Annotated in this window: 55 protein-coding genes (2 of these 55 only partly in view); 8 read left to right on the forward strand and 47 right to left on the reverse strand. The window is 42.5% G+C overall.

Features of this window, described 5'->3' with window-relative positions; genetic code table 11:
- The 8 genes from dnaK to gpr all read right to left on the reverse strand — a co-directional run.
- On the reverse strand, positions 1-1,688 hold the 5' portion of the coding sequence (dnaK, locus tag AC623_RS13425) for a molecular chaperone DnaK (protein ID WP_049663277.1). 145 nt of this gene lie to the left of the window's left edge; the window shows 1,688 of its 1,833 coding nt (coding positions 1-1,688); its start codon is at positions 1,686-1,688; its stop codon lies off the left edge, out of view.
- A gap of 33 nt (positions 1,689-1,721) precedes the next feature.
- Positions 1,722-2,300: a nucleotide exchange factor GrpE gene (gene grpE / locus AC623_RS13430; protein WP_049663278.1), complete on the reverse strand. Its 579-nt coding sequence runs from the start codon at positions 2,298-2,300 to the stop codon at positions 1,722-1,724.
- 108 nt (positions 2,301-2,408) lie between these two features.
- Complete coding sequence (hrcA, locus tag AC623_RS13435) at positions 2,409-3,440, reverse strand: heat-inducible transcriptional repressor HrcA (RefSeq protein ID WP_049663280.1); 1,032 nt, start codon at positions 3,438-3,440, stop codon at positions 2,409-2,411.
- Positions 3,441-3,548: 108 nt separating this feature from the next.
- Positions 3,549-4,697, reverse strand: a complete 1,149-nt coding sequence (gene hemW, locus AC623_RS13440) for a radical SAM family heme chaperone HemW (protein ID WP_049663282.1) — start codon at positions 4,695-4,697, stop codon at positions 3,549-3,551.
- A gap of 76 nt (positions 4,698-4,773) precedes the next feature.
- Positions 4,774-6,609: a translation elongation factor 4 gene (gene lepA / locus AC623_RS13445; RefSeq protein WP_049663284.1), complete on the reverse strand. Its 1,836-nt coding sequence runs from the start codon at positions 6,607-6,609 to the stop codon at positions 4,774-4,776.
- A 396-nt stretch (positions 6,610-7,005) separates the two neighbouring features.
- Positions 7,006-7,299: a hypothetical protein gene (locus tag AC623_RS13450; RefSeq protein WP_049663286.1), complete on the reverse strand. Its 294-nt coding sequence runs from the start codon at positions 7,297-7,299 to the stop codon at positions 7,006-7,008.
- A gap of 14 nt (positions 7,300-7,313) precedes the next feature.
- On the reverse strand, positions 7,314-8,492 hold the full coding sequence (spoIIP, locus tag AC623_RS13455; RefSeq protein ID WP_049663289.1) for a stage II sporulation protein P: 1,179 nt from the start codon (positions 8,490-8,492) through the stop codon (positions 7,314-7,316).
- A gap of 447 nt (positions 8,493-8,939) precedes the next feature.
- Positions 8,940-10,043, reverse strand: a complete 1,104-nt coding sequence (gpr, locus tag AC623_RS13460; RefSeq protein ID WP_049663290.1) for a GPR endopeptidase — start codon at positions 10,041-10,043, stop codon at positions 8,940-8,942.
- A gap of 193 nt (positions 10,044-10,236) precedes the next feature.
- Between gpr and rpsT the strand changes: the two genes are divergently transcribed.
- Positions 10,237-10,491, forward strand: coding sequence for a 30S ribosomal protein S20 (rpsT, locus tag AC623_RS13465; protein ID WP_049663292.1), 255 nt, complete (start codon positions 10,237-10,239; stop codon positions 10,489-10,491).
- Positions 10,492-10,616: 125 nt separating this feature from the next.
- On the opposite strand, the gene holA is transcribed toward rpsT, so the two are convergent.
- Positions 10,617-11,645 carry a DNA polymerase III subunit delta gene (gene holA, locus AC623_RS13470; RefSeq protein ID WP_049666620.1) on the reverse strand — a complete coding sequence of 343 codons (1,029 nt, stop codon included), beginning with the start codon at positions 11,643-11,645 and terminating at the stop codon, positions 10,617-10,619.
- Positions 11,646-11,929: 284 nt separating this feature from the next.
- On the opposite strand from holA, the gene AC623_RS21135 reads away from it, so the two are divergent.
- Positions 11,930-12,061 carry a YqzM family protein gene (locus AC623_RS21135; protein ID WP_049663293.1) on the forward strand — a complete coding sequence of 44 codons (132 nt, stop codon included), beginning with the start codon at positions 11,930-11,932 and terminating at the stop codon, positions 12,059-12,061.
- Positions 12,062-12,159: 98 nt separating this feature from the next.
- Here AC623_RS21135 and AC623_RS13480 read toward each other — a convergent pair whose 3' ends face one another.
- The 3 genes from AC623_RS13480 to AC623_RS13490 all read right to left on the reverse strand — a co-directional run bounded on the left by AC623_RS13480 (position 12,160) and on the right by AC623_RS13490 (position 15,626).
- A complete protein-coding gene (locus AC623_RS13480; protein ID WP_049663295.1) occupies positions 12,160-14,457 on the reverse strand; it encodes a DNA internalization-related competence protein ComEC/Rec2 in 2,298 nt (765 codons plus the stop codon).
- A 20-nt stretch (positions 14,458-14,477) separates the two neighbouring features.
- A complete protein-coding gene (locus AC623_RS13485) occupies positions 14,478-14,891 on the reverse strand; it encodes a deoxycytidylate deaminase (RefSeq protein ID WP_049663296.1) in 414 nt (137 codons plus the stop codon).
- Positions 14,892-14,966: 75 nt separating this feature from the next.
- On the reverse strand, positions 14,967-15,626 hold the full coding sequence (locus AC623_RS13490; protein ID WP_197090972.1) for a helix-hairpin-helix domain-containing protein: 660 nt from the start codon (positions 15,624-15,626) through the stop codon (positions 14,967-14,969).
- A gap of 67 nt (positions 15,627-15,693) precedes the next feature.
- Between AC623_RS13490 and comER the strand changes: the two genes are divergently transcribed.
- Positions 15,694-16,518 carry a late competence protein ComER gene (gene comER / locus AC623_RS13495; RefSeq protein ID WP_049663298.1) on the forward strand — a complete coding sequence of 275 codons (825 nt, stop codon included), beginning with the start codon at positions 15,694-15,696 and terminating at the stop codon, positions 16,516-16,518.
- 119 nt (positions 16,519-16,637) lie between these two features.
- Here comER and AC623_RS13500 read toward each other — a convergent pair whose 3' ends face one another.
- From AC623_RS13500 to AC623_RS13535, 8 genes are read right to left on the reverse strand one after another with little or no spacing between them, the layout of a single operon-like run.
- Complete coding sequence (locus AC623_RS13500; RefSeq protein ID WP_049663300.1) at positions 16,638-17,390, reverse strand: class I SAM-dependent DNA methyltransferase; 753 nt, start codon at positions 17,388-17,390, stop codon at positions 16,638-16,640.
- On the reverse strand, positions 17,387-17,743 hold the full coding sequence (rsfS, locus tag AC623_RS13505) for a ribosome silencing factor (protein ID WP_049663302.1): 357 nt from the start codon (positions 17,741-17,743) through the stop codon (positions 17,387-17,389). The genes AC623_RS13500 and rsfS overlap by 4 nt, the downstream gene beginning before the upstream one ends.
- Positions 17,743-18,315 (reverse strand): bis(5'-nucleosyl)-tetraphosphatase (symmetrical) YqeK, encoded by a 573-nt coding sequence (yqeK, locus tag AC623_RS13510; protein WP_049663303.1) that lies wholly within the window; start codon positions 18,313-18,315, stop codon positions 17,743-17,745. Before yqeK ends, rsfS begins: the two co-directional genes overlap by 1 nt.
- Positions 18,305-18,877, reverse strand: a complete 573-nt coding sequence (locus AC623_RS13515; RefSeq protein ID WP_049663305.1) for a nicotinate-nucleotide adenylyltransferase — start codon at positions 18,875-18,877, stop codon at positions 18,305-18,307. The genes yqeK and AC623_RS13515 overlap by 11 nt, the downstream gene beginning before the upstream one ends.
- Positions 18,874-19,167: a ribosome assembly RNA-binding protein YhbY gene (yhbY, locus tag AC623_RS13520; RefSeq protein ID WP_049663307.1), complete on the reverse strand. Its 294-nt coding sequence runs from the start codon at positions 19,165-19,167 to the stop codon at positions 18,874-18,876. Before yhbY ends, AC623_RS13515 begins: the two co-directional genes overlap by 4 nt.
- Complete coding sequence (gene aroE, locus AC623_RS13525) at positions 19,154-20,002, reverse strand: shikimate dehydrogenase (RefSeq protein WP_049663308.1); 849 nt, start codon at positions 20,000-20,002, stop codon at positions 19,154-19,156. The genes yhbY and aroE overlap by 14 nt, the downstream gene beginning before the upstream one ends.
- A 16-nt stretch (positions 20,003-20,018) precedes the next feature.
- Positions 20,019-21,140 (reverse strand): ribosome biogenesis GTPase YqeH, encoded by a 1,122-nt coding sequence (yqeH, locus tag AC623_RS13530; protein ID WP_442853537.1) that lies wholly within the window; start codon positions 21,138-21,140, stop codon positions 20,019-20,021.
- Positions 21,122-21,643: a YqeG family HAD IIIA-type phosphatase gene (locus AC623_RS13535; protein WP_049666623.1), complete on the reverse strand. Its 522-nt coding sequence runs from the start codon at positions 21,641-21,643 to the stop codon at positions 21,122-21,124. Before AC623_RS13535 ends, yqeH begins: the two co-directional genes overlap by 19 nt.
- A 359-nt stretch (positions 21,644-22,002) precedes the next feature.
- Here AC623_RS13535 and AC623_RS21140 point away from each other — a divergent pair, with 359 nt between their 5' ends.
- The gene (locus AC623_RS21140) at positions 22,003-22,140 is read left to right on the forward strand and encodes a sporulation histidine kinase inhibitor Sda (protein WP_065408983.1); all 138 of its coding nucleotides are present in this window, start codon (positions 22,003-22,005) and stop codon (positions 22,138-22,140) included.
- A gap of 30 nt (positions 22,141-22,170) precedes the next feature.
- On the opposite strand, the gene AC623_RS13540 is transcribed toward AC623_RS21140, so the two are convergent.
- Positions 22,171-22,950 carry a phosphatidylserine decarboxylase gene (locus AC623_RS13540; protein WP_049663311.1) on the reverse strand — a complete coding sequence of 260 codons (780 nt, stop codon included), beginning with the start codon at positions 22,948-22,950 and terminating at the stop codon, positions 22,171-22,173.
- Positions 22,951-23,070: 120 nt separating this feature from the next.
- Between AC623_RS13540 and pssA the strand changes: the two genes are divergently transcribed.
- Together pssA and sigK are read left to right on the forward strand one after the other, a co-directional pair.
- Positions 23,071-23,610, forward strand: coding sequence for a CDP-diacylglycerol--serine O-phosphatidyltransferase (gene pssA, locus AC623_RS13545; RefSeq protein WP_049663313.1), 540 nt, complete (start codon positions 23,071-23,073; stop codon positions 23,608-23,610).
- A gap of 190 nt (positions 23,611-23,800) precedes the next feature.
- Positions 23,801-24,511, forward strand: a complete 711-nt coding sequence (gene sigK, locus AC623_RS13550) for an RNA polymerase sporulation sigma factor SigK (RefSeq protein WP_049663314.1) — start codon at positions 23,801-23,803, stop codon at positions 24,509-24,511.
- Between the two features lie 440 nt (positions 24,512-24,951).
- Here sigK and mtnN read toward each other — a convergent pair whose 3' ends face one another.
- Entirely contained in the window at positions 24,952-25,653 is a 702-nt protein-coding gene (gene mtnN / locus AC623_RS13560; protein WP_049663317.1) for a 5'-methylthioadenosine/S-adenosylhomocysteine nucleosidase, read from the reverse strand.
- Positions 25,654-25,782: 129 nt separating this feature from the next.
- On the opposite strand from mtnN, the gene AC623_RS13565 reads away from it, so the two are divergent.
- The gene (locus AC623_RS13565) at positions 25,783-25,986 is read left to right on the forward strand and encodes a DUF2536 family protein (protein WP_049663319.1); all 204 of its coding nucleotides are present in this window, start codon (positions 25,783-25,785) and stop codon (positions 25,984-25,986) included.
- A gap of 219 nt (positions 25,987-26,205) precedes the next feature.
- On the opposite strand, the gene AC623_RS13570 is transcribed toward AC623_RS13565, so the two are convergent.
- The 20 genes from AC623_RS13570 to hutU (AC623_RS13665) all read right to left on the reverse strand — a co-directional run bounded on the left by AC623_RS13570 (position 26,206) and on the right by hutU (AC623_RS13665) (position 49,902).
- Positions 26,206-26,868: a YrrS family protein gene (locus AC623_RS13570; protein WP_049663322.1), complete on the reverse strand. Its 663-nt coding sequence runs from the start codon at positions 26,866-26,868 to the stop codon at positions 26,206-26,208.
- 120 nt (positions 26,869-26,988) lie between these two features.
- The gene (greA, locus tag AC623_RS13575; RefSeq protein WP_049666626.1) at positions 26,989-27,459 is read right to left on the reverse strand and encodes a transcription elongation factor GreA; all 471 of its coding nucleotides are present in this window, start codon (positions 27,457-27,459) and stop codon (positions 26,989-26,991) included.
- Positions 27,460-27,665: 206 nt separating this feature from the next.
- On the reverse strand, positions 27,666-28,301 hold the full coding sequence (gene udk, locus AC623_RS13580; protein ID WP_049663324.1) for a uridine kinase: 636 nt from the start codon (positions 28,299-28,301) through the stop codon (positions 27,666-27,668).
- A gap of 5 nt (positions 28,302-28,306) precedes the next feature.
- Complete coding sequence (locus AC623_RS13585) at positions 28,307-29,581, reverse strand: peptidase U32 family protein (protein ID WP_049663326.1); 1,275 nt, start codon at positions 29,579-29,581, stop codon at positions 28,307-28,309.
- Between the two features lie 16 nt (positions 29,582-29,597).
- A complete protein-coding gene (locus AC623_RS13590; RefSeq protein WP_049663328.1) occupies positions 29,598-30,527 on the reverse strand; it encodes a peptidase U32 family protein in 930 nt (309 codons plus the stop codon).
- A gap of 1 nt (position 30,528) precedes the next feature.
- Positions 30,529-31,173 (reverse strand): O-methyltransferase, encoded by a 645-nt coding sequence (locus AC623_RS13595; protein ID WP_049663330.1) that lies wholly within the window; start codon positions 31,171-31,173, stop codon positions 30,529-30,531.
- 236 nt (positions 31,174-31,409) lie between these two features.
- Positions 31,410-32,528, reverse strand: a complete 1,119-nt coding sequence (gene mltG, locus AC623_RS13600) for an endolytic transglycosylase MltG (RefSeq protein WP_049663334.1) — start codon at positions 32,526-32,528, stop codon at positions 31,410-31,412.
- A gap of 126 nt (positions 32,529-32,654) precedes the next feature.
- Positions 32,655-32,951, reverse strand: coding sequence for a DUF1292 domain-containing protein (locus AC623_RS13605; protein WP_259455581.1), 297 nt, complete (start codon positions 32,949-32,951; stop codon positions 32,655-32,657).
- Positions 32,952-32,955: 4 nt separating this feature from the next.
- Positions 32,956-33,372, reverse strand: a complete 417-nt coding sequence (gene ruvX, locus AC623_RS13610; RefSeq protein ID WP_049663337.1) for a Holliday junction resolvase RuvX — start codon at positions 33,370-33,372, stop codon at positions 32,956-32,958.
- A gap of 6 nt (positions 33,373-33,378) precedes the next feature.
- Complete coding sequence (locus AC623_RS13615; RefSeq protein WP_041097404.1) at positions 33,379-33,645, reverse strand: IreB family regulatory phosphoprotein; 267 nt, start codon at positions 33,643-33,645, stop codon at positions 33,379-33,381.
- Between the two features lie 82 nt (positions 33,646-33,727).
- On the reverse strand, positions 33,728-36,361 hold the full coding sequence (gene alaS, locus AC623_RS13620) for an alanine--tRNA ligase (RefSeq protein ID WP_049663339.1): 2,634 nt from the start codon (positions 36,359-36,361) through the stop codon (positions 33,728-33,730).
- Between the two features lie 335 nt (positions 36,362-36,696).
- Complete coding sequence (locus AC623_RS13625; protein WP_049663340.1) at positions 36,697-37,776, reverse strand: AI-2E family transporter; 1,080 nt, start codon at positions 37,774-37,776, stop codon at positions 36,697-36,699.
- Positions 37,777-38,170: 394 nt separating this feature from the next.
- Positions 38,171-38,359, reverse strand: a complete 189-nt coding sequence (locus tag AC623_RS13630; protein WP_049663342.1) for a hypothetical protein — start codon at positions 38,357-38,359, stop codon at positions 38,171-38,173.
- Positions 38,360-38,431: 72 nt separating this feature from the next.
- Positions 38,432-40,822, reverse strand: a complete 2,391-nt coding sequence (recD2, locus tag AC623_RS13635) for an SF1B family DNA helicase RecD2 (RefSeq protein ID WP_049663343.1) — start codon at positions 40,820-40,822, stop codon at positions 38,432-38,434.
- Between the two features lie 12 nt (positions 40,823-40,834).
- Positions 40,835-41,497, reverse strand: coding sequence for a tetratricopeptide repeat protein (locus tag AC623_RS13640; protein ID WP_049663346.1), 663 nt, complete (start codon positions 41,495-41,497; stop codon positions 40,835-40,837).
- 234 nt (positions 41,498-41,731) lie between these two features.
- Entirely contained in the window at positions 41,732-43,252 is a 1,521-nt protein-coding gene (hutH, locus tag AC623_RS13645; RefSeq protein WP_049663348.1) for a histidine ammonia-lyase, read from the reverse strand.
- A gap of 100 nt (positions 43,253-43,352) precedes the next feature.
- A complete protein-coding gene (locus AC623_RS13650; protein WP_231603504.1) occupies positions 43,353-44,516 on the reverse strand; it encodes a M20/M25/M40 family metallo-hydrolase in 1,164 nt (387 codons plus the stop codon).
- Between the two features lie 40 nt (positions 44,517-44,556).
- Complete coding sequence (hutI, locus tag AC623_RS13655; protein WP_049663350.1) at positions 44,557-45,807, reverse strand: imidazolonepropionase; 1,251 nt, start codon at positions 45,805-45,807, stop codon at positions 44,557-44,559.
- A 445-nt stretch (positions 45,808-46,252) separates the two neighbouring features.
- A complete protein-coding gene (locus AC623_RS13660) occupies positions 46,253-47,731 on the reverse strand; it encodes an amino acid permease (RefSeq protein ID WP_049663352.1) in 1,479 nt (492 codons plus the stop codon).
- A 449-nt stretch (positions 47,732-48,180) separates the two neighbouring features.
- Entirely contained in the window at positions 48,181-49,902 is a 1,722-nt protein-coding gene (gene hutU / locus AC623_RS13665; RefSeq protein ID WP_049663353.1) for a urocanate hydratase, read from the reverse strand.
- 395 nt (positions 49,903-50,297) lie between these two features.
- On the opposite strand from hutU (AC623_RS13665), the gene AC623_RS13670 reads away from it, so the two are divergent.
- Positions 50,298-52,007 (forward strand): sigma-54 interaction domain-containing protein, encoded by a 1,710-nt coding sequence (locus AC623_RS13670; RefSeq protein ID WP_082174426.1) that lies wholly within the window; start codon positions 50,298-50,300, stop codon positions 52,005-52,007.
- 139 nt (positions 52,008-52,146) lie between these two features.
- Here the strand turns inward: AC623_RS13670 and AC623_RS22130 are convergent, their stop codons facing one another.
- The 5 genes from AC623_RS22130 to AC623_RS13690 all read right to left on the reverse strand — a co-directional run.
- A complete protein-coding gene (locus AC623_RS22130; RefSeq protein WP_269429921.1) occupies positions 52,147-52,269 on the reverse strand; it encodes a hypothetical protein in 123 nt (40 codons plus the stop codon).
- Between the two features lie 302 nt (positions 52,270-52,571).
- Positions 52,572-53,927, reverse strand: a complete 1,356-nt coding sequence (locus tag AC623_RS13675) for a YjiH family protein (RefSeq protein WP_053104144.1) — start codon at positions 53,925-53,927, stop codon at positions 52,572-52,574.
- A 166-nt stretch (positions 53,928-54,093) separates the two neighbouring features.
- Complete coding sequence (gene hutU / locus AC623_RS13680; RefSeq protein ID WP_049663354.1) at positions 54,094-55,815, reverse strand: urocanate hydratase; 1,722 nt, start codon at positions 55,813-55,815, stop codon at positions 54,094-54,096.
- 395 nt (positions 55,816-56,210) lie between these two features.
- Positions 56,211-57,326 carry a tRNA 2-thiouridine(34) synthase MnmA gene (mnmA, locus tag AC623_RS13685; protein WP_049663356.1) on the reverse strand — a complete coding sequence of 372 codons (1,116 nt, stop codon included), beginning with the start codon at positions 57,324-57,326 and terminating at the stop codon, positions 56,211-56,213.
- A 35-nt stretch (positions 57,327-57,361) separates the two neighbouring features.
- On the reverse strand, positions 57,362-57,671 hold the end of the coding sequence (locus AC623_RS13690) for a cysteine desulfurase family protein (RefSeq protein ID WP_049663357.1). 836 nt of this gene lie beyond the right edge of the window; only the last 310 of its 1,146 coding nucleotides appear in the window; its start codon lies off the right edge, out of view; the stop codon is at positions 57,362-57,364.

Here is a 57,671-nt window from a genome sequence, read left to right on the forward strand (position 1 = left end):
TCGGACAGTGCATCTTTTTTCGTGCGGATTTCTTCGATTTCATTTTTCTCAAGAGCCGCTTTTAATTCTTCTTTTGCGTCTTCGGCTTTTTTCACTTCATCCGCATCTACTTTGCCTTCCAGCTCTTTCAATGTTTTTTCAGTCGTAAAGACAAGCTGATCTGCTTCATTTCTCAATTCTACTTCTTCTTTTAGCTTTTTATCTGCTTCTGCGTTTTCTTCCGCTTCCTTCACCATGCGGTCGATTTCTTCATCGGATAAGCCGGAAGAAGATTTAATCGTAATATTTTGCTCTTTGCCCGTTCCAAGGTCTTTCGCGCTAACATTTACGATACCGTTTTTATCGATATCAAATGTTACTTCAATTTGTGGAATGCCACGTGGCGCCGGCGGAATATCCGTTAATTGGAAACGGCCAAGCGTTTTGTTGGCAGAAGCCATCGGGCGCTCCCCTTGAAGAACATGGATATCAACTGCTGTTTGACTGTCAGCTGCTGTAGAGAATACTTGAGATTTTGATGTCGGGATCGTTGTATTCCGTTCGATTAACTTCGTAAATACGCCGCCCATTGTCTCAATTCCAAGTGAAAGCGGTGTAACGTCTAAAAGAACAACATCCTTAACATCCCCTGTTAATACACCGCCTTGTACGGCTGCTCCCATCGCCACTACTTCATCTGGGTTTACCCCTTTATGCGGCTCTTTTCCTGTTGCTTTCTTGATAGCTTCTTGAACAGCAGGAATACGAGTCGATCCACCTACTAAAATAACGCGGTCGAGCTCAGAAGCTGAAATGCCGGCATCAGAAAGCGCCTGACGTACTGGTCCCATCGTACGTTCAACTAGATCAGCAGATAATTCATCAAATTTCGCACGAGTTAATGTTACTTCTAAATGAAGTGGTCCTGCTTCTCCTGCTGTGATAAACGGCAGGGAGATTTGCGTAGAAGTCACACCAGAAAGATCTTTTTTCGCTTTTTCTGCTGCATCTTTCAAACGCTGCATCGCCATTTTATCTTTTGATAAGTCAATACCGTTTTCTTTCTTGAACTCTTGTACTAAATAGTCGATAATGACTTGGTCAAAGTCATCACCACCAAGGCGGTTATCACCCGCTGTAGAACGAACTTCAAATACACCATCGCCAAGTTCAAGAATAGATACGTCGAATGTTCCGCCGCCTAAGTCATAAACGAGAACAGTTTGATCTTCATCCATTTTATCCATTCCGTAAGCAAGAGCAGCTGCAGTCGGCTCGTTAATGATCCGTTCCACTTCAAGACCGGCAATTTTTCCGGCATCCTTTGTTGCTTGGCGCTCTGCATCGTTAAAATAAGCCGGAACAGTAATAACGGCTTTTTCTACTTTCTCGCCTAAATAATCTTCTGCATATGATTTTAAATATTGTAAAATCATCGCTGAGATTTCTTGAGGAGAATATTCTTTTCCTTCTACCTCAACTTTATGGTTTGTTCCCATATAACGTTTGATGGAAATGATCGTGTTAGGATTTGTAATCGCTTGGCGTTTAGCCACTTCCCCTACTTGGCGTTCACCATTTTTGAATGCAACAACAGATGGTGTTGTCCGGTTACCTTCTGGGTTTGGAATAACTTTTGGTTCTCCACCTTCGAGAACCGCCACACATGAGTTTGTTGTTCCTAAGTCGATACCGATTATTTTACTCATTTGCGATTTGCCTCCTTTGAAATATGTAATGGTTTACTGATTTACTTTTACCATCGACGGACGAATAATGCGATCTTTCAGCTTATACCCTTTTTGAAACTCCTCAATCACTTCATTAGGGCCGTACTGATCATCGCTGTCTGTCATGACGGCTTGATGGAAATTCGGATCAAATTCTTTGCCAACTGCCTCAATTACTTCTACGCCTTCTTTCTCAAGCGCTGCAACGAGGCCTTTATATACCATTTCCATTCCTTGCAGTACGGATTTCGTTTGTTCGTTCGACGCTTCTACCTTTAATGCACGTTCGAAGTTATCTAGCAATGGAAGAAGGTCAGAAATTAAGCTTTGAGCACGATATTTTTCACTCGCTTCTCGATCCAACTGCGTACGACGACGAAGGTTATCAAAATCAGCAAGTAGACGTAAATAACGATTCTCTGCTTCTTCAAGCTTTTGCTCTAGCTCATTTATTTTTTTAAGAGAAGCATCTGCTGCAGGCTGTTCTTCTTCAGCTGTCGCATTTTCTGCTTGCACAGGAGCTTCCTCTGTTGAAGGCTGCTGTTCCATTTCTTCTTTCTCTTCTTGGTTCAAATCTTTTTCTTCTGCCATTCGTTTCACCTCCTTTAAAGAATTAACTAATGCCCACTCGCCGCCTTTTTGCACAAAGAGAAGGAAATTAGCAAAGAAACGCTAATTTCCGTCTGCTTCAGGCTTCCTTTATCCATTATGGTACAAATTCGTTAAAGCTTTTGTCATGTCATGACTTAAGAAGTCAACAAGACTAATGACACGCGAATATTCCATTCGTGTCGGACCAAGAAGCGCAATAGTTCCGACTTGTTCGTTTCCAATGGAATAAGAAGCAGTGATCAAGCTGCAATGCTGCATAGCAGCATTTTTATTTTCTTTTCCGATCTTTACTTGAATACCCGCAGGAACCCCGCTAATCAAACGGTATATCCCCTCTTCTTGGTCGATCATGTTCATCACAAGCCTAATTTTCTCGATATCGTGGAATTCAGGCTGGTTTAAAATATTTGTTTTCCCGCCAAAGAACAGCTTTTCATTCGCATGCAAGTCTACTGCTTTCGCAAACATAGACAACAATGCATCGTGATTGCGGATATGACGGCGCAACAACACAACAATCTCTTTATATAATTTATCATGCAGCTCGGAAAGCGGTACACCAATGAGCTTTTCATTTAATATATTGACCATTTTCTCAATATCAGAGGCGTCTACTTGTTCAGGCAAAGTGAACGTCCGATTTTCAACATGGCCGGTATCGGTGACAATTATTGCAACAGCTGCATCCTGGCCAAGCGGCACAATTTGCAGCTTCTTTAACTTGTTGTCTTTTAATTCGGGCCCCAACACAATTGCCGTGTAATTGGTCAGCTCAGATAAAATTTCTGCTGATTTCTGCACAACCTTCTCGAGCTCATAAACTCGATCCACAAAGATAGAGTTAATCGTCTCTACTTCCTGATAGTTGAGTTTTTTCGGACGCAACAAATGGTCCACATAATAACGATATCCTTTTTCTGATGGTACACGCCCTGAAGAAGTGTGAGGTTTCTCTATAAAACCTAAATTCTCCAATTCTGCCATATCGTTACGAATCGTAGCCGAGCTATATGTTATGTCTTTTTTTTCCGCAAGACTGCGGGAGCCGACCGGCTGTGCAGACCGAATGAAATCATCAATAATTATTTGCAAAATAAAAAGTTGACGATCGGTTAACATCGTTGATCACCTCTTTTAGCACTCGATCGTTATGAGTGCTAAATCTATAAATAAATTATCAAAATCAGCGATTAATGTCAACGACAGAGCACTCATTATCCAACTCTGTTATTCATCCTCTCCAGTAAGCAAAAATGCTTGAAACACTTCATTTCCGAGAAGCTTTCCCTGTGCTGTCAGCCGAATAGATTCATTATCCTCTACCACGAGCAGCCCTCTTGTAACCATGTCTTCAACCGGCCCTTTAAATAAGGAAAACGGAGACACACCAAATTTCCCTTTAAAATGTGAAGCTGAAACACCTGCCGTTTTACGAAGCCCGAGAAACATCTCTTCCTCCATTTGTTCTTTTTTAGTGAGTTTGCTCTCATACAGCAAAGGAAGCTGTCCCTCCTGGAGCGGCGCCATATATTTCTTCAAAGGACCGTGGTTGGACCGTCTCGTTCCATTGATATAAGCATGAGCACCGGCCCCAAAACCATAATAGTGTTCATTATTCCAGTATACAAGATTATGAAGGCTTTCAAACCCAGGGATAGCAAAATTACTGATTTCATATTGCCGCAAACCGGCAGCTGCCATTTCCTCCATAAGCAATTCATACATAGAGGCCTCTGTTTCCACTTTTGGAAGCGGAAGCTCGTCTTTTCTCATTAGATTATAAAAGACCGTTTTAGGCTCAATAATTAATGAGTACCCCGAATAATGCGGAAGCTGCAAGCTTAAGGCCTGCTTCAAGGTGGCTTGAAAATCAGCAAGTGTTTGATTCGGCAATGCGTATATTAAATCGATGCTAATATTATCAAATCCAGCTTTTTTTGCGTCTTCCACTGTAGCAAACACATCACTGCTTGAATGCGTCCGTCCAATGGCACGAAGGAGCTCATCATTAAAAGATTGGACACCAAGACTTAATCGATTGACTCCATTGTCCTTAAGCACTCTCAATTTCTCTAGCGTTAAATCTCCAGGGTTCGCTTCAAACGTAAACTCGCCTTTTGTAAATGGCAGCTGATCGCGAATAGCCTGGCATAGCTTTTCAAGTTGTGCAGCGTTCAGGGCTGTCGGCGTTCCTCCACCAACAAAAATAGTAGTAAGCCGTTCCGTTGGATATTGCTCCATTGTCATTTTCATTTCAGCAGCCAGTGTCTCTATATAATCATCTACTGGCTGGTTTTTCAGAAAGACTTTATTAAAATCACAATAATGACAAATTTGCTGACAGAAAGGAATGTGAATATAAGCGGAACGTATCATGTAAAAACTCCTCTTTGTGTGTTCAATAACGAGAAAAAGGGGAAGCATCTGCGCTTTCCCTCTCCCCTTTCCTTATTTACTTTTTATTATTATCATCGTCCATCTTTAAGACCGCCATAAAGGCTTCTTGCGGCACCTCAACTGAACCTACTTGCTTCATCCGCTTTTTACCTTCTTTTTGCTTTTCAAGCAATTTTCGTTTCCGGGAAATGTCTCCGCCATAACACTTAGCTAAAACGTTTTTGCCCATCGATTTAATCGTCGATCTTGCTACAATTTTTTGTCCAATCGCAGCCTGTACTGGTACCTCGAACTGTTGTCTTGGAATTAAACTCTTTAGCTTTTCAACAATCGTCTTGCCGCGATCGTAAGCAAAGTCGCGGTGAACGATAAAGCTTAAGGCATCGACTTTTTCTCCGTTCAGCAAAATATCCATTTTCACGAGCTTAGATGGCTTGTAGCCAATTAGTTCGTAATCAAAGGATGCATAGCCTTTCGTGCTTGACTTTAGCTGATCGAAGAAATCATAGACAATTTCTGAAAGCGGGATTTCATAAATCACGTTCACTCGATTTTCATCCATATACTGCATATCAATGAAAATACCACGCTTATTCTGTGAAAGCTCCATCACTGCACCAACGTAATCATTTGGTACCATAATAGACGCTTTTACATATGGCTCTTCTACTGCATCTATTTTTTGAGGATCTGGCATATTAGAAGGGTTATCCACATTGATCTCTTCGCCATTTGTCATCCGTACTTTATAAATAACACTCGGAGCTGTTGTAATTAAATCAATTTTAAATTCACGCTCGATCCGTTCTTGGATAATTTCCATATGGAGAAGCCCAAGGAAGCCGCAGCGGAAGCCAAATCCAAGCGCCTGTGACGTTTCTGGCTCAAACTGCAAGGATGAGTCATTTAATTCTAACTTTTCTAGTGCTTCACGTAAATCATTGAACTTTGATGAATCAATTGGATAAAGACCGCAGTACACCATCGGATTTAGCTTTCTATATCCAGGCAGCGCTTCAGTCGCCTGGTTATGCGCTGAAGTGATTGTATCCCCCACTCGCGTGTCACCCACGTTTTTAATAGCAGCCGTCAAGAAGCCAACGTCTCCAACTGTCAGTTCGTCACGCACAGTTGCTTTTGGCGTAAATACTCCCACTTCCGTGACCTCAAATTCTTTGCCAGTGGCCATCATTTTAATTTTGTCGCCTGCTTTCACTGAGCCGTCTACAACACGGATATAAGCAACAACGCCACGATAAGCATCATACAAAGAGTCAAAAATAAGCGCCTTTAACGGAGCTGATGGGTCACCTGTCGGAGCAGGTACCTTTTCAACAATTTGCTCTAAAATTTCTTCAATTCCAATGCCTGCTTTTGCGGAAGCGAGCACTGCTTCAGAAGCGTCTAAGCCGATCACATCCTCTACTTCTTGACGAACGCGCTCTGGCTCTGCTGCTGGCAAATCAATCTTATTGATAACGGGCAAAATCTCCAAATCGTTATCTAAAGCAAGATAAACGTTCGCCAATGTCTGCGCCTCAATTCCTTGCGCGGCATCTACAACGAGAATCGCTCCTTCACAAGCAGCAAGACTGCGAGACACTTCATACGTGAAATCGACGTGTCCTGGCGTATCGATTAAATGAAAAATATAATTTTCTCCATTTTTCGCTTTATAATTTAATTGTACCGCATTTAACTTAATCGTAATGCCCCGCTCACGCTCAAGATCCATTGAGTCAAGCAGCTGGCTTTTCATTTCACGGGCAGACAGAGCATTTGTATACTCTAGAATCCGGTCGGCTAAAGTAGACTTCCCGTGGTCAATATGAGCAATAATCGAGAAGTTTCTGATATGCTCTTGTCTTAATTGTTTCTCTTCATTATTCATGTTTTTTCTTCACTCCTGTTAGTCGGCGCATGTATACTAGCATTGATTATATCAGCCAGAAAAGCAATTGACAATTTACAAAAGCGGAAGCATAGGAGTTCATTTCGATCATACTAGATGAGTGGAGAGAAAAGGCCGCTGCCAAAAAAGCTCTTTATAAAACAAAATGACGAAAATAAATAGATATTCTGATTATAAAATAGGGCTTGTTATACTTGGTTGCAGATTTCCGCTCTAATCAACTTTTAAAAAACAACATTCTCCTTCGACGAAACCATAAAATAAGAAACCCGCTGCGAGATTATACAAGCAGCGGGTTAAGATTGATTTGTTGGACAGGGTGAGACTCTATAAAAAGCGAATGTTTAAGCAGAGACTAAACCGCCGGATGGCTCTCTACTGATCAAATAATGATCTAGCAGCAAATGTTACCGCATCAGCTAAAGATTGTCCGGCCTTTGAGAATAGGTTCACCGTCTCCTCTTTCTCTAGTCTTTCTTTTTTTATATGCAAATCAACCTCTGCTTCATCTTTTGGAAATAGAGAAAAATCGGCTTCTTCTTTCTTGTCTGGAATTTCCCGTGTATAAGGAGTTGACTCTTGCCAGCTTCTACTGTGAAGGGAGCCAATCAACATGCCAATAAAAAAAACAGAAATAACAAAGAATGTTTTAAGCAGAAAAGTTTTCATGAGAATACCCTTTCTTACTGTTCTCCCTTTGCGTGTACGGCTTCAGCCTGCCAGTAATAATCGGCAAATACATCGGCAAATGCCTCTGCTGTTCGGTTTAGTTCTTCGAATGTATTATCTACCCCGCCAAATTCAATGAGCATCGCTTTATCTGATAGATCTTGGTTGAATTTACCATTGGTGTTTTTCCCTTGTTTTAAAATAACTCCTCTAGACAATCCTTTATACTTTTTCTCTAATAACTTATGCCATTCCGTTGCCAGCTTTACATTCTTTTCGTAATTCGCATGTTCCGCTCCAACGACAAACACGAGCTTTGCATAGCTTTCTCCATTGATCGTAGCGGTCGTCACTTTCTTACGCTGTGAATCACGATGAATATCGATAAAATATTGCAAATCATGGTTACCCGATTGCGCAGACGCTACAACGGCACGCGACTCTTGATATGCTTGGCTATATCTTCTTCCCGATTGATTAAGCTTCGCGACGATGTCTGTTTTGTCTACTGCTGTTCCAATCCCTTTAGCTTCTAGTGCAGCTTGTACCATCTCTCCGACCTTTGTCACATTTAAAGCAGAGTGGTGAGCAGCATCTGCCGAGGAGACACCTTGTAAATACGGCAGGTAAGACTCTCTCGTATGCGTAAAGTACAAATATACCCTCTTTTTTCCGTTGGTCGTTAAAGAAGGCGGCGGGCTGTCTTTCTCTTTTGGAATTTCTTTTGTCGGTTTTACCGCTACATCGTTTTTCTGATCCAGTGCTTCATTTGGAGGCTCCGATTCAATCGGCATATTCGTATAATCCGTTCCTTCACCGGCCACTAATATCTCCCCATCGTAAATGGAAAAGCCAGGAACTTCTCTTCCTAAAAAGCTGCGCGGATCTTGAAAGCGCACATTTGTTGCATAACGAAACGCTAATTCACTCAACGATGGCGGCCGGGCGTCTTCAGGTGCATGCGATGCAAATAATTTGTTTTCCATCGTATATAAATAATAAAGTGCACCGCCAGATACATTTTCAGCCGCCTCATTAACGGAATGAGAAGAAATCCGATAATTGTACGTAAGAGACGTTAACAACCCGGCAACAGAAAAAAGCGTAAGGAGAAAAATCGTAAAAATCATCGTTCCCTTTAAGATCGTCGACAAATTAATTGTAAAGAGGTCATACGGCTGGTTCTCCTTCATTGCTCCACCCTTTCTAGAAAAGTCTTGTACTATCGTATGACCTCAATAGAAAAAGCAGAACAAATTTTATGAAGGAAAAGCGGAAGGCGCTTGTTCAGTGCGATAGGAGGTTGGAGAGAGTCCTGTTGGAGTCGTTCTTTGACTCCTGCAGAACTCTCGAAACCACCGCACGCACTAGCGCCTGCAGCTGGACAACAAAGAAAAGCGAAAGCGGCCCGATTAGCCCGATAGGAGGTTGGAGGGCTCGATAAGGAGCCGTTCTTCAGACTCCGACAGAGAGACCGAAACCGCCGTACGGGCTGGCCGCTAGAGCTGGACAAGGAAAAGCGGAAGGCGCTTGTTCAGCGGTGTATGGACTTAACGGCTCCTCATGAAATAAAAGAAACATAAAGAGCCCAAGCGATTCGGTATTGGCTTATCGCAAAAAGGAGCAGTCCCCAGCTACACTTATTTTGTAAAGAAACCAGCATTCTCTTGATCAACTGCCGAATGCAAAGCAGCATTTAAACTGTTGGCTAATAAATTAGCGGTATCCTTAATAAAAAGATCTACTTCTTTTGGTGTAACCATTAAATTGTGTCCTAGCGGAGAGAGCACTTCACGAATAAGCTGCCGTTTTTCATTATCAGGCAGGGTTCCGATCATCCCAAGGAAAGAACGGCGTTTTTCTTCATCAGGCATATGCTGTTCGGTTAGTTTGCTCCTGCCAAAAGCAAAACCAGCAGGGGCAAGCGCTCCAGAAGGCCGATCTCCTTCTTGAATTTCTTTTCCTAAGTGCTTCAAGATAAAGTCAATCGTGTCACTTGTAATCGAAACAGCATCTACAACGGTAGGCACACCGATCGCAATGACCGGAACACCAAGAGTTTCTTCGCTTATTTCTTTTCTTTTATTCCCTACTCCCGCTCCTGGCTGAATGCCCGTATCTGCAATTTGTACGGTAGCGTTCACCCGCTCGATCGATCGTGAAGCAAGAGCATCAATTACGACTAAAAAATCCGGCTTTGTTTTTTCTACTACCCCAAAGACAATGTCGCTCGTTTCAATTCCTGTCGTTCCCATGACCCCCGGAATAAGAGAACTAACCGGACGGTAGCCTTCTTCGACCTGTTCTGGCTGCAACTCAAATAAATGCCTCGTTACCATGATTTCTCCACATACAAGCGGACCAAGCGCATCAGGGGTGACATCCTCATTTCCAAGGCCTACGACGAGACAGCTGGCATTCGCGCCAATGCCTTTCTTTTTTAAAAAAGCACTGAATTCACTCGCCAGCACTTTTTCCATTTCGTGCTGGTGATTCGTATCATGGGTACGAATTCCTTGAGATTCGACCGTTAAATATAAGCCCGCTTTCTTTCCTGTCGCTTTTGCCCCCTCTTCATCAATCGTGACAGAGGTAATGGTAATGTCATCGATTGTTCGCTCCTCTGTTAAGACACCTGTTACTCTTCGCCCTTGCCCCTGCCGTTCCTCAGCAAGCGTTTTTGCTTCTACCGCTAAATCTGTTCTTACCGCATATTGGCTTAAGTCAATTGATGATTCTTTCATTTATTTTCACCCTTTTAAATGAACTTTTATTTTTAGTCTGCCCGACTGTGTAAAAGTTCATTCCTTGACACAAATTGCAAATGTAACTATTGCAATCTCACCTTCTGTTTGATAGAATAACTTTTGTTCTTATAAGGAAAAATGGAAGTCGAGTAAAAGATAGAATCTCGATCGCTTTTAGGAGGTGACCGGAATGCCAAATATTAAATCTGCTATTAAACGCACAAAAACGATCCAAGATCGTACAGAACGCAACAACCAACAAAAATCTGCTATGCGTACAGCTGTAAAGAAATACGAAGCAGCAGTTGCTAACAATGACGAAAACGCAAAAGATCTTTTTGCTCAAGCAGCAAGAAGCCTTGATAAAGCTGCCGCTAAAGGTTTAATCCATAAAAACGCTGCAGACCGTAAAAAGTCTCGTTTACTCAAAAAGCTTAACGCGTAATAAACGATCGTTTCGCTAAATAAAAAATCCTTCAAGTCAATCTTGAAGGATTTTTTATTTTATGAAAAGGCCGCGACATTTCCGTTTGCCATCTTACTTACTACAGCCTTCTTCTAGTTACTCTCTTATCCTATTTTCTGCATTAAGCTTTGCAGTTTGAATAAAAACATTTCGACAATCAGTGATTTAGCCATGCCGCTCGTTTTCATTTGCAGATCGCTATCAGCAAGCATCATCATAATGGCTGCAAGCTGTTCATCCGAAAAGCTTCTAGCTTGGCCGGCAGCAAGCTTTACCCGAAACGGATGCACCTTTAAAAAGCCGGCTATTTGCTGCTGGCCGTACCCTTTTCGCGCTAGCTCCTTTGTCTGGTAAATCAAACGGAACTGATTGGCAATCACGGCTAGGATTTTAATCGGTTCTTCATTTAGCTTGAGTAAATCATAGTAAATTCGAAAAGCTTTTTCCACTTTCCCTGTTACTACTTTATCAACCAAAGCAAAAATATCTTGTTCCAAAGAGCGGGCCGTTAATTGATCAACTACTTCCACCGTAATAGGCTGTTCCCCGGAGGCGTATAGTGATAATTTATCTAATTCGGAAGCAAGCATCATTAAATTTGTTCCCGCGATAGCTAGAAGATGGTCGATGGCCTCTTCTTCTATTTGAGCTTGGTTGGCAGCAGCACGAGTACGAACCCATGCTTTCAACTCTTTTTCATTTAGCTTATTAGCTTCCATAACTTCCGCGTTTTTCTTTAGCAGCTTGGTAATTTTTTTACGTTCATCTAATTTTTCATAAGGAGCCGAAAAGACAACTATCGTATAAGGAGCAGGATTAGCTATGTATTCTTCAAGCTTTTTTACATTATGCTCTACTTTATCCTTTGAACGTTCAGCTGTTAAAAACACTGGATTTTGTAAGATCACCAGCTTTTTGTCCCCCATGAAAGGCAAGGTTTCTGCTTCTTCAAGTGCTGCCTCCACAGGAATGTCTTCTAAGTCATAAGAAGAAAAATTAAAGTCCATTTCTTCTTCCGTCAAGACAGATTGAATGAGTCTTTGTTTTGTTTCATTAATTACAAATGCTTCTGTTCCGTACAACAAATAAATCGGTGAAAATTGCTTTTGCTCTATTTTTTTCCAAATGGGCATCAATGGCTTTTCTCTCCATTTTCATGTATGATACTCTCATGTTAAAAAAGCAATTCCCATTTGACAAGGGGAAACTTTCGGAAAAGTTCCCCCCGTGATCTATATAAACGCCGGCAACGCTGCCCCGGGAAACAGCTTTGCAGACGGTGATCATCTTACTTGTATTTTCACCGAATTTGTGAAACTTATTGCAGTTAACTCTTGTCAATGTAGGAATTAGCAAGGACAGTCTGGATTTTTTATAACGGTTCGTCTATACTATAGATGAAATAGGAGGGGTAGTTGTGAACGAATTTGAAAAAAATGTCCAATCAAAACGTAATGACGCAATAGACTCTGGCGTTGCTTTTGGTGTTTCTTTCGCGTTTTTTGCCATCATCTTTATTATCGCACAGGTTATCAAATTCATTGGATAACTGCCGCAAAAGCCCGACAATAGACGGGCTTTTTTCTTTTTAGGATCTTCTACACTTCCGGGGAGCAGACAACGTCCTGTTCATTTAGTTTCTTTATTTTACGGACGCACGACCGAAAATGTGCCTGTTTTACCTTCTTTATACGTGTATACAATTTCTCCATGCAGATCTGTCCGCAAAATGGCTGCACCATGCTGTTGGAGACGGTCTGCCACTTCTTTATGAGGATGACTGTACCGATTGTTTTTTCCAAGAGACATAATTGCGGTCTCTGGTGTTGTCTTCGACATAAAATGTTCTGTCGTTGAAGAGCGGCTGCCATGATGGCCTACTTTCAACACATCAATGTCTATCGAAAAGTGGTCCACAAGGCGCTTTTCTCCCTCCGCCTCCAAGTCTCCTGTAAACAACCATTTCTTTCCTCCCAATAATGCGTAAATGACAAGTGAATCATCGTTTCCTTCATAGTGCTCATCTGCAGGTGATACGATTTGAAAGTAAGCTTCTCCCTCCTGCCAGCTTTCCATGTATTTTCCGTAGCGCACAGGTATTTTATGCATAGCAGCCTGTTCAATCCTCTCATGCATAACAGGTTTGGCTTCTGCCCCTGGACTGATAATCATCTCTTCGATAGTGATTTGGCCGAATAACTCCTCTGCTGCTCCGATATGATCATAATCACTATGCGTTAGAAACAATTTATCAATGCGGGTAATGCCTCTTCCTTTCAAGTAAGGAAGTAAAATATGTTCACCGATCGAAAAGTCCTTTTTCTGTTTTTGCCATTCTTCTTTTTGAAATGGCAGTAAGCCTCCTGTGTCAATCAAATAATTGCCTTTATTAAATGGCAGAGTAATGAGAATGGCGTCTCCCTGCCCGACATCAATAAAGGAGACTTCTCCCGTAACTGAATAAGTGTGCACTATAACAGGCATGCCGATCATAACAAGTAACAGAACGCTGATCCGTTTCCAATCCTGTGATTTTTCCCACTGAAAAAAGACAACTGTGCTTAAAAGACAAATAATGGCCAACAAAACATCATTTGGCTGGCCTGTAACGATGACAGCACCCGGCCATTCACTCACTTTTATTGCTGCCTGGTCTACTTGCTCAAGCAGAAAACGAAGCGGTTCTAAGAAGGTCACAGCCGATTTTAGTATAAAGCTCAAGAGATAGATAATGAGGAGGGATGGAAGCATAAGAAACGAATAAAAGGGAACGAAAAATAAGTTGGCAATAAAAGAATAAAGGGAAACCTCATAAAAGTGATACATCAGCACCGGCAAACCGGCCACTTGAGAAACAGAGGTGATCACAAACATTTTTCCTAAAAAAGAGGCAGGAAAAGATAAGATGAACTTAGAGGAGAGAAGGAGAGAAAAGCTAATCAGATAAGAAAGCTGAAATCCTGCTTGATAAATAAAGTAGGGGTCCAGAAACACAACGGCTATAAAGCTTAGACCAAGGGCATCTAGAGCCGTAAATCGATGGTAAAAGCGAACAGATAACAAGACTAAGACCGTCATTAATACAGCTCTCACAACAGGAGGAGACCCGCCAGCTAAAAGGGCGTAAATTGGAAGGGCAGCAAGCAAGATCATCTGCGCTGTTTCTTTCACTATCCCGATTCGTATCATGGCATAGTAAGCAAGAGATGTAATTAAACTGACGTGGAGACCAGAAATAGCCAGTAAGTGAATAACCCCAAGGCGCTGATACGCCTTCGTCACATCTTCTTCTGTTAAAGAACGGTCGCCAAATAATAAGGCAGCTCCAACCGGCTGCAAGCTCTCCGGAAAAACCGTTTTCAAGTGATTAATTCCCTTTACACGCCAGTGGAAAATATGTTCTTTTACGCTTTTTTCTTTTTGGATACACGAAGATAAAGCAAAGCGATTCACCTTTAACTGCCAAAAAATATGCTGGTTTTTGAGAAAGGATCGATAATCAAATCCATAACGATTTCTTTTTCCTTCTGGCTCTTCAAGTGTGCCTGCCACATAACAGACGGTACCAGGGACTAATTTCTTCTGCAGCCCGTCTCCTTCTTCAGGAGAGGACAGCCGGTAAAGGAGACGCAGCTTCTCATTATTGTCTGCCGTTACTGTTGCTTTCAATCGGTCGCCGTCGATCACCATCTCATCAGAAAAGGATACAGACCACTTGTCTTCCTTCCCGGTAAAAGCCGTTACGTTCCGGTCTTCCGCAAACTGGCCAGCTAAAAAACCCATCGCGGCACAACTAAAAAAAGCCACCTTTCCTTTCTCATCCAATTTGATGATGAAAAAGAAAGCAGCCACAGTCAGCAAGAAGCGGATACTTCCCAAAACAGGAAGCGCCCACAACAAACCTGTCAGCGTGCCGACTGCCATATAAATGTATTTTCCGCGCATACGCTCTCCTTAAAGATACTTTATGAAGATAAGTGAACAACTTCAATGTCCTTTAGAAAATGCTGGTTCCATTTATTCGGATAGGCATTTCGATAGACAATTTTTTTGATTCCGGCTTGCGCCAATGTTTTCGCACAGTTTTCGCATGGCTCATGAGTAACATACGCAGCAGCGCCTTTCAGCTTATCTCTCTCCGCATGAAGGACAGCATTCAGCTCTGCATGCAGGCATCGGATGCAGCGCTTCTCATCGGACAGAAGGCACCCTTCTTCCTCGCAATGGGCATGCCCGTGGATAGAACCATTGTATCCCGTTGCAACAATGTGTTTATCTTTGACGATCACGCAGCCAACATGCAGACGGGTGCATGTTGAACGAGTGGAAACTACCTCCGCAATATCTAAAAAATATTCATCCCAGCTTTTTCTGCTCATTTGATTTCACTCTTTCTTTGTCCATTTCATGTTTTCTTTAGTGTAGCGGCAAAAAAAGACTCCCGTCAATCCCTATTACTGAACGACAACGAGTGAGGCCATTTTCTCAAACGTCTTTTCTCCGATCCCGGAGACATTTTTCAAATCCTCCGGCTTAGAAAAAGCCCCCGTCGTTTCCCTATACTCGATAATAGCTTGTGCTTTTGCTTTCCCGATTCCCGGCAGTTGCTGAAGCTCTTCGGCAGACGCTTGATTAATATTAATAGAACTTCCACCATTCTCCGAGGAATTTCCTTGTGTACTTCCCTGTCGTGGAACAGCAGCGGGCAATTCTGCAGGTGGTTCTTCCCCATTTTTCGGTACATAGACAACCATTTCATCCTGTAGCTTCTGTGCTAAATTAATCGCCGTTCGATCAGCCTCCTGTTGAAAACCACCTGCTTTTTCGATGGCATCGTGAATACGCTCGCCATTTTTCAAAGAGTAAATGCCAGGTGATGCAACCGCTCCTTTAATATCAACCATTAAAACAGCAGGTTCCTGCAGTTCTAGCGGCGCTGTAGTCAAAGGCGGACTTACACTTTGTTCTGCTTGTACAGACTCTTCTAATATGGGCACTGCTGGCGGCGTTTCTTCTCCAGTCAATTGATAAAGGCCAAAAGTTGCCAGTATTCCTCCTATCAAAAAGTAAACTTTATATTTACCAACCATTGTTTTTAGGTCCAGTATCTCCACCTCTTTCTCATAAACCAAATTTTTTTTCATACATTGTAAGAGCAGCTTGCATAAGGGGGAATGATGAATGAAGATAGGAATCATCGGAACGGGGAATATGGGAGAAATTTTAATTGATGCCTTAATTGCCTCTAAAGTTACTTCTGCCGCCAATCTTTTTATCATGAATAGAACGACAGAAAAGGCGCAGCGTATCCAAAAGAACCACCCAGGCCTGAATGTCTGCAGAGATGTTTCCGAACTTGTTAGTATATGTGAGCTTTTATTCGTTTGTGTGAAGCCCCACGATATTTACCCGCTGCTCCAGAAGGTTCAGCCTTTATTTCGTCCTGAACAGTGTGTGGTGTCCATTACTAGTCCAGTCAGCACCGCACAGCTGGAATCCATCCTGCCCTGTTCATGCATGCGCATGATTCCAAGCATCACGAATAAAGTGTTGTCGGGAACGGTACTTTACACGTACGGAAAAAAATGTGAAGAGAAATGGAAAGCAGAAATGAAAAAGCACATGGATCAGCTATGCAACGAGGCCGTAGAAATCGATGAGTCCATTACACGTGCCGCTTCAGATCTTGTGAGCTGCGGCCCAGCATTCATTAGTTATTTAACAAGAAAGTTTATTGAAGGGGCAGAAACAACAGGGATGGATTCACATACAGCAGAAAAATTGGCAGAGTCGATGCTTGCCGGTCTGGGGGAATTGTTCAAGCAAAAGGAATATACGCTTGCACAGCTAGAGGAAAAGGTTTGTGTCAAAGGAGGAGTTACCGGAAAAGGAATTGCTGTGTTAGAAGCAGAAACCGGGGATATGTTCACGAAGTTATTCCAAGCCACTCATGAAAAGTTTGCCGAGGATAAACAAGAAACAGCGGCACAATTTGGAATCCCTTAATACTATTCGCCACCTAACAGAGAAGTCCTTCTTTAATATAAAAACGAGAGGAGTAAAAATGAATCCCTCCTCTCGTTTTTATGTTTTTAAAATGGCTTCCTAATGGACAATCATTTTATTTACGATTGAACCGATCCATTTCTGCATACAAAAAATATTCTCTCACTCGTTTCCTCCGGAGAATTTCCAGTGAAATCAGCGGTGATAACAACATCGGAAAAACCAATCTCCTGGAGCCACGTTTTATATTGTTCAACAGCGAATGAGCGCTGAACATGCAGTTCATCAAACCGCTCATATAAATCCGTTTCTTCTTGGCGGACAAAAAAAGTAAGCTCGTGTTCAATGCTGTCGGGCTGCTCACCATCGAAGCAGTTCCAAATATAGGAGACCGATTCATTCACAGCCGTAAACGTTCCATCTTTAAAAATATGGAGCATTTTATACAGCGAGTGTACATCAAATAAAAGTAATCCGTCTTTTTTCAGATGTTGTTGTACTCCGCGAAACGTACGCTTTATATCTTCTTCTTCTGTCAAATAATTAAGAGAATCACAGAAGATTGTAATGACATCAAACTGTCCAAGTCCTTCTAAATCGCGCATGTCTTGCTGGAATAGCGGAATGGATAGGTGCTTTGCTTCCGCTTTTTGCCGGGCTGCAAAGAGCATGCTGTCTGATAAGTCAACGCCCGTTACATCCCATCCAGCTTCTGCTAAACGCCAAGTCAGCTCGCCTGTACCGCAAGCAAGGTCCAATACGCTCTTTCCAGGCAGTTCGGAGGCATGCTGCTGGAAAAAGTCCAGCCATTGTTCATACGGCGCATCCTCCATTAAAAAGTCGTACACACGGGCAAAGCGTTCATATGTCATGAAAGCAGCTCGCTCTCCACATCAATTTCAGGAGCATCCCCCCAGAGACGTTCCAGGTTATAATAAAGCCGCTCATCACGGTGGAACACGTGGATAATCAAATCGCCTAAATCAATTAACACCCACCGAGCCTCATCAAAACCTTCCATCCGCTTTACTTCATACCCAAGCTCCTCTGCCTTCTCTTTAACTTCTCGAGCAATTGCTTGAACCTGCTTATCAGAATTCCCGTGACAGATGATAAAATAGTCTGCCATTAGTGAAATTCCCTGCATATTTAACACAACAATATTTTCCGCGCGCTTATCGTCTGCGGCATTCACGACTCGTTGTAAAATTTCCGGTTGACCCATTAATTGGCCTCCTCCTTTTTCATGGTTAAATCATTGTACGTATGAAAAGTATCCGGATAAACCGGCTGATTTTTTTTCATTAAAAATTGAATGGTGTTTTTCAGAGCTTGGATTAAAGCAGCATCCAAATCTTTTTTCGCTAATTCACGCACTTCTTCTACACCCGGGAAATGACGGCCCGGTTCAATATAGTCTGCAACATAAACAACTTTTTCAAGCAAAGTCATGCCTACTCTTCCGGACGTATGATAACGGATAGCATCCAATACTTCCTCGTCTTCTATGCCAGCTTCTTTTTGTACCAAATAAGCGCCTACCGGAGCGTGCCACAGTTCTGAGTGAAAAGCCAGTAACCGCGGGTCCATGTTTTGCTGCTTAATAATGGCGGCCATTTCCTCTTTAGGACGAAATTTAGCATAATCATGAAAGATCGCAGCAAGTTCCGCCTTCTTGATGTCTGCTCCATATCTTTCAGCGAGCAGGATCGATGTGTCTACTACACCAAGCGTGTGAACGTAGCGGTGTTCTGTTATTTGCTCTTTAACGAGTGAGAGCGCCTTCTCACGTTTCATATAAACGATTCTCCTTTATATAAGCGATGACTTTCTCGGGCAGCAAGTAACGTAAGGTTCCCCCACCCGCCGCTCTTTGTCTGAGCATCGTAGAAGAAAGATGAATTTCCGGCGTTTCGATCAACTGCACGGGGTACGGTGTTTCAACCGAATAACCCGGCCGGCGCACCCCAACAAACTTGATCATGCGGCTCAACTCATCGATGTTATACCATTTCGGTAAATACTCAATCATGTCACCGCCGATAATAAAATAAAAGTCGGTTTCAGGCTCCCGCGCTTTTAATGCTTTCATCGTATCAAACGTGTAAGAAGTTCCTTTCCGCTCCATTTCTATCGGCTCCACTGAAAAACACGGATGCCCTTCAATAGCTGCCTGAAGCATATGAAGACGATCTTCATCACGGATATGATGATCAATTTTTTTATGCGGTGGAGTATAGTTAGGCATGAAGCGGATTTCATCCAAATGAAGTGCCTTCAGCACCTCATTTGCTATGATCAAATGACCAATATGCGGCGGATTGAACGTGCCACCTAAAATGCCTACTTTTTTCTTCATCTCGGCAGCTCAATCTTTTTATTTTCTCTAGATTCTTTGTAAAGCACGATGATGCTGCCAATGACTTGAACAAGCTCAGCACGGGCTCCTTTAGCCAGCTGCTCTGCTACTTCGCGCTTGTCCTCCCCGCAATTTTGCAGCACGCTTACTTTGATTAGTTCACGCGCTTCAAGCACATCAGCGATTTGTTTAATCATATTTTCATTTACGCCGCCTTTACCCACCTGGAAAATCGGATCAAGGTGATGAGCTTTCGAGCGTAAAAAAGATTTTTGCTTAGTTGTTAACATAATTGCCTCCCAATTGATGACGTACCATTTCTTCCATTCGTTCGGTATCAGGTGTTTGGCCTGTCCACTTCTCAAAAGCCAGCGCTCCCTGATAAATAAACATTTTAAGACCGTTTTGTGTACGAGCCCCCCGCTTCTTCGCTTCTTGTAAAAGCTGCGTTTCGAGCGGATTGTAAATAATATCTGAAACAAATGTACCTGCTTTTATTTTTTCAACTGAAATCGGACTTTCCTCAATAAGCGGGGACATTCCGATTGATGTTGTTTGAATTATAACATCGTATTCTTCAAGCTGTTCAGCCGCCTTAGTTGTCGTTTTTACTGATCCGACAACAGGGTAAGGGCAGCTTTCTGCAAGGTTTGCTGCTTTTTCTGCCGTTCGATTGGCAATATCAATCCGGCTTACTCCTTCTGAGGCGAGCGTATAATAAATAGCCCGCGCCGCACCTCCTGCTCCAATCAGCAGGACACGTTTTTCTGTAAGCGGCTCTCCATACGCTTCCCGAAGCCCCCGCACAAATCCTGCTCCATCTGTGTTGTATCCTGTCCATCCTTCATTTTCACGAACTACCGTATTTACAGCTCCAATAGCTTTTGCAAGTGGATCAACTTGATCAAGCAAAGGTATAATAGCTGATTTGTGAGGAATTGTCACGTTAAATCCTTGCACGCCAATGGCTTTCATTCCCTGTACAGCCGCAGGCAAATCTTCTGGTTTTACGTGAAAAGGATGATAATACCCCTCAATGCCAAGCTGGGCAAATGCTTCATTATGCATCGCCGGGGACATAGAATGGGCAATGGGATCACCGATAACGCCAAATAATTTTTTCATTGCTTCTTCCTCTCTTCTAGATTAAGGATTTCCGTAGAAATACACTGACACCCTTCGGCACATAGGCAGCTACTTTAGCGCCCGGTTCATTGATGGTTACCCATCCAAGTCCGGAAAAGACGACGTCCATTTTGCCTTCTTTAATCATAAATTCATGCCGTGTCAATTCAGGGAAGGTATCCATTTCTTCTCTTCGCGGCGGAGTAAGCAATTCTCCTGCATGTGTCTTATACAACTCATCTGCTTTCTCCAGCTTCGTGCGATGAATGGTTAGTTCATTTGACAAATAACAAGTGAAAGAACGGCGCCCCCCTGAAAGATAATCGAAGCGAGCCAGTCCCCCAAAAAACAATGTTTGCTGTTCATTCAGCTGGAAAATTTTTGGCTTGATTTCTTTTTTCGGCGTAATGTATTTTAAATCTCTCTTATCTACAAAGTGCGCCATTTGGTGATGATTAATAATTCCTGGCGTATCAACAAGAAAATGACCATCATCAAGTGGGATCTCAATCATATCTAGCGTCGTGCCCGGGAAATGCGAGGTCGTGATCACATCTTTCTCGCCCGTTCCCTCTTTGATGATTCGATTGATAAATGTTGATTTTCCTACGTTCGTACAGCCGACTACGTAAACATCTTTTCCATCGCGATAGTCCTCGATAGCCTGCATTGCCTCCTCCATGGAAGCTCCTTTTGCTGCACTAACGAGAAGCACATCAATCGGCTTCAAGCCGAGCTCCTTTGCCTGCTGCTTCATCCAATTAATTAACTTGTTTTTTTTCACAGATTTAGGAAGAAGATCCGCTTTGTTGCCGATTAACAAAACCGGGTTTTTGCCAACAAATCGATGAAGACCAGGCAGCCAACTGCCATTAAAATCAAAAATATCTACGATTTTAACGATTAAGCTGTCTGTCTCTCCAAGTGTATTTAAAATTTTCAGGAAGTCGTCATCTGTTAAAGAGACATCCTGGACTTCATTATAGTTCTTCAAGCGAAAACAGCGCTGGCAGACAATTTCTTCTTTTTCCAGTGCTGAAGCCGGTGCATAGCCAAGTCCTGCTGGATCTTCTGTTTGTACGTTGACTCCGCATCCAATACAAATGATTTTTTCGTTATTCACTTGCTTTCCTCCCATTGAATTAAACCTTTTCGTTTAAAGAAGTTCATAATCCTCCGTTCAATTCGGCGATTGAATTTTGTCCAGAAACCATCCGTTTGGGCAACTGGTAAAACTAAAATGGTATAAAATCCACCACGATTGCCACCGAATATATCTGTGAGCAATTGATCACCGATTACGACCGTTTCTTCTTTCTTGACACCTAATAATTTAACAGCCCTGCGAAATGCCTTTCCCATTGGTTTACGCGCTTCGAAAATATAGGGAATATCGATTGGCTGTGAAAAGGCGCTTACTCTTTTTTGATTATTATTGGAAACAATTAGCACTTTAATGCCTGCTTTTTTCATTTCAGCAAACCATTCCAATAATTCCGGTGTAGCATCTGGACGATCCCAGGCCACTAACGTATTATCCAAATCGGTAATGATCGCTTTCATTCCTTTTTCTTTTAAATACTCTGGTGTAATCTGAAAAATGCTTTTTACGTGCCTGCTCGGCAAAAATTTCTTTAACAATCCCTGCACCCCGTTCTCTCGGCTTTCATTGCCTTTATCATAGCGGATTTTGGCTATCATGACAAAACAAAACATATCATCCTATGCTTGAACTTTTTAATAATGATAAAATATTTTCCGACATTTTTTGCATTTCTTTATTGTGGATAACTTTATACACATTATCCTTCTGATTTCTCACCCTTTTCCACTACTTAAACACAATCTATCCACAATTTATCCACCTGATACTGTGGATAAAGGAACACTTGTTCTTTTTGTTTATATTTAGTAAAGTGAGGGTAGTACATTACTTGAACCTAACATCTTATGCGATTTCACCTATTATAGACCACTTATTTTTCGGAGGTGAATGAGGAATGAACCGCATTTCAGATGATTTGCTTTTAGAAGCTTATACGAAAGCACGTAAATTAGACCTTAGCCGTGACTTTATCTTGTTAATTGAAGATGAATTAAAAAAGAGAGCTCTTTACTATCAAGTACACGCACACTAATAAAAAGCACTTGCTGAAGCAGTGCTTTTTTTATATGAGTGTACCAACCTTTTCACCGACCTTTACTTCACAGGGCACAGTTAATTGTTCATTTAACATGAAGGTGCCTGGCTCGAACAAAAGAACAACTGTAGAACCAAAATTAAAATAAGCCACTTCTTCTCCTTGTTTCCAAACTAATCGGTCGTGAGAGCGCTCAATCGAATTTACAAACATGGCTCCTACTTTCACCACAGCCATCTTTCCACTTCCCAGTGACAGCTCGGTAATTTCTCTATAATTCTTAGCAAGCGGTTCTCTGCCATATTTCAGCCCGTAGTGATTGACAGGATAAGAGTACCGGCCAAGCGTCCATTTTTCAACGACCTCACCATCAACCGGACTATGAATCCTGTGATAATGGCTTGGACTTAAGTAAAAAACAAGAAATGTCCCCTTCTCGTAATGCGCCGCTTTCTCGTTGCTGCCAAGCATTTCAGCAACCGAGTACGGTTTCCCTTTTACTATGATCTTATAGCCATTCGTAATCGTTCCCGTTTCGGCCAGTCTTGCATCTACTGGACTGACGACATGATTGTTTCCATACTCAATGGTTCTTGCCTCTGGCAAAAGCTTGCGCATGAAGAAATCGTGAAGTGTTTGGTATTCCTCTACCGGGTGAGCCATTTCCTCTTCATTGATCCGGTAAGCTTTCATGAAAGGACGAATCATCGGCTTGCTCAAAGAAGAGCTTGTGTATCGTTCAAGTAGTCGTGAAGACCATCTTTTATTTGTTAACTCAATAAAAAAGCGATATAAATGCCGTTGCACAATTCAACCTCCAAAAATTTAAAAATCCGAACCACTTTATGGTATAATAGATCATCATTAAAATATTATTATATAATAAACTATCGGCAGATTCCTGCTAAATTCGAGGAGAGTGTAAATTTGTTTATTTCTCAAGTGATAGATACCACTATAAAAAAGGTCAAAGCCCAGACAGCCAATGTGCTCACGTTAGGTAACCTAGCCTTAGGTGGCTTTTCTATCCTAATGACGCTGCATGCACAATATCATCTTGGTTTGCTTCTTATTTTCGTCGCAGCTTTGGCTGACCGTTTTGATGGAATGGTCGCTCGCAAATTAAATATCGAATCTGAGCTTGGCAAACAGTTGGATTCCATGTGCGATATTATTTCTTTTGGCGTTGCTCCTGCCTTATTACTTTATATAGGTATTTTATCTGAGTTTGGCTTTCCTGGTTCTTTTTTCACCGTCTTTTATATCGGATGCGGAGCTTTCCGTCTAGCGCGTTTTAATATCTCTGAGAACAATGGCTATTTTCATGGTCTTCCGATTACAGCCGCAGGATGTTTATTAACGCTTAGCTACTTAGCGATCCCATACCTGCCAATGCCTTCATTTATGGTTATTATTATGTGTTTGTCTTTATTAATGGTCAGTCCATTTAAATTGAAAAAAGTGTAACAAACATCCTGGAAAGCCCCAGGATGTTTTTTTCATTCTCTTCATGATATTTTTCTCCTTGCAGCCGTTTCCTCTTGTGGTCTTTTTGTCCAAAAGCAAGTTTCTTCTTTAAATTACAAAGGACAGGCAAATCCATCACGCTCTTCTCATACACTTAGGACAACAGCGGATTTATAAAGGAGGAGGTTTCATGCTCGGCATTCTTGCTGCTTTGTCCTATGCGGTAAAAGAATTATTTTTTTTCGTATCTTATGTAAAAAACAATGCCTTCCCCCAACCTTTATCTCCAAAAGAAGAAAAGATGTACCTAGAGAAAATGGCAAAAGGCGACGCAGAGGCCCGCAACAAGTTGATCGAGCACAATCTTCGGCTCGTGGCGCATATTGTTAAAAAGTTTGAAAACACCGGAGAGGATTCTGAAGACTTAATCTCAATCGGAACGATTGGTTTGATCAAAGGGATAGAAAGCTATTCAGGCGGAAAAGGCACAAAGTTAGCTACATATGCCGCGCGGTGTATTGAGAATGAGATTTTAATGCATTTACGTGCCTTGAAAAAAACGAAAAAAGACGTATCGCTTCAAGATCCGATCGGCCATGATAAGGAAGGAAATGAAATTAACCTGCTCGATATACTAAAATCGGAAGATGAAGATGTGCTTGAACATATCCTATTAACGATCGAGTTAAAAAAGGTCCTGAAATTTTTGCGGGTACTTGACGAACGTGAACAAGAGGTCATCATTGCCCGGTTCGGATTAAATCAAAACGAGGAGAAAACACAAAGGGAAATCGCAAAAGAGCTCGGCATTTCCCGCAGCTATGTATCACGCATCGAAAAGCGGGCGCTGATGAAAATGTTCCATGAATTCTACCGTGAAGAAAAAGGCAGGGGGCACTAGAGACTAAAAAACCGGCTTCCTAATGAGGAGCCGGTTTTTTATAAATAGGAAAAGGCCTATTAAAACTGAGCGCTTTCCGCTTTGACGCACATGATGTGCTAGTGAGGGCGTTGCGACACGGTGTCGCGTCTTTAGCCGTCGTTCCTTTTTGTCTAGCTCCTGGCGCTAGCACGTACACAGATTTCGCTCTCTCTGTCGAATTCTGAAAAGCCACTTCTCGTCGAGAGCTCCAATCTGCTGCCGTGCTGAACGCGCGCCATCCGCTTTTCTGTTTCAATCGATTGTTATGGATACTAAAATCCCCATAATTGTAGCAAGCAGCAACCCCATAATCATCATGACCATTCTTCTTCACTCCTTATATACCTAAAAAGCTATTTGCTATTAATGTACCACAAAAGGAATAAGTTGTAGCACGCTTTTCACAAATTATTCACAATTCACTGGCGGGATAATTCGTTAACAATGCCTACAACAAGGTTAGCGGAATGGCGGGCTGCTTTCGGCAAAAATTGTTCGAATGAAACATCCGATTCCTTGCCAGCGATATCCGAGATTGAACGAATGACAACAAATGGAATGCCGAATTGATAAGCGACTTGAGCGATAGCCGCTGCTTCCATTTCAACGGCCTGCAGCCCTGCAAATTTCTTTCCTACGGCCAGCACACGCTCAGGATCGCTCATAAATGCATCTCCTGTCGCAATTAACCCTTTGACGACTTGCTCCTCTCCACCTTCGGCTGCACAGCTTACAGCGATGTTAACAAGCTTTTCATCGGCTGTAAAAGCGGCAGGCAGCTGCGGCACTTGGCCGTATTCGTAACCAAATGCTGTCACGTCTACATCGTGATGGCGTACCTCTGTAGAAATAACAACATCTCCAACGTTAAGTTCAGGATTTAATCCACCTGCTGAACCAGTATTGATGACTGCATCTGGTTGAAAATGATGTAATAAAATAGCCGTGGTCATAGCAGCGTTCACTTTTCCGATACCAGAGCGCAGCAAGATGACTTCTGCTCCATTCAATGTTCCAGTCGTAAACTCACTATTAGCGATTGTTTCCACTTTTCGGTTTTCCATTTGTTCACGTAAAATGACTACTTCTTCTTCCATTGCTCCAATAATTGCTATTTTCATGTTTATTCCTCCGTTCTTTCCGCTTACCTGTCTCATTTTAGCATTTTTTCAGTAGAATCGCTTGCTTCTTTTCCCTTTTATCTTGTATACATAAGAAAGAAATTATTGCAGTTTAAAGGGGGAAAGACCATGCAGTTTCAACTTGACTTAATTGAAGATAAAATTGAATTTTTTGAAGCTAATACCTTAGCTTCTCTCGAAAAAAAGATTGCTGAGAAAATTGAGCAAAACCGAGCTATCTTGCTCAGTGTCCGTTCTGTTTCCCACCAAATGCAAATTGATGCAGACGGACATAAGCACTTCTCAGCCGTTGTACACTTTAAAGCTAAATAAAGAAGAAAAGCGGAGCCGCCTGCTCTGGCCCGCCAAGCATAAGACGGAATGGCGAAGTGGCGCTCTTCAGCCACACAGCCAGATCGGCTTATGACCTCGAGGGGCAAGGAGGCGCAGCTGGACAAGAAAAGCGAAAAACTCTTACTTAACCTTAACAAATTATTCAAAAAGCTAATAAAAAAGGAGGCCTACTTAGTAAGTAGGCCTCCTTTTTGCGGCTTACCGCCCTTTATCGTTATGCTCTAGCTTGTACACCTTTACTGGCTTCCAGCCTTCGCCGTCTACCCAATTGATGTATACACGGTAGGCATTGTTCGGGTCACTTTTTGGAGAAACCGTTCCAATCGCCCCTTTAGGACCATCTCCACTAATGTACCAAACAATCATCTCTTCTTGAGAAATACCTGTTGCATAAGATAAAGCTTGCTTTTTCTCTTGCCAGTCTACTGAACCGCTGTCAAAAGAAGAAGTATGCTGACCAGACTGTGAAGTGCCGACGCCTGTCCAATTTGGATTGACAATTTCTTTTTCCACATTCGGCTCATCGCTGTCTTTTTCGACGGCTTCACCTTGATCATCCTGCTTCTGCTCGTCATCCTTCTTTTCATCATCGTCTTTCTCTTCATCGTTCGCATTTTCATCAGTTGCATTTTGATCTTCGTCGCTTACGTTAGATGACTGGTCGTCTTGTTCGTTAGCTGCAGACTGTTGCGACTCTGTTTTCGGCTTTGGCGCTGGTGTCACTTCTTCCTTTTCACCGCCAGAAAAAATAGTGAAAGCAACGACAACAATTAAAAGGACAACAACCGCAATGGCAGTATTTAAAATTCGATTTGTTTTTCTTCGTTTAGATTTTCTCTGTGTACGTGATGGCTGTGCCATGTTACGACTCCTCTCTCTTTGGCATCATTCACATTTTATCATGACTCTCCTGGAACATGAAGCTATTTTAATCGAAAAAAGCGCTAAAGGCCTACTGCCTTTAACGCTTTTTGGCATTCATTATTTAATTGAGACGATTTTCACTTTCATTTCTCCGCCAGGTGTCTGTACGATGACTTCATCGCCGACTTCTTTGCCAAGCAGACTTTTGGCGATCGGAGAATCATTTGAAATCTTTCCTTCGAATGGGTCTGCTTCTGCGCTTCCTACAATTGTATACGTTTCTTCTTCTCCATCTGGCAGTTCAACAAATACAACTGTTTTTCCTAAAGAAACAACATTACTGTGATCTTCTTCAATGATTTCTGCATTGCGAATCATCGCTTCGATTGTCCCAATTCGTCCTTCAACAAAGGCTTGTTCTTCCTTTGCCGAATCGTACTCGGAGTTCTCTGATAAATCACCAAAACTGCGGGCGATTTTAATTCTTTCTACGACCTCCTTACGTTTAACCGTTTTTAAATATTCTAGTTCCTGTTCTAGCTTTTCTTTCCCCTCTTTAGTCATTGGGTATACTTTTTCTGTTGACAAGTCCCTTCCACTCCTTTTCATCTCGCTGCCTTCCTTGGTGAAGGAAAACAAATAAACATGAGCAGGCTGCCTCATTTGAAGCCACTTTTGCCGCATTCATATATAGAGAAAGCGTTTTCCCCTATATATGAGCGCGCCACAAGCCCGCTCCAATGATTGAGACAGCCTTTGTTTTTTAAAGATTATGTCTGTTTCATAAAAAGATACTATAAAATGGCTTTTTGTTCAAGAACCGTTTGAATTTTTGTTACCATCAGATCGATGGCCACGTGATTTTGGCCGCCTTCTGGAATGATAATGTCAGCATAACGCTTTGTCGGTTCGATAAATTGGTTATGCATCGGCCGGACCACATTTAAATATTGATCGACAACCGATTCAAACGTACGGCCCCGTTCTTTAATGTCACGGATCATCCGGCGGATAATACGCAAGTCTGCATCGGTATCTACGAACAGTTTGATATCCATTAAATTACGCAGGCGCTCATCCTCTAGCACGAGAATACCTTCAAGTATAATGACGTCTTTCGGTTCCATGCGAATCGTCTCAGCTGAGCGGGTATGACGGGCATAATCATACACCGGTTTCTCCACCGCCTCGTACTGCTGCAGCTTTTCAATATGGTGGATAAGCAGGTCATTATCAAAAGCAAGCGGATGATCATAATTCGTTTTCAGCCGTTCTTCAAATGGCAAATGGCTTTGATCTTTATAATAATAGTCCTGCTCAATGACCATAACAGAATGTCCTTTAAAATGCTCGGCAATTGACTTCGTAACGCTCGTTTTACCGGAACCTGAGCCGCCGGCAACACCGATAACAACTGGCTTTTGGTCCATGAACTTTATTCAAGCCCCTTTCGCATCATGTTATTTGGATACACTGGTTTTTCTGTCTTAAAACGGACAATTTGCAGCGGATGACGAGCTGCATCCAACTCATTTCCTTTTTCATCCCATATCGCTTCTACTGCCTGTGTAAAGTTCTCAATTTCTGGACCGAAAAACTCGACTTCATCTCCCGGGCGGAAAAAGTTACGCTGTTGCAAAGTAACCATTCCTGTTTCTTTATCATAGTCAAGAACAAGACCAGCGAAGTCGTGAGAGGCTTTTTTTCCATGAACGCCAAATAGCTGTTCTTCCATTCCAGGCGTGCCTTCAAAGAAAGCTGGAGCCGCTGGGCGATTCGCACACTTCTCAAGCTCCTCTAACCACTCTTGCTTAATTTGGAAGTTCTCTGGATCTGCACAATACGTGTCAATGACTTTGCGATAGACACTAACAACAGTCGCAATATAATGAATAGACTTCATGCGGCCTTCAATTTTTAAGCTGTCAATTCCTAATTCAATTAATTTCGGAATTGATTCAACAAGTTTTAAATCTTTAGGGCTCATCGCAAAAGGAGAATCGTTTTCCGCAAACAATGCTTGTTCGTTGCCTTCGTCTAAAGAATAAAGATCATAATCCCAACGGCATGACTGACAGCAGCCTCCGCGATTTGAATCACGGGCAGTCATATGGTTGCTCAGCACACAACGTCCCGAATAAGCAATACACATCGCTCCATGGATAAATGTTTCAATTTCAATATCGACTTTCTCTTTCATTTCGCGCATTTCTTCACTTGTTGTTTCCCGGGCTAGGACAACACGGTGCAGTCCTTCCTCTTTCCAATACTGAACGGCGCGCCAGTTAGATAAGGATTGCTGTGTACTGAGGTGTACCTCTACTTTTGGAGCAACACGGCGGCACGTTTCGATGATAAGCGGGTCTGCTACAATAATCCCGGTAACACCCGCTTCCTGAAGCCCGCGTAAATAGTCTTCCAAGCCGTCAATATTTTCATTATGAGCATAAATATTAGTTGTTACATATACTTTTGCTCCATATTTCTGGGCAAATTTTACCCCTTCTTTCATTTCCTCCAGCGTAAAATTGCCCGCATTGGACCGAAGCCCATATTCTTGCCCGCCGATATACACGGCATCGGCTCCATAATGAATAGCAATTTTTAATTTCTCAAGTGTTCCTGCTGGTGCTAGCAATTCAGGCTTTTTCACGATGACTCGCTTGCCGTCTATAACGGTTGCAATTGTATCATTTATAACCGTACTCACGATTGTTCCTCCCTTTTTAATAAACTGTTTCTTTGAAGAAGAAGCCTGTATCTAATGGACGGTGTGCGGGCTGCAGCTCTTCGATTTTCTCCAGCAGCTCCTCTTTTACTTCTTCGTATTCTTCTAGGTTTTCTACACATAGGTCAATAGCCTGCCGGTAAAGCTTCGTTACTTCAAGCAAATATTCTGGTGAATGAAGGACACCGTCAATTTTAAAACTATCAATGCCTGCTTCTATCATCTCGGCAAGCTCATCAATAATACAAATATCATTTGGGCTCATAATATGAGTGCCGTTCTTATCTTCAAAAATCGGATACTTGTTATCACGTTCTTTATCATAAAGCAGCGTATTCTTTGCTTCTTTACGATTTTCAATTTCCATAATTTTTCCTTGATATTCAAAATAATGACCTAAAAGCGGCCGTTTGGATTGAAACATACATGTCATGCCATGCACTTGTACTTCAATTGCCACTTCAGCATTTTCTTTCACTTCAATGACTTCATCCATACTTAACTCACGAGCAAGAACAGCTCTTACGGCTCCGCGTTGCCCCCAATAGTTGCAGGTAAAATAATTGGTTGCCGTTGTTTCGGTGTTCCAGTGCAGCGGCATATCAGGAGCTACAGCACGAACAGCCATTAATACAGCCGGGTCTCCAAAAATAATGGCATCCGCTCCAGCCTCTTTAACAAAAGCAATATAATCATCCAGCTCGTTAGCGATGTCATTATGAAAAATAGCATTAACGGCAACGTATACTTTTTTTCCTTTTGCATGGGCTTTCTCAATCGCTTGCTTCATATCTTCTCTGTTAAATTCCCCGGCAAGACGCAGGCCATAGCGCTGCTCTCCTACGACAAACGCGTCCGCTCCCGCTGCTATAAGGGGCTCAATGGAATCTACGCTATGCGGAGTAACGAGTAATTCTGGTTTTTTCACTTTAGTTTCCCCCTCTTTTACGGCTGACAGCTAAACCATCCCCGACTGGAAATATAGCTGTGTCGAAATCTGGATGGCTCATCAGCCATTCATTGTAAGATTGAATTTTTTTTACTAAATTAATGATGCGCTTCGATTCAGCCGGGATACCAGCAACATAACCTTTAAATAAAACGTTGTCTGTATACACTGTCCCTTCCGGCGCCAAAAAAGCAGAGTAGCTTTCAAAAAACTTCGTATACTGCCCTTTCGCTGCATCGATAAAAATAGCATCATAGGGACCCTTTTCGCCTGCTTCTGCTACTAATTCAAGAGCATCACCAAACAAGACCTCTACCCGCCCGCCGGCTTCTGAAGCCTGGATATAGTCAATCGCCTGCCGATAACGCTCTTCATCACGCTCAATGGTCACAATGGTCGTCTGTGGAAGGGCTGCAGCCATGCGCAAAGCAGAATATCCAATCGCAGTACCAATTTCTAGTATCCTCTTCGGCTGCTGGATCCGCATGATTTGAAGCATCGCCTCTATCCCAGTCGGTTCCATAATTGGCACCCCGTGTTCCTGAGCAAAAGCTTCCATTTCAGCGAACAGCGGTTCCCGGCTTTTAATCAATGACTCTATATAATGATGGATAATATCGTCCATAATACTCTCCTTTTCAAAAAGGCTTGATGACAAACAAAAGACTCTGATAAGCCCCAGAACTGCCTTTTTCCTTTTTATAGGGCTTGGTCTCATGGCTCCGGTACAATAGATGCCCATAAACAAGAAAAAGAAGAAAGCCTGCCAGCTTTCTGCTTTATTCTGTCTTATTCATTTTTCTTCGTCAAAAATACTTGAATTATTTTATCACAATAGCGCGAGAAAAGCGATCCTTCCATCTATTGCTTTTGTTTCTCGTAATGGCTTGTGATGTACTTTTCCTTTAGTTTGCTGTGTTCTTCTAAAGTTTTGGCATAATAGACGTCCCCAGCTGGAGAAGCGAGGAAATAAAGGTAATCCGTCTTTTCAGGATTTAAAGCTGCCTCCATCGAGGAAACACCACTGTTTCCGATTGGTCCAGGCGTTAATCCTTTTACTTTATAGGTATTATAAGGCGAGTTTACTTTTAAATCTTCATAGAGAACGCGTTTCTTGTGCTTACCAAGCGCATAAAGCACCGTCGGGTCTGTTTGTAGAGGCATACCGGCTGCTAGGCGATTATAAAATACACTAGAAATTTTATGGCGGTCCGCTTTTGCGGTGGCCTCTTCTTCTATAAGGGAAGAAAGTGTAAGCAGCTTGTGCGTCGTCATTTGCTTTGCTGCCATGGACGTTCGGTACTGGGCGAGCACATGATCTGTTTTCTCAAGCATATCTTCTACGATTTCCCTTACTGGTTTCTTTTTATCCCCGTAATGGTAAGTAGCAGGGTATAAATATCCCTCCAGCGGATATCGAATGTTCTTAGCGAATACTTCCTCTGTAAGTAGCTCCGGATACGTTTGCATCATTTCCTTAATAAACACTCGATCATTCATTACCTTTAAGACTTCACTTGCCGGCCGCCCCGTCTCTTTTCCGATCACTTCCGCAATCTGTGTCAATTGATAGCCTTCTGGAATCGTGATTTTCACTTGACCTTGCCCAATGACTTTGCCTGTTTTCAAACTCTTAATCAACTCATCCATTGTCATGCTTGGCGTGAAGGAGTATTCCCCTGCCTGCAAGTTATCTTCACCTTTGTATTTCACATAGTATTTAAACACTTCCGCATTTTTGACAATTCCTTTTTTCTCTAGCTTCTCGGCAATAACCGATAGGCTGGACCCAATTGGGATATTAACCTGCACAGGAGTGTTATCTGATTTATTAACAGGCTCCAGGGCAGATTGAATGAAAAAATAACCGCCTGCTGCTATTCCACCAATGATAAGCAGGAATGAAATAACGGCAAAAAAAATAGCTCTTTTTAGCCGCCTCTTTCTTCCAGACGGCCCGACATATGACTTTTTCGACATACACTTACTCCTTTCAACAAATAACGAGCCTTTCTTCACTTGTTTTATTATACTACATCTTATAAGAAAAGATAGAATTGAAAAAAGACCGGGAGCAGCGCCCCGGTCTCTTTTCTGATTTTATTTTTATTCTTCTTCTTCCTCATCAAGAAATGTATTCAACATCTCTTCAATTAATTCCCATTCTTCGTCAGATTCAATTGGCTGAAGCTCGCCGTCTTCCCCATCTTCACCAGGAATGAAGGCAGAAGCGTGAATTTCAATTTCTTCATTGTCATCTTCTTCTGCTCCTACAGGGAAGTAAAGCACGTAAGACTTTTCAAACTCATCAGAATCGAAAGTGAAAAGTACTTCGCATAATTGTTCGTTACCGTTTTCGTCAATAATTGTAATTTGTTTTTCTCCGTGATCCATTTTCTTCACCTCATTATTTTTGGCTGTCTAAGAAGCCTTGTAAAATCATCACAGCAGCCATCTTATCGATTACTTTCTTGCGTTTTTTTCGGCTCATGTCTGCTTCTAGCAATACTCTTTCCGCTGCCATTGTTGTCAGCCGTTCGTCCCAGAGGACAACTGGCAGCGAAAAGCGGTCTTCTAATTTTTTGGCAAAAGCTTTAGAAGCTTCGCCGCGCGGGCCAATTGTATTATTCATGTTCTTAGGAAGCCCGACAACGAACTTCTCAATTCCGTATTCTTTGCATAAGCTTTCAATGCGCCTCAAGCCAAAATTAAACTTTTCTTCATCGATTTGAATCGTTTCCACGCCCTGCGCGGTCCAGCCCAATTCATCGCTGATGGCAACACCGATTGTTTTTGAACCGACATCCAACCCCATAACTCTCATAAAGGCTTATTCCTCTCGCTGCTGTTTTAAATATGTCTTTACCAGTTCTTCGATAATTTCGTCACGCTCGAGCTTGCGGATCAAATTACGGGCATCATTATGTCGCGGGATATATGCAGGATCGCCGGAAAGCAAATAACCAACAATTTGGTTAATCGGATTATACCCTTTTTCCTGAAGAGCCTTGTACACTTTAAACAGTACCTCTTCTACGTTCTGTTCAAACGGTTCCTCCGGAAAATTAAATTTCATCGTTTGATCAAAAGAGCTCATTAATAGCACCTCGCTTTAGGCTTGAAAGTGAAAACTCCCTCTTGTACAAGTTATTTCCATTGTACAATAAATTTTCAAGGAATCAAACGGATTTAATCCACTCTGCCACAAAATTGAGTGCTTCTTCTATTTTCTCAGGGTCTTTTCCTCCCGCTTGCGCCATATCAGGACGTCCGCCGCCACCGCCGCCACAGCGTGTAGCAACCTCTTTGACAAGCTTGCCAGCGTGATACCCTTTTTCCACTAAATCCTTTGTAACAGCAGCTACAATATTAACTTTGTCTCCTGTAGCTGCAGCCAGTACAATAACGCCAGAATCAAGCTTTTGCTTTAATTCATCTGTCATAGAGCGCAAATTATTCATATCTGTCGCTTGTACACGAGCTGCGAGGAATTTGACTCCATTCTCTTCTTGTACGCGGTCAAGAAGACTACCTGCTTCTATATTGGACAATTTTTGGGAAAGTGATTCATTTTCGCGTTGTAATTCTTTTAATTCTGCCTGCAGACTGTCCACTTTTGCCAAAATGTCCTTTGGATTAGCTTTTAATTTATGAGCCGCTTCCTTCAAAAGAGCTGTTTGGCTATTTAAGAATTTGTATGCTGCTTCGCCCGTAACTGCTTCAATACGGCGTGTTCCGGCACCAATACCGCTTTCAGACACAACCTTAAATAACCCAATCACTGATGTATCCGGCACGTGGCAGCCGCCGCACAACTCTAAGCTGTAGTCGCCGACAGAAACAACACGGACAATATCTCCGTACTTCTCTCCGAACAAGGCCATTGCTCCCATTTTTTTCGCTTCATCAATGGATTTATGAGCAATGCCAACTGGAAGACTATGCCAGATTTTTTCATTAACGATTTCTTCTACTTTCTCTAGTTCTTCAGGTGTTACTTGTCCAAAATGGGAGAAGTCAAAACGAAGACGATCTGGTTCAACGAGTGAACCCGCTTGGTTTACATGCGTTCCTAATACATCCTTTAACGCTTGATGTAATAAGTGAGTCGCCGTATGATTTTTAATAATTTTGTTACGGGAAGCAGCATCCACACGTGCCATCACTTTTTGACCCGTTGTCAATGTGCCGCTTTCGATGATAGCATGTTGAATATTTTGGCCGTTTGGCGCTTTTTGGACATCTTGAACAGCAGCACGTACGCCGTCTCCTTCGATAATTCCTTTATCAGCTGTTTGTCCGCCGCTTTCTGCGTAGAAAGGAGTCCGGCTTAAGATAAGCTGAACAGCTTCTCCAGCTTGTGCTTTCTCTACGATTTCGCCATTAGCAATGATTACTTCTACCGTTGCCTCAGCCATTAATTCATCGTAGCCCGTAAATTTACTTTCCACTGTGATGTCACCTAGCACTCCGCCTTGAACTTGCATAGAGCCTACATCCTGACGAGCTGCCCGAGCACGCTCACGCTGGTTCTCCATTTCTCTTTCAAAACCTTCGTGGTCTACTCTCATGCCTTCTTCTTCGGCATATTCTTCCGTTAACTCCACAGGGAAGCCATACGTATCGTATAACCGGAATACATCAGCGCCAGCAATGACATTCGATCCATTGTTCTTAGCTGCTTGGATGACTGCTGATAAAATCGCTAATCCTTCATGCAGCGTTTCATGGAAACGTTCTTCTTCATTTTTAATGACGCGCTGAATAAACTCTTGTTTGTTCTTCACTTCGGGATAAAAGTCATGCATGATCTCACTGACAACAGGGACAAGCTCAAACATGAATGGGCGGTTAATGTTAATTTGCTTCGCATAACGAACAGCGCGCCGCAGTAAACGGCGTAGTACATAGCCGCGCCCTTCATTAGACGGAAGCGCCCCGTCCCCAATCGCAAAAGCAACTGTACGAATATGGTCAGCAATGACTTTAAAAGCTACGTCTTTTTCCTGATCTTTACGGTATTTTTCACCAGAAATCACTTCTGTTGCTTCAATGATCGGCATAAATAAATCCGTATCAAAGTTTGTCGGCACTTCCTGCATAACGGATGTCATCCGCTCAAGTCCCATTCCCGTATCAATATTTTTCTTTGGAAGCGGTGTATACGTGCCATCAGGGTTATGGTTAAATTGAGAAAATACGAGGTTCCAAATTTCTAAATAACGCTCGTTTTCCCCCCCTGGATAAAGCTCCGGATCATTTTCATCATTTCCGTATGACTCGCCGCGGTCATAGAAGATTTCCGTATTCGGTCCGCTTGGCCCTTCACCAATGTCCCAGAAATTCCCCTCTAATCGGATAATCCGCTCTTCCGGCACTCCAATTTCCTCATGCCAAATGGCGAAGGCTTCATCGTCCTCTGGATGAATGGTGACAGACAGCTTTTCTGGTTCAAGCGCCATCCATTTTTCATCGGTTAAAAACTCCCATGCCCAATGAATAGCTTCTTTTTTAAAGTACTCACCAATTGAAAAGTTACCAAGCATTTCAAAAAAGGTATGATGGCGAGCGGTTTTTCCGACGTTTTCAATATCGTTTGTGCGGATCGACTTTTGTGCATTCACGATTCGCGGATTTTCCGGAATAACCCGGCCATCAAAATATTTTTTCAATGTGGCTACACCACTGTTGATCCACAGCAAGGTCGGATCATCATGAGGCACGAGCGGAGCGCTTGGCTCAACCCGGTGATTTTTCTCCTGAAAGAACTCCAGAAACATCTGACGAATTTGAGCCCCAGTCAAATTTTTCATTTTAATTCCTCCTATATTCATAATTGAAGTGGGTGTGCTATTTAAAGACAACAAAAAAGCCCCGTTCCCCGGACAGGGACGAAGCTTTTCGCGGTACCACCCTGATTATGAACCAACTATGCCAGTTCATCTCTCAAATACCTTAACGCGGCAAACGGCAGGGATTAGCTGCTCTCCGGACTAGCTTTCCGTTACCCTTCACCTAGGATTTCTTCCAGCCATGGAAATCCCTCTCTGACGTGCTTGGCACTTAGGTGGACTATAACATACTCGATCCATCATTGATTTACATTTGTTATGATATATCGAATTATAAAAAATTTCATACCAATTTGTCAACGCGGGGCTTTTTTAAGACGAACCTTTATACGCCTTTCCGCCATAAAAGCGGCCTTGAAGATAATGAGAACGGGTACAGCGACAATTAATCCAAGCACACCTCCTGCCTCCCCCCCAAGCAAGAGGGCTCCGATAATAAATAAAGGATGCAAGTGTACGCTTTTTCCCACAATCCATGGAGATAGAACATTCCCCTCGATAAATTGTAAAATCAGTACAATAATCGCTGTATAAAGAGCCATTTGTCCAGACATCGTCAATGCGACAAAAACAGCCGGCACCGCTCCGATGATCGGTCCAAAATAAGGGATTACGTTTGTAATGCCAATGATTAAACCAAGTAAAATGGCGTATTTAAGACCAATAAACGTAAATAACAAAGCAGCTACTGTCCCGATTACTAAGCAAACGAATAGCTGTCCCCTTATATATCCCCCAAGCGAGCTGTCTAATTCCCTAACAAAACGCAATGCCCTCGTCCGCCACTTTTTTGGCGTAAAGGTCCATGCGGCCTTCTTTACCCGGTGAATGTCTTTCAGTAAATAGAACGAGATAAAAGGCACAACGGCCAGCAGCAGGAGAAAGTTGACCATTTTCATCAAAACATTCATAAAAGCTTCGACAAGCCCTGAAAGCCATCGCTCAAAACCAACAATACGATTATGAATCTTTTCTTGTATACCATCTGGCCAAGTCAATGTTTCCGCTTCAAGGGCAACGATTTGCTTTTCATACATTCTTGAAATCTCGGGAGCACTTTGTGATAATTCTCTCAGCTGATTAATAAATAGTGGCACTCCCCTAAATAAACAAATACCGATTATGCCGAAAAACAATATATAAATCAGCAAGATCGCCATTGTTCTAGAAACCCCCTGCTCCACCATTTTCTCTACTAGCGGATGCAGCAAATACGCAATAAACCCGCCTAACAAAAATGGCATCAGACTGATCATAATCCCATGAAACAGCGGACTAATGACGGGGTTTAATAAATAGATCACATACACGGTTAACAATGTGAAAAGCGCGGCAGATGCCAAATACAGCCACTTTAACTTCAACCTACTCTCCATCGGATCCGACACCCTTTAATAAACTATTTTGCTTAGTTTGCGGCTAGAAGAGGATGATTTATGCACGGTCTCGAATAGAATACATTCTATATTTAAATGGAATCAATATCCGGCTGAAAAATAGAAGAGGGCCTTTACAACAAATTGCTTCCAATTGCGTATGATGGACGAACCATTGCTTGTTATGATCCATACAAAAAAAGCTTGCCGAGAAAATTTCCCTACAAGCTTTTTTCGTTTATCGCAGGTGCCTTTAGCTGTTGTTTCTTTTTATCCAGCTGCAGGCGCTAACACATACGCTGATTTCACTCTCTCTGTCGAAGTCTGAAAAACGACTTCTCGTCAAGAGCTCCAATCCGCTAGCGCGCTGATCAAGCGCCTTCCGCTTTTCTTGTTACCCCATTCTTCTTTTTTCTTCTTCGAATAGGTCGTTTAAGGAGCTTAGGGAGCCATCTTCTTCGACTTGGTGGACGGAGATGATGTTTTCTTCGATGGAAAGTTCGATAAAGCAGTTCCAGCAATAGTATTGAGTTGTGCCAATTTTTCCGAGTTCTTTGCTTTGGCAATTTGGACATGTTATCATGGGCGTCACCTCGCACGCTTTTTGCTTTTGGCAAACAGGGTGCCCGGCTTAGCCTTTATTTATACCTATTCTTTACAAAAAATCGTACGGAGTGATATTTCCCATGCCGATCATTGGATCAATCGTCATGATCGTGTCTTCTGTCAACGAGATGGGGCTCGATGCTTCTTCTTCTGATTGACCAGCTTTTAAGGCCTCGACAAGTTTTTCTTTTAATGAGGTTTTCCGCATAAGATCGTCATTGCGTTCGATGCCCATGCGAAATGCTTCTTCTTCTCCGCAGAGGATCAGAAACTGCTTGCTCCGTGTAATGGCTGTGTAAAGCAAATTGCGCCGCAGCATGCGGTAATAGCTTTTTACTACCGGCAAAATCACGATCGGAAATTCACTGCCTTGTGATTTATGAATCGAGCAGCAAAAGGCATGAGTAATTTGGTTTAATTCTTGTCTTGTATAGGTGACCTCATTTCCTTCATAGGAGACAATCACCATGTCTTGCTTTTCTGTATTTTCTTTAGCAAAAAAGATCGAGACGACTTCTCCAATATCGCCATTAAAAATATTTTGCTCCGGCTGATTGACGAGCTGGAGAACCTTATCGCCGATGCGGTAATGGACGTCCCCAAAGTCGATCTGTTTGCGGGAGCCATCCGGATTTGCATTAAGGATTTCCTGTAAAATTTCGTTTAAGCGGTCAATCCCCGCTGGTCCTTTGTACATCGGCGCCAGCACTTGAATATCCTTTGCAGTGAAACCCTTTCTGATCGCACTTTTCACCACTTGTTCCACCACATCCGGCATTTGCTGAACATGACAGCTTATAAAGGAACGATCCTTTTGCTGTTTCGTTAAATTAGAAGGTACTAACCCATTTTTAATCTCATGCGCCATTTCAATAATAGAAGAGCCTTCTTCCTGCCGATAAATATCTGTTAATTTAACGGTTGGGATCACTCCTGATGCCAATAAGTCTTTTAATACCTGGCCGGGTCCGACAGAAGGAAGCTGGTCTTCATCCCCTACGAGAACCACTTGCATATCGTCGGGTAATGATTTAAACAGCTGATGGGCAAGCCAAATGTCCACCATCGAGACTTCATCTACGATGAGCAGGCGTCCTGAGACTTCTCTGCCTTCTTCGTCTTCCATCGTTTCCTGTCCGCTGAATCCAAGCAGCCGATGAATAGTCACGGCAGGCAGCCCGGTTGACTCGGCCATTCGCTTCGCCGCCCGGCCCGTTGGCGCTGCCAGCTTAATCGGAAACGGTTCATCCTTTCCATACGATTTAGGATCAAGTGAACAGCCATGCAGCTCAGCGTATAGCTCCACGATCCCTTTAATAACCGTTGTCTTTCCTGTACCCGGTCCTCCTGTTAAGAGCATCATAGGCGACATCAGCGCTTTTTGAATCGCTTCTTTTTGTGAAGGCGCATATTGTACGCCTGTCCGGTCTTCTAAATCGCCCAAAGCTAATAAAAATTCCGATTCAGGAAATTGATCTTCATATTCCGTTTGTTTAAGCAGGCGCTCAATATTTGTGACGAGGCCCTTTTCGGAAAAATATAAAGAAGGCAAAAACACGCGGTCCTCTTCCCCCATCACTTTTCCCGCTCCTTCTAGAGCAATAAGCTGCTTGGCGATCGCTTCGAAGGAAACCGATTCTCTACCGCTTTTTTCAAGCAATATCTTTACCTCTTTTAACAGCGGTTCGGCCTCTAAATAACAATGCCCCTCCTGCATGCACTGTTGTTCAATCGTAAATAAAATCCCGGCTTTAATACGGTCAGGGTGCTCGCCGTGAATACCAATTTGTGCACCCAGTTCGTCCGCGCGTCCAAAACCAATCCCTTCAATATCCTCGACAAGTTGATAAGGATTTTTTTGAATGATTTCAATGGCCTGCTGCTGATAAGCCTGATAAATCTTCATCGAGAGCTGTGGACCGAAACCATACTGGCTGAGGGCAATCATGATTTGCTCAAGTCCCTGATGTTCAAGAAGTGTTTCATAAATAGTCTGGGCTTTGTCGGCAGGCAGACGCGGCACCTCTTCCAATGCAGAAGGATGATTAAGAATTTGGGAGATCGCTCCTTCTCCAAGCGTCTCTACAATCGCTTCTGCCGTTTTTTTTCCGATTCCTTTGAATAAGTCACTCGATAAATAGGCGACGATCCCCTGCTTCGTCTGCGGGATTTCCTTTTGGGCATGGCGCGCCTGAAACTGCCGTCCAAATTTTGGATGTTCTTTAAATACGCCATAAAAAATGTACACTTCATGCTCATGGATTTGTGGAAAATACCCGGTCACTACTACTTCTTTGTCTTCACAAGCGTCATTTGTTTCAGTGACACGGACCCGTATAACCGAGTAAAAATTTTCTTCGTTATGAAAGATCGTAACAAGATGACGTCCTTTGACGTATTTTTCCCCGTTTGCAAACAAATCCATTGACTCTTGTTCCATCGGCGGCACTCCTTACGCCTCTTCAGTTTTTTCTATCATTTTCTTTCCATAACCAGCTAACATATGATCCGGCTGAACCTCAAGCGCGCGGTTGAACATAGCTAAAGCTCTTTCTGCATCCTCTAAATGTCCTGCATAGGCCACACCAAGATTATAGAAAGCATCGGCATGCCCTGGGTCTTCCTCAATCACTCGCTCTAGCTGGCGGATCGCTTCATCATAGGCTTGCACTTTCGCTAAAGAGAGGCCTAGTTGAAAGCGCGCTTCTGTATCAGCTTTATTTAATTCGACTGCACGCTGTAAATATGGAAGGGCAAGGACGGGTTGATCGAGCTGAGCAAACGTCATGCCAAGCATAAAAAAGGCGTCGCTCTCCTCTATCCCTGACTTAACCGCTTGTTCAAATTCACGGCACGCCTCCTCTAGTCTTTCTTGCTCATAATAGAACGTACCGAGTGCATAATGGGCAGCACCTGCTTTTGGATCTACTGCAATTGCTTGTTTATAAAATCGCTCAGCTCGCTCAAGTTCACCAACTGTCGATAACACATGACCAAAATTTATATAGGCTGTCGGATCTTTCGGAGCTTCTTCAATCCGCTCTGAAAATAGCTTTAACGCTTCCTCCACTTTTCCTTGCTGCAAATATTCAATACCTTGTAAGTTCTTGTCCATTGGTCACCTCTATAGTTATATTCATCAAAATTATACCACAGAGCCTAGAAGTTCTTAACCACAGAGAAAAACACAAAAAAGAAACGAAGACAGACAACGAGTGAGTGTCTTCATTCCTTTTATTAAGACAAGCTAACGGTTGGACTAAAGGATTGTTGCTCTGTTAGCAGGCAACTTGAATACCTCTCCTGAACATAAAATCAAGATCGGGCTTTTTTCCTCTTTTTATGTTTCTTACTTTAATAGGTCTTCTCTTAGAATAAACTGAGCCAACTCTTCCATTTGATCTGAGATCGCTCTGTCTGTTTCTAAAGGAGGACAAATTTCACGTATTTTTTCTAAGTAGTTTCTTGTAGCCGGGGCTAATTGGTTTTCCGCTTTTTCTAGATAGATGGCTTGTGATGCACAAATCATTTCTACCGCTATGACCCGAGCTGAATTGTGGATAATATCCCGTGCTTGACGGGATGCGATGGTTCCCATACTCACATGATCTTCCTGGTTAGCGGATGTTGGAATAGAATCGACGCTAGCCGGATGTGCGAGAACTTTATTTTCAGAAACAAGTGAAGCTGCTGCATATTGAGCTACCATTAATCCCGTTTCCAGCCCTGGATCAGGAGCCAGGAACGGAGATAATCCACTTAACTGCGGGTTCACAAGACGTTCTGTTCTTCGCTCGGAGATGTTCGCCCATTCTGCTGCGCCCACTTTCAAAAAGTCCATGGAAAGAGCGATCGGCTGCCCATGGAAATGCCCGCCTGAAATGATTTCTCCGCTCTCCAAAACAATTGGATTGTCTGTAGCTGAGTTCATTTCCACTTTCAAGCGTTCATCCACATAGTTAAGTGCCTGCCAGGATGCCCCATGCACTTGCGGGATACAACGGATAGAGTAAGCATCTTGCACACGTACTTCTCCTTGATGTGTAATCCGCTTACTGCCTTCTAACCAGTTTCTCATACGTGAGGCTACAAACTCTAATTCCGGATGCGGACGAACAGCTAGCAGCTCACTGTCGAATGCTGTAATGATTCCTTGAAGAGCCTCCATTGTTAAGCAGGCAGCCATATCAGCTGCAAGACCTAAGCGCTCAGCTTCATTGAGGGCGATCACACCTACACTAGACATAGCTTGTGTTCCATTAATTAAAGCTAGTCCTTCCTTCGCTTCTAAAGACACAGGTTTTAATCCTGCCCGCTTTAATGCTTCAGCACCCGGCAAAACTTCCCCTTTGTATTCCGCTTTTCCTTCGCCGACTAGCACGATCGCCACGTGAGAAAGCGGTGCTAAGTCTCCACTCGCTCCTACCGAGCCTTTACAAGGAACAATTGGATGAACGCCTTCGTTAATCATGTCAACAAGCAAGTTCAAGGTCTCTTCTCTTATTCCGGAAAAACCTTTTGCAAGCGCGTTGGCACGCATTGTCATCATTGCCCTCACGACCACCGTTGGTAACGGCTCGCCAACACCGACAACATCTGCACGCAGTAAATTCAGCTGTAGCTTTGCAATATCATCTTTTTCAATTTCGATATCGCTCAACTTACCAAACCCAGTGTTGACTCCATAAACAACTTTCCCATCTTTAATTTGCTTCTCAATCCGAGCACGGCTTGCTCTTACTCTTTCCAAGCTGCCTTCTGGGATGACTACTTTCGCCCGCTGATCCGCCACATCTTGTATAAGAGAACGGTTTAACGTATATCCATCTAACTCAACAATTCCTAACTCAGTTAGTTCTCTGGTGCTCATAACGCTCCAACTCCCCTTTTCATATAATTTCCAACTCTATTAAAATACTATAAAACTCAAAAAATACATGCATTAAGTAAATCATCTTCTAAACTTACTGTCATTTTTTGTGATGCACATACCATTGCTCAATGAGAGCAGCACTTAATCTTCCTGTATTAGTCAAGTTCTCTACACTAATACATTCTCTGAATGAGTGAATATTTTGGAATCCCAAACCAAGCGTCAGACACGTTAAGCCGTTTTCATTTAATACGTTCGTATCAGCACCGCCTAATGTTTCAGTTAAGTAAGGATTTACCTTAATATTGTGGGCTGCTGCTTCAGCTGTTTGTGTTAAGATATCATCTTGTGCAATATCAAAGCCGCTATATTTTTTCTCAATTTTCACCTTCACACTGCCACCGCTTTTTTCGGCAGCCTCTTGCATTACTTCTTCCATGTGCTTCAATTGTTTATCCAGCTTTTCTTTAGAAAAGCTGCGTACTTCTCCAGCAACGGTCACACTGCCTGGAATAATGGAAGTCAGCTCTCCACCTTTAATAATACCAATATTAGCTAACGTCTCTTCATCAATTGCGCCAAGCTTCATATTAGAAAGTCCTGCAGCGGCAATTAAGAACGCACTGTTTCCTTCTTCTGCATTCAAAGCAATATGAGCAGCATTTCCTTCTACTTCCATCCAAATCCGGCTGCTGTAAGGCCCTTTTAAGATGATTTGTCCAACGTCCCCACTGCTATCGAAAATATAGCCTCTTTTACTCTTGGCTTTGCTGTAGTCCATATATCTTGCTCCAACAAGTCCTGGCTGCTCATTCACTGTTAAAATGAATTCAATAGGACCATGAGGAACACCACTTTCAATAACAGCCCGAACTGCTTCTAAATAAGCGGCTAACGCTGCCCGGTCATCTGCACCTAAAATAGTCGTACCATCGGACTGAATCATGCCATCTTTAATGACGGGCTTCAATCCTTCCGTTGGCAGTACGGTGTCCATATGGGTAGAGAAAAATAATGGTGGAATGGAGGAATCCGTTCCTTCACGCCAAGCAATTAAATTACCGACTTCTCCATCAAAATTCCTATGGGCTTCATCGAACTCAAGGGTAAATCCAAGCTCAGGCAACGTTTTCTTTAAGTAATCTGCAACAAGCTGTTCCTTTGTGCTTGGCCCATTAATTTTGGCAAGTTCCAAAAATAAATCAAGCAAGCGGTCAGCATTTACTTTTTCAGCAGCTTTTGATCCTTGTGTCATCTTCATCTTATATCCCTCCATCATGTTTAAATCAGCTTCTTTCCAACTAACGGTTTACAACCACTTTTCCGCTTTTAATCACGGTTTCTACAATGTTCGTTCCAAGTTCGTATGCAATGTGCTTGTATGTCGGTACATCCCAAATTTGCAAGTCTGCCAGCTTTCCTTCCTCAATAACACCTCTATCATTTAAATCGAGAGCCTGTGCACCGCCATAAGTGGCTGCCTTCAGTGCCTCTTCTACAGAAAACTTATACAAACGGCAAGCTAGATTAATAACAAACTGCATGGATTCTGTGTAGCAAGCTGGACAAAGGTCCGTCGCTAACGCAATCTTCATGCCCAAGTCCAGCATCTTCCGAGCCTCAAAAGGACGCTTGTGACTAACGGCAAAATCCAAAGCAGGCATTAATACACCCGTTACTTGCGTTTCAGCAAGCCGTTCCATCACCTCAACAGGCGTATAGTTTAAATGATCAACAGAAACCATTTTCATATCTGCTGCTAAATCAGAGCCGCCAATATAAGAATAGGCATCAGCATGAATCTTCGGTTTCATTCCATATTTTAAGCCTGCCCTTAAGATTTGTTCCGACTCTTCTGCTGTGAAATAACCATCATCACACCATACGTCACAGAACTGGGCTAGTTTACGCTCGCCTACTTGTGGAATCATCTCATTAATAATGACGTCCAAATATTCCTCTTTTGTTAAGTTTTCAGGGAAGCCATGTGCTCCTAAAAATGTGTGCAGGACATCCAGCGGCGTTTCTTCATCCAGTCTTTTGCTCACTTCAAGAATCTTAATTTCACTTTCCGTTGTGAGCCCGTAGCCGCTCTTGCTTTCAACTGTTGTAATCCCGTAATCTAACATCGTAAGCAAACGCTTTTTGGACTGTTGGAACAACTCTTCTTCCGGCTGGTTGCGTGTAAGCTCAACTGTCCGGTTAGGCCCCATCGTCAAACCGAGTTTTCTCAATTTTGCCGAATCAGCACCCGTTAGCTTAGCTGCATATTCTTCCACCCGCGTTCCGTAAAAAACCAAGTGGGTATGCGCATCAACAAAACCTGGTGCAACGACCTTTCCTGCTGCATCGATCCGATCTGCTTGATTTATATCAAAATTATTTATTATTTCTTCTTGGGATCCAGTTCCGACAATCTTATCTCCTTTAACGGCAATCCAAGCATTTGTCAGTACTCCGATATCCCCCATGCCTTCTCCCGCACAAGTCACTACTTCTGCTGCATTACTGATCACTAAGTCAACCTTTGTCTTTACCTTTGTTTCAGACACGGATCCCTTACCTCCTCAAAAAAATACTAGACTCTATACCATTTATTAATGCATGTTTTGTGCCAATATTTAAAATTCATCCATTTTATTTAAGATTTAATGGACTTAGAAAGTTTTACTAACGAAAAAAAATTGAAACATCTTATCAAAATAGGAATCCTCTTATTAAAACCCCACGCAAAAACGCAGATAAAATTTGCATGTCATTTCTTTCGTTATGCTTAAATCATTCATAACACCTTCCATATCAACCTTATTCGGGTGCAAATAAACTTGCATGCAGAGGTAAGCTTGAAAAAAGCTAATCAAGAGGCATCAAGGTTAAAAACTATGTAATTCAGATACTCAATAGCAGGCTTCTTCATAAAACATCGAATGAAACCTCTTACTCTCTCCAGTACAAAATCTCATTCGATGTTTTTGATGTCCACCTGCAATTAATGTCTTACTGCTCCTTAAAATCAAACTTACATTCTTCTAACGGGATCACTTTCGTTTTCTTTATAAATTTATATCCAAGCCATAATGCGAGAAATATTGGAAGGCCGATATAAGCAGCCAAGACACTTGTCAAATTAATATTTCCAGTAATAAAACCTTCAAGATTCTGCCCAAGCAGGATAAATAAACAAAGGGCAATCGCAAACAGTGGTCCATAAGGGAACCATTTTGCACGATAAGGAAGATCCTCCAGTGAACGGCCTTGTGCAACATATGCTTTTCGGAAACGGTAATGGCTTATAGCAATGCCGAGCCAAAAGATAAAAGTTGTGATTCCAACCGAATTCATAAGCCAGACGTAAATAGTTCCATCACCAAAAATAGAAGCTAAAAACGCTAACATTCCAATAATCGCTGTGGCGACTAGCGCCCTTACAGGAACACCTCGTTTGTTTACTTTCGCTAAAAATTGAGGCGCTTGTCCGTCTTGAGCCATGGCATACATAATTCGGCTTGTTACGTAAAGACATCCATTACCAGCAGATAACACGGACGTCAAAATGACCGCATTCATAGCCGAAGCTGCAAAGGCAAGCCCCGCTTTTTCAAATACAATGGTAAATGGACTAGCCATAACGGAAGAATCTTGAAGACTTTCATTCGTATAAGGAATGAGAAACGAGATGATGACGATCGCTAATACGTAGAATAAAAGGATCCTCCAAAAAACAGTACGCACTGCACGCGGTATATTCTTCGTCGGATTCTCACTCTCTCCAGCAGCGACGCCGATGGCCTCTGTCCCCGAGAAGGAAAAGCCCGCAATTAACAATATGCTTATCGTGCCAAGAGTGCCTCCTACAAATGGAGCTTCTCCTATAGTAAAGTTTTTAAAACCGGCTGGCTCACCATTCATAATTCCAAAGATCATCAATGTCCCAACACCGATGAAAATAATAATCGTTGCCACCTTAATAAATGAAAACCAATACTCACCTTCACCAAACCCTTTAACAGATAAAATGTTTAAGGAGAAAAGAAACACTAGAAACACTGCGCTCCATAACAATGATGAGCTGTCTGGAAACCAATATTTCATGATAAGGGCAGAAGCGGATAGTTCTGCTGCGAGTGTCATAGCCCAGGAGAACCAATAATTCCAACCGAACGCAAACCCAAGAGCGGGATCAATAAATCGTGTTGCATACGTACTAATCGAACCGCTTGTCGGCATAAAGGAGGCTAACTCTCCAAGACTGGTCATAACAAAATAAACCATTAGGCCAATTACGCCATACGCAAGTAAAACCCCGCCTGGTCCTGCTGTATGGATGGCCGGACCGGTTCCAAGAAAAATTCCAGTTCCGATCGTACCACCCAATGCAATCATCGTAAGGTGGCGCGCCTTTAACTTTTTGTGTAAATTAGCCGTCGACCCATGTTCTTCTACTATTGACGATACTTGCGGTTGTTGATTCTCCAAACTAACACCCCTTTTTAATTTACTGAAAACATGCGCTGCTTCGTGAGAAAAAACGAGTTACTTGCCTCTCTCGAAAGCAGCCGAACGCTAACCTATGAACTCTACCTATCTATTTCTTTTATTTGCTGCCTCTGCCATACAACTTTTTATACAGCCCCTTGTATGACTGCATGATCTACGGGCTATTTAAGATATTTGAATGGCTCAATAAAGAGGACAGCTTAACCATTTGATAGATCGCCGTTAAGAAAGCGTTATCATTTCATGCTAAAAAACTTCTTTTTCTCTCGAATTCCTACAGTGAGTTAGTTTCTACTAGAATTGCGGCTCATCAACTCCTTTCTAGAAATCGTTCAATTATTTTTCCAATTTTAATCTTCCCAGGACATTATGAAGGATAAAGAATGGCAGAGGTTGTTCAGGCCTCTACCATTTTACTTTTACAAATGTTACGCTTTAGCGTCTTCTTTTTTCAGATCTTTCGGACCGAAAGTAGCGGTTGGCGTCCACCATAATGGAATCTTGATGCTTTCGTCCGTTAATTTTCCTTTGCCATTCGCTACGTCTTTCGCAATTTCATAGCCGGCCTGCGCATGGCGGACAACCCCGATACCAGAATCAACTGTCATCGCCACTTCTAATCTCATATCAGACTCCGCTGTTCCATCGGCCACCATGGTTACACCTGTATGAACGGCTTCTCCCATCGAGTAGTTCGCTTGCAGGGCAATCAAATCACACATGCCTACGGCATTCAATAAACCGTTCAATACCGGCCAGTCAGAAATTAAGTCCCCGCCGTCCTTCATGTTTTCCGACTCAAATGTCGGGTTCACAATCGAACCGGAATCTAAGTTGTCACGAGAGAACGCAACCGGTCCAGACAATTCGCCGCGGCGGATCATGTCGTTGACTTCTAACGCGAACGCTTTACGCTGGCCAAAGCCCATGTAACAAATACGAGCTGGAAGAGCTTCAATCGGAATATGCTCTTTCGCCAATTTGATCCAGCGTGTCACAAGCAGGTCATCGCTGAACTTCTCTAAGATCATGTCGTCGATCTTTCTTAAATCTTCCGGATCTCCAGATAGGCACACCCAGCGGAAAGGTCCACGGCCTTCACAGAAGAGCGGACGGATATACTCGGCTACGAAGCCTGGAAGGCGTTTCGCTTCTTTCTCATCCATTCCAGCGTCGATACATTCTTTACGGATGCTTGTTCCGTATTCAAAGGAATGAACCCCCATATCCAAGAATTTGATGAGCGCTTTCAATTCACGGACCATCGTTTCGCGTGCTTTTTGCAAATACAGATTACGATCTGTGTCACGAAGCTGTTCTGCTTCTTCGACTGTATAGCCGGAAGGCAGGTAAGAAATCGGGTCATGAGCTGGCGTCATCGACGTCGTGATATCCGGTCTGAAGCCTTTTTCCAGTACTTCTTCGAATACATCCGCTGCGTTTCCGACCACCGCTACGCCAAGCGGCTTGCCCTCAGCTGCTGCTTTTTGCGCCATCTCAATCGCTTCATCCAAAGAGCCAGCTAACGTATCAATGAAGCCTTTTTCAATACGGCGGTTGATGATGTCTACATTCGAGTCACAAAGGATCGCTACCCCGCCATGCATCGTCATCGCTCTTGTTTGGTTTCCGCCCATTCCGCCGGCACCCGCTGTTAACAAGATTTTTCCGATAAGCGAGTCATTGTAGTGCAAGCGGGCAATCGCGGATAATGTTTCAAACGTTCCTTGGATGACCCCTTGTGTACCGATGTACTCCCATGGAGCCGCTGTATAGTTTGCATAAATCGTTAAGTTTTTATCTTGTAAATCATAGAATGTCGGCCAGTCTGCTTTCATAATGTTCGTTGTTGCCATGACAACAGTCGGTGCGTATTTGTGTGTTTTAAACACCGCTACTGGCATCCCGGATTGAACAACCAATGTTTCATCATCTTCTAATTCCTTTAGAGATTTCACAATCGCATGGTAGGATTCCCAGTTACGAGCGGCTTTTCCGATCCCTCCATAGATGACCAACTCTTCTGGTTTTTCTGCATTTTCCATATTGTTTTCCAGCATCCGAAGGATCGCTTCCTGTCTCCAGCCTTTACAGCGGAGTTCCGGTCCTCTTTGTGCTTTTACTGAATACAAAATTTCTGGTGTTGACATTGTGTTTCCCCCTAAGTGTTAAATGTTGTTCATGCTCGTTCTATATATAGCAAGTCGCATGCCAAGAGAGCCGTACTAGGTCAAATTATCTGTTTCTCTAAAAGAAAGCCGGTATAATAGCCTTTTTCCTAGTTCTCTTATTTTTTTGCTTTCTTTCATTTCTAAAATAAGGTAAATTTTCTTTTAAAAAACGCAGAGATTGTTTGCATATTGTTGGGTAATTTCACTAGAAAAAACAAAAAACATGTAAACGATTACAAAAAAATCGCATGCAGATAAACATTGCATGCAGACTGTTCTAATGGGTGCAAACAAAAATAGAAGCCAGATTATTCAAAAAAGTTTAAATAAATGTTATATTTAAAGCCATACGTGCAGAACAGGAGGTAAGGAATTTGATTGCAGCATCAATTGGGTCGCTAATAAAAAGTTTTGTAGACGGAGTCATCGTGCTGAATAAAGACTATAAAGTGCTATGGTGTGACGTCAATAAAGACATCCCATTGAACATAACAGCAGGATCTTCTATTTTGGACTTTCTTCCTTGTGAAGAAGTGAAATTTATAGAGAATGAAACCTTTCCTTTTGTAATGGATAACCGAAAACTCTCGGTTAAAGTTAGAAATTTCACCGCAGAAGAGACGTATATCGTCTTGTGCATAGAGGATATGACCGATTTAATGTCTAATCCAACGATCCGATCCTATTGCCTTGAAAAAATTATCGAGTCATTAGATGAGGGTGTCATGATGAGCAATTATGAAGGAAAGATTGCTTTATATAATGCAGCACAAGAAAAAATGGAAGGCTTAAATAGCGAGGAAATTACCGGAAAGCACTTATGGTCCGTTTACAATTATAATCCGCAATATTCCGAGCACGCTCATATCTTCAAAACAGGAAAACCAATCTTTTCTAGATATCGCGCTCACTCCACTGTTAACGGAAACCCAAAGTATGTAAATTACAGTACTTTCCCTATTCAGAAAGATGGAGAAACCATTGCTGTTTTTTCATTAAGTACAAACGAATCGAAACTGAAAGACCGTCTTCATCAAACGATTGAACTAAAAAGACAGATTGTCGATAAAGATGAACAATCAGCGGAGACAAAAAATGGCACTACGTTTACCTTTAACGACATAAAAGGCAAAAGCCTTGCGTTAAAAAACTTAATTAACGAAGCCGAAAATATCGCTCTTCATAATACAGATACTTTAATTGTTGGTGAAACAGGTACAGGCAAAGAGTTGTTTGCCCAAAGCATGCACAACTATAGCCCAAGAGCAGAAAGCCCATTTGTTGCTATTAACTGTGCGGCTATTCCTGAAAATTTATTAGAAAGTACGCTCTTCGGTACAGTTAAAGGAGCTTTTACCGGCGCGACGAATCAAGTAGGCTTATTTGAGTATGCAAAAGACGGCACCCTGTTCCTTGATGAAATCAATTCGATGCCGATGACTTTGCAATCTAAATTAATGCGGGTTTTGCAAGAACGTTTAGTCAGAAGAGTCGGTTCTAATGATGTGACGCCTGTAAAGTGTACAGTCATTAGTGCCTCCAATGAAGATCCTGAAAAGCTAATCGCAGAAGATAAAATGCGGTTGGATTTATTTTATCGAATTGCTCGTACAAGCCTTTATATTCCCCCTTTACGGGAACGGCCAGAAGACATTCACTTTTTCATAGACTATTTCTTAAGCTCTTATCAAAAAAAGTTTTCTAAAACAATGCCGGGTCTGTCCAAGACATTGCGTGCTGCTCTTCTTCACTATCCTTGGCCGGGTAACACTCGTGAGCTAGAACACTTAATTGAAAACTTGATGATCCGGGTAAGTGAAAACGATTCCATTATTGACGTTGATCATCTTCCTGCTTATTTGCGCAGAAAAGTTTTATCCGATCGAAAAAATAAATCTGCCAAGGAAAAAGAAGTCATGAATAGACCTTTCAAATCCATCTTTACAAATTCCCAGGAACATTATATTCAAATGGTATTAGAGCAAACGAACTGGAATATCTCAAAAGCCGCTAGAACTCTAGGGATTACCCGCCAAAGTTTGCAATATCATATTAAAAAGCACGGTCTCATCAAACCAAATTAAGCAGAAAAGAAAATGACTGTCTTAAAGATCCGTTATTTACCGGTCTTTGAGACAGTCTTCCAAGAGATCACAACACTTATAAAAACAGCAGGACGTATAAACCCCCTCTACTTAAATAACTCTAACAGTCACGACCTCACTAAAGATTCATCATTAAAATTTTATAATCTTGAATAGCCGCTAAAGCTTCCTTTGCTTCCTTCTCTGTATCAAATTCAAACACTTGTATACTGTCTTTAGAATGAACTGTGATGACCCACACAAAAATTTTCTCCATTTAACTTTATTAAGGTTTGTCCATCCTCGCCAAAGTACAGCTTATGTTGTTTTACCTTTTATAGCCGGCCAATCTCATATCTACTTGATAGGTTTGCGCAATTTCATAAACTTTCTCTGCTATCCCTTACTATTTTGCAAGTACATAAAGAGCGAAACATTCATGGTGTACTAACCATTAAAATTAAAAAGAATGGCAGAGATCCATTTTATTCGAACCTCTGCCTTCTTTGTTTATATACTGCACGATGGACTATAACATCTACTGTTGTACTTTCTCTAGCTCTTTTATAAAACTAAAAAAGCAATCGGGGTGATCATCACCAATGTTAATACCGTCCGTAAGAACCAAATAGCCAGTATATGGCTCATCTTAAGCGGTATTTCTGTTGAGAGAATACATGGGATTAAAGCAGAGAAAAAAAGAATCGTTGAAATAGAAAGAGAAGCGATAATAAACCGTGTCTCTAGGCTGGCCTCTAACACAACTAATGATGGCAAAAACATATCTACCAAATTAATAGCTGCTGCCTTAGCAGCAAGGAAAGCATCCGGAATGTGCAACAGTGCTGTAAGCGGATAAAAAATATAGGCGGCATAATCAAAAACAGGCGTATGATTAGCTAACAGGAGACCTAATAATCCAATGGACATGATAGAAGGCAAAATCCCCATAGCCATGACAAAGCCGTCTTTTACATTTTCCAGTACATTATCTTTTAATTTAGGTGCATGATGGGCTGTCAGCATCGCCTGCTCCCAAGCGTAGCGAAGTCGGTTCTTTTCAATTCTTTCTTCAGGAAATCCTTCTTCAGTGTAATAATCATCACTCATTTTATTAATGGGCCAAATTCTCACCGTAATAGCTGTCACAGCAAAGGTTACTAAGAACGTCAACCAGAAATATAAATTCCAAATAGACATTAAATCTAGCGTTTTCGCAACAACGATCATAAAAGTAGCGGATACAGTGGAAAAACCAGTGGCAATAATAATGGCTTCTTTCTTTGTATACTTTCCTTCCTTATAAATACGGTTGGTGATCAACAAACCGATTGAATAGCTTCCCACAAAAGAAGCGACAGCATCAATGGCTGAACGGCCCGGGGTCTTCCATATCGGCCGCATAATAGGCTGCATGAAAATTCCAATAAACTCAAGCAGTCCATATCCAACGAGAAGCGCTAAAAATACAGCACCAACTGGCACAAGAACGCCAATCGGAATAAGTAACTTGTAAAACCAGTAGGGGCCCATATCCTCAGCTAACAACCACGCTGGTCCAGTCTTGAATAAAACAAGAACAGCTGCTGCTAATCCTAATATCTTAAAGAAGGAAATAACCATTTCCACCGGGCTTCTATTCCATGTTTTTTTATAAAAGGGATAAATGGCTCCTAATACAACGAGAACGATCGTGTAATAGGAAACTCCCTTGCCCAACGATTCACGAATCCATGTCACTAAATGATCCAGGGGGATGGAACTCTTGTCGTTTATCTCAATAGGAACAAAAAACATAAAGATTCCGATCGCACTAAAGAAAGTGAACTTCAATATATTCTGAACCGAATAAATCTTTGGCTCTTGTTCTTTAGCCGTGCCAGTGACCTCATTGTTAACTGTCTTTTGGATTTCGTTCATATCCTCGCCCCTTGCATCTGTAAAGTTTTCGTCCATTGGCAGAATACCGATCACTAAAAGTTAAGCATAACCCTTTTACTTTTAGTGACAACAAGGATGAAAAAAAGAAGGACAGAGACCCTTCTTTAAAAGCAGTTGGATCTCTGTGCTTATTCTTTTTAACTCTTTATGCTTTTACGTCTTCCTTTTTCAGATCTTTCGGACCAAAAGTAGCGGTTGGTGTCCACCATAATGGAATCTTGATGCTTTCGTCCGTTAATTTTCCTTTGCCATTCGCTACGTCTTTCGCAATTTCATAGCCGGCCTGCGCATGGCGGACAACCCCGATACCAGAATCAACTGTCATCGCCACTTCTAATCTCATATCAGACTCTGCTGTTCCATCGGCCACCATGGTTACACCTGTATGAACGGCTTCTCCCATCGAGTAGTTCGCTTGCAGGGCAATCAAATCACACATGCCTACGGCATTCAATAAACCGTTCAATACCGGCCAGTCAGAGATTAAGTCCCCGCCGTCCTTCATGTTTTCCGATTCAAATGTCGGGTTCACGATCGAACCGGAATCTAAGTTGTCACGAGAGAACGCAACCGGTCCAGACAATTCGCCGCGGCGGATCATGTCGTTGACTTCTAACGCGAACGCTTTACGCTGGCCAAAGCCCATGTAACAAATACGAGCTGGAAGAGCTTCAATCGGAATATGCTCTTTCGCCAATTTGATCCAGCGTGTCACAAGCAGGTCATCGCTGAACTTCTCTAAGATCATGTCATCGATCTTTTTTAAATCTTCCGGATCTCCAGATAAGCACACCCAGCGGAAAGGTCCACGGCCTTCACAGAAGAGCGGACGGATATACTCGGCTACGAAGCCTGGAAGGCGTTTCGCTTCTTTCTCATCCATTCCAGCGTCGATACATTCTTTACGGATGCTTGTTCCGTATTCAAAGGAATGAACCCCCATATCCAAGAATTTGATGAGCGCTTTCAATTCACGGATCATCGTTTCGCGTGCTTTTTGTAAATACAGATTGCGATCTGTGTCACGAAGCTGTTCTGCTTCTTCGACTGTATAGCCGGAAGGCAAGTAAGAAATCGGGTCATGAGCTGGCGTCATCGACGTCGTGATATCCGGTCTGAAGCCTTTTTCCAGCACTTCTTCGAATACATCCGCTGCGTTTCCGACCACCGCTACGCCAAGCGGCTTGCCCTCAGCTGCTGCTTTTTGCGCCATCTCAATCGCTTCATCCAAAGAGCCAGCTAACGTATCAATGAAGCCTTTTTCAATACGGCGGTTGATGATGTCTACATTCGAGTCACAAAGGATGGCTACCCCGCCATGCATCGTCATCGCTCTTGTTTGGTTTCCGCCCATTCCGCCGGCACCCGCTGTTAACAAGATTTTTCCGATAAGCGAGTCATTGTAGTGCAAGCGGGCAATCGCGGATAATGTTTCAAACGTTCCTTGGATGACCCCTTGTGTACCGATGTACTCCCATGGAGCCGCTGTATAGTTTGCATAAATCGTTAAGTTTTTATCTTGTAAATCATAGAATGTCGGCCAGTCTGCTTTCATAATGTTCGTTGTTGCCATGACAACAGTCGGTGCGTATTTGTGTGTTTTAAACACCGCTACTGGCATCCCGGATTGAACAACCAATGTTTCATCATCTTCTAATTCCTTTAGAGATTTCACAATCGCATGGTAGGATTCCCAGTTACGAGCGGCTTTTCCGATCCCTCCGTAGATGACCAGCTCTTCTGGTTTTTCTGCATTTTCCATATTGTTTTCCAGCATCCGAAGGATCGCTTCCTGTCTCCAGCCTTTACAGCGGAGTTCCGGTCCTCTTTGTGCTTTTACTGAATACAAAATTTCTGGTGTTGACATTGTGTTTTCCCCCTAAGTGTTAAATGTTATTCATGCTCGTTTTATATATAGCAAGTCGTGTGCCAACATAGCCACATCACCCCGAATTTTTATTGTTTTCCAAAAAACCGTTGTTACAGCGGTCTTTTTATCACCTTCTTTCTCTGTCTCAACGGTCCCCCTCCCCAGTTTCAAGGAAACAAAGTTCAAAAAAACGCAGAGGTCGTCTGCATGTCAAGAAAGAATGCATTCACATCTAGGCAACACGACCGCTTATCATCTAGACCATGGGCTGTGCAGATAAATTATGCACCTATCCCTTGTTAGGAGCATACTGCCAAAAATATTGCAGTTCTCGCACAAAAAAAAGAAAGCCTTTAAAGCAAAATCTGCTTTAAAGGCTTTCAGTCGTCTCTTTACCCGACATATGTTAGTCTTGTTCCATCTTTAAATACTTGATCAATTGTCGCACCGCCAAGGCATTCTTCTCCGTTATAAAATACGGCAGCTTGTCCAGGTGTAATAGCGCGAACCGGTTCATGGAAATCAACCTTCACTTTTCCATCTTCCAGCAAATGCACGGTTACTTTATTATCTTGCTGGCGATAACGGAACTTTGCTGTACATTCAAACGATTGCGGCTTTGGTTGATTGGAAATCCAGCTCACTTGATCAGCAATCAATGAAGTAGAGTAAAGAAGATCATTATGAAACCCTTGCTCAACGTAAAGCACGTTTTTCTCCAAATCCTTTCCTACTACGAACCACGGCTCTCCTGATCCACCAATGCCAAGGCCGTGACGCTGTCCGATTGTGTAATACATTAATCCATCGTGATGGCCTTTTACTTCTCCATCCATCGTTGTCATCAGCCCTGGCTGTGCTGGCAGATAACCACTTAAAAATTCCTTGAAATTGCGTTCTCCAATAAAGCAAATGCCTGTGCTGTCTTTTTTCGCCGCTGTTGCAAGACCTGCTTCCGCTGCAATTTCACGCACACGCTTCTTATCAATATCTCCGATTGGAAAAAGCACTTTTTCAAGCTGGCTTTGCTGCAGCTGATTCAAAAAATAGGTTTGATCCTTGTTTTCGTCAAGACCGCGAAGCATTTTTACTTCTTCACCGCTATGGTCTACCCGCGCATAATGACCTGTTGCAAGATAATCAGCGCCCAGGCTCATCGCATGCTCTAAAAAAGCTTTAAACTTAATTTCTTTATTACACATCACATCCGGATTTGGTGTGCGTCCGGCTTTATATTCATCAAGAAAATAAGTAAACACCTTTTCCCAATACTGCTTCTCAAAGTTGACGGCATAATACGGAATGCCTATTTGATTGCATACGCGTATGACATCATTATAATCCTCTGTTGCTGTGCAGACGCCAGACTCATCTGTGTCATCCCAGTTTTTCATGAAAATACCGATGACTTCGTAGCCCTGCTCCTTCAATAAAAGGGCGGCAACCGAAGAGTCCACGCCGCCGGACATGCCGACAACAACACGGGTGTCTTTCGGTGCTTTTTTCATTCTGTCCACTCTCTTTCTAAGCAGGAGCACGGCGCTTACTTGTTCGTTAGACGAGCGATAATATTCGCTAGCGCTTCTCCTGCTTCATCTATTTGTTCTTTCGTATTTGTTATACCAAAACTGAAACGGATGGAGTTACGCAGGCGCTCAGAGTCTTTGCCAAACATAGCGACGAGAACATGCGATGGCTCAATCGATCCTGCCGTACAAGCAGAACCGCTTGAAGCAGCGATACCGGCAAGATCTAAATTCACGAGCAATGACTCTACATCTGTTCCAGGAAAGCTTAAGTTTATCACGTGAGGCAGTGAACGTTCAAACGATCCGTTCACGGAAAATTCTACT

It is taken from the genome of Bacillus sp. FJAT-27231 (assembly GCF_001183975.1).
GTDB lineage: Bacteria > Bacillota > Bacilli > Bacillales > Domibacillaceae > Pseudobacillus > Pseudobacillus wudalianchiensis.

What these genes read in the sequence shown, in the direction of transcription:
- aroE (WP_049663308.1), bottom strand. Translation starts at nt 20,002, where the DNA reads ATGAAAAAATTATTTGGCGTTATCGGTGATCCCATTGCCCATTCTATG.
- hutU (WP_049663353.1), bottom strand. Translation starts at nt 49,902, where the DNA reads ATGTCAACACCAGAAATTTTGTATTCAGTAAAAGCACAAAGAGGACCG.
- rsfS (WP_049663302.1), bottom strand. Translation starts at nt 17,743, where the DNA reads ATGGGTCAACCGGAAATTTTACAACGAGTCGTGAATGCCGCAGACGAT.
- AC623_RS13570 (WP_049663322.1), bottom strand. Translation starts at nt 26,868, where the DNA reads ATGGCACAGCCATCACGTACACAGAGAAAATCTAAACGAAGAAAAACA.
- AC623_RS13515 (WP_049663305.1), bottom strand. Translation starts at nt 18,877, where the DNA reads ATGAAGAAAAAAGTAGGCATTTTAGGTGGCACGTTCAATCCGCCGCAT.
- ruvX (WP_049663337.1), bottom strand. Translation starts at nt 33,372, where the DNA reads ATGAGAGTTATGGGGTTGGATGTCGGTTCAAAAACAATCGGTGTTGCC.
- yhbY (WP_049663307.1), bottom strand. Translation starts at nt 19,167, where the DNA reads ATGTTAACAACTAAGCAAAAATCTTTTTTACGCTCGAAAGCTCATCAC.
- AC623_RS13485 (WP_049663296.1), bottom strand. Translation starts at nt 14,891, where the DNA reads ATGAGCAGAAAAAGCTGGGATGAATATTTTTTAGATATTGCGGAGGTA.
- rpsT (WP_049663292.1), top strand. Translation starts at nt 10,237, where the DNA reads ATGCCAAATATTAAATCTGCTATTAAACGCACAAAAACGATCCAAGAT.
- alaS (WP_049663339.1), bottom strand. Translation starts at nt 36,361, where the DNA reads ATGAAAAATTTGACTGGGGCTCAAATTCGTCAGATGTTTCTGGAGTTC.
- AC623_RS13675 (WP_053104144.1), bottom strand. Translation starts at nt 53,927, where the DNA reads ATGAACGAAATCCAAAAGACAGTTAACAATGAGGTCACTGGCACGGCT.
- spoIIP (WP_049663289.1), bottom strand. Translation starts at nt 8,492, where the DNA reads ATGAAGGAGAACCAGCCGTATGACCTCTTTACAATTAATTTGTCGACG.
- AC623_RS13625 (WP_049663340.1), bottom strand. Translation starts at nt 37,776, where the DNA reads ATGGAGAGTAGGTTGAAGTTAAAGTGGCTGTATTTGGCATCTGCCGCG.
- mltG (WP_049663334.1), bottom strand. Translation starts at nt 32,528, where the DNA reads ATGTCGAAAAAGTCATATGTCGGGCCGTCTGGAAGAAAGAGGCGGCTA.
- AC623_RS13640 (WP_049663346.1), bottom strand. Translation starts at nt 41,497, where the DNA reads ATGGACAAGAACTTACAAGGTATTGAATATTTGCAGCAAGGAAAAGTG.
- AC623_RS13500 (WP_049663300.1), bottom strand. Translation starts at nt 17,390, where the DNA reads ATGACATATGAACGCTTTGCCCGTGTGTACGACTTTTTAATGGAGGAT.
- comER (WP_049663298.1), top strand. Translation starts at nt 15,694, where the DNA reads ATGAAGATAGGAATCATCGGAACGGGGAATATGGGAGAAATTTTAATT.
- grpE (WP_049663278.1), bottom strand. Translation starts at nt 2,300, where the DNA reads ATGGCAGAAGAAAAAGATTTGAACCAAGAAGAGAAAGAAGAAATGGAA.
- AC623_RS21140 (WP_065408983.1), top strand. Translation starts at nt 22,003, where the DNA reads ATGAACCGCATTTCAGATGATTTGCTTTTAGAAGCTTATACGAAAGCA.
- AC623_RS13480 (WP_049663295.1), bottom strand. Translation starts at nt 14,457, where the DNA reads ATGCGCGGAAAATACATTTATATGGCAGTCGGCACGCTGACAGGTTTG.
- AC623_RS13650 (WP_231603504.1), bottom strand. Translation starts at nt 44,516, where the DNA reads ATGAAGATGACACAAGGATCAAAAGCTGCTGAAAAAGTAAATGCTGAC.
- AC623_RS13615 (WP_041097404.1), bottom strand. Translation starts at nt 33,645, where the DNA reads ATGAGCTCTTTTGATCAAACGATGAAATTTAATTTTCCGGAGGAACCG.
- hemW (WP_049663282.1), bottom strand. Translation starts at nt 4,697, where the DNA reads ATGATACGTTCCGCTTATATTCACATTCCTTTCTGTCAGCAAATTTGT.
- gpr (WP_049663290.1), bottom strand. Translation starts at nt 10,043, where the DNA reads ATGAAAGAATCATCAATTGACTTAAGCCAATATGCGGTAAGAACAGAT.
- AC623_RS13595 (WP_049663330.1), bottom strand. Translation starts at nt 31,173, where the DNA reads ATGGACGATATTATCCATCATTATATAGAGTCATTGATTAAAAGCCGG.
- yqeK (WP_049663303.1), bottom strand. Translation starts at nt 18,315, where the DNA reads ATGAAACGTGAGAAGGCGCTCTCACTCGTTAAAGAGCAAATAACAGAA.
- AC623_RS13630 (WP_049663342.1), bottom strand. Translation starts at nt 38,359, where the DNA reads ATGATAACATGTCCAAATTGCCAAAGCAAAGAACTCGGAAAAATTGGC.
- lepA (WP_049663284.1), bottom strand. Translation starts at nt 6,609, where the DNA reads ATGAATAATGAAGAGAAACAATTAAGACAAGAGCATATCAGAAACTTC.
- mtnN (WP_049663317.1), bottom strand. Translation starts at nt 25,653, where the DNA reads ATGAAAATAGCAATTATTGGAGCAATGGAAGAAGAAGTAGTCATTTTA.
- recD2 (WP_049663343.1), bottom strand. Translation starts at nt 40,822, where the DNA reads ATGGAACAAGAGTCAATGGATTTGTTTGCAAACGGGGAAAAATACGTC.
- holA (WP_049666620.1), bottom strand. Translation starts at nt 11,645, where the DNA reads ATGCCCATTTGGAAAAAAATAGAGCAAAAGCAATTTTCACCGATTTAT.
- hrcA (WP_049663280.1), bottom strand. Translation starts at nt 3,440, where the DNA reads ATGTTAACCGATCGTCAACTTTTTATTTTGCAAATAATTATTGATGAT.
- hutH (WP_049663348.1), bottom strand. Translation starts at nt 43,252, where the DNA reads ATGAGCACCAGAGAACTAACTGAGTTAGGAATTGTTGAGTTAGATGGA.
- hutU (WP_049663354.1), bottom strand. Translation starts at nt 55,815, where the DNA reads ATGTCAACACCAGAAATTTTGTATTCAGTAAAAGCACAAAGAGGACCG.
- sigK (WP_049663314.1), top strand. Translation starts at nt 23,801, where the DNA reads ATGCTCGGCATTCTTGCTGCTTTGTCCTATGCGGTAAAAGAATTATTT.
- yqeH (WP_442853537.1), bottom strand. Translation starts at nt 21,140, where the DNA reads ATGGGAGGAAAGCAAGTGAATAACGAAAAAATCATTTGTATTGGATGC.
- AC623_RS13565 (WP_049663319.1), top strand. Translation starts at nt 25,783, where the DNA reads ATGCAGTTTCAACTTGACTTAATTGAAGATAAAATTGAATTTTTTGAA.
- udk (WP_049663324.1), bottom strand. Translation starts at nt 28,301, where the DNA reads ATGGACCAAAAGCCAGTTGTTATCGGTGTTGCCGGCGGCTCAGGTTCC.
- mnmA (WP_049663356.1), bottom strand. Translation starts at nt 57,326, where the DNA reads ATGAAAAAAGCACCGAAAGACACCCGTGTTGTTGTCGGCATGTCCGGC.
- AC623_RS13450 (WP_049663286.1), bottom strand. Translation starts at nt 7,299, where the DNA reads ATGAAAACTTTTCTGCTTAAAACATTCTTTGTTATTTCTGTTTTTTTT.